This window comes from Tabrizicola sp., assembly GCF_016792905.1.
GTDB lineage: Bacteria > Pseudomonadota > Alphaproteobacteria > Rhodobacterales > Rhodobacteraceae > Tabrizicola.
This window is the reverse complement of sequence record NZ_JAEULP010000035.1, coordinates 1-53,668: the sequence shown is the minus strand read 5'-3', so window position 1 is coordinate 53,668 and position 53,668 is coordinate 1. Positions and strand designations below refer to the sequence as shown.

At 66.2% G+C, this 53,668-nt stretch carries 61 protein-coding genes and 1 pseudogene (1 of these 62 cut by a window edge); 39 read left to right on the top strand and 23 right to left on the bottom strand.

Translation table 11 applies throughout. The features are described 5' to 3' along the window. On the bottom strand, positions 1–596 hold the 5' portion of the coding sequence (locus tag JNL31_RS07555) for a glutamine amidotransferase family protein (RefSeq protein WP_294971817.1). 301 nt of this gene lie to the left of the window's left edge; the window shows 596 of its 897 coding nt (coding positions 1–596); the start codon lies at positions 594–596; its stop codon lies beyond the left edge, outside the window. A 224-nt stretch (positions 597–820) separates the two neighbouring features. Here JNL31_RS07555 and JNL31_RS07550 point away from each other — a divergent pair, with 224 nt between their 5' ends. Genes JNL31_RS07550 through JNL31_RS07525 form a run of 6 tightly spaced genes read left to right on the top strand, consistent with a single transcriptional unit; the run spans position 821 to position 4,101 of the window. Then, positions 821–1,108, top strand: a complete 288-nt coding sequence (locus JNL31_RS07550; protein WP_294971816.1) for a hypothetical protein — start codon at positions 821–823, stop codon at positions 1,106–1,108. A gap of 2 nt (positions 1,109–1,110) precedes the next feature. Continuing rightward, entirely contained in the window at positions 1,111–1,491 is a 381-nt protein-coding gene (locus JNL31_RS07545) for a hypothetical protein (RefSeq protein ID WP_294971813.1), read from the top strand. Positions 1,492–1,500: 9 nt separating this feature from the next. Continuing rightward, positions 1,501–1,671, top strand: a complete 171-nt coding sequence (locus JNL31_RS07540) for a hypothetical protein (RefSeq protein ID WP_294971810.1) — start codon at positions 1,501–1,503, stop codon at positions 1,669–1,671. Positions 1,672–1,675: 4 nt separating this feature from the next. Continuing rightward, entirely contained in the window at positions 1,676–3,112 is a 1,437-nt protein-coding gene (locus JNL31_RS07535) for an APC family permease (RefSeq protein WP_294971807.1), read from the top strand. A gap of 39 nt (positions 3,113–3,151) precedes the next feature. Next, entirely contained in the window at positions 3,152–3,829 is a 678-nt protein-coding gene (locus JNL31_RS07530) for a hypothetical protein (RefSeq protein ID WP_294971805.1), read from the top strand. Further along, complete coding sequence (locus tag JNL31_RS07525; RefSeq protein WP_294971802.1) at positions 3,826–4,101, top strand: hypothetical protein; 276 nt, start codon at positions 3,826–3,828, stop codon at positions 4,099–4,101. Before JNL31_RS07530 ends, JNL31_RS07525 begins: the two co-directional genes overlap by 4 nt. A 56-nt stretch (positions 4,102–4,157) precedes the next feature. Here the strand turns inward: JNL31_RS07525 and JNL31_RS07520 are convergent, their stop codons facing one another. Both JNL31_RS07520 and hemF read right to left on the bottom strand, forming a co-directional pair. Continuing rightward, complete coding sequence (locus JNL31_RS07520; protein WP_294971800.1) at positions 4,158–4,511, bottom strand: hypothetical protein; 354 nt, start codon at positions 4,509–4,511, stop codon at positions 4,158–4,160. A gap of 10 nt (positions 4,512–4,521) precedes the next feature. Beyond that, positions 4,522–5,382, bottom strand: coding sequence for an oxygen-dependent coproporphyrinogen oxidase (hemF, locus tag JNL31_RS07515; RefSeq protein WP_294971797.1), 861 nt, complete (start codon positions 5,380–5,382; stop codon positions 4,522–4,524). 76 nt (positions 5,383–5,458) lie between these two features. Here hemF and JNL31_RS07510 point away from each other — a divergent pair, with 76 nt between their 5' ends. Beyond that, on the top strand, positions 5,459–5,851 hold the full coding sequence (locus JNL31_RS07510; protein ID WP_294971794.1) for a hypothetical protein: 393 nt from the start codon (positions 5,459–5,461) through the stop codon (positions 5,849–5,851). 15 nt (positions 5,852–5,866) lie between these two features. Here JNL31_RS07510 and JNL31_RS07505 read toward each other — a convergent pair whose 3' ends face one another. Genes JNL31_RS07505 through clpS form a run of 3 tightly spaced genes read right to left on the bottom strand, consistent with a single transcriptional unit; the run spans position 5,867 to position 8,047 of the window. Beyond that, positions 5,867–6,679, bottom strand: coding sequence for an SDR family oxidoreductase (locus JNL31_RS07505; RefSeq protein WP_294971791.1), 813 nt, complete (start codon positions 6,677–6,679; stop codon positions 5,867–5,869). Between the two features lie 9 nt (positions 6,680–6,688). Further along, complete coding sequence (locus tag JNL31_RS07500; RefSeq protein ID WP_294971788.1) at positions 6,689–7,681, bottom strand: class I SAM-dependent methyltransferase; 993 nt, start codon at positions 7,679–7,681, stop codon at positions 6,689–6,691. Positions 7,682–7,726: 45 nt separating this feature from the next. Next, positions 7,727–8,047 (bottom strand): ATP-dependent Clp protease adapter ClpS, encoded by a 321-nt coding sequence (clpS, locus tag JNL31_RS07495; protein WP_197642537.1) that lies wholly within the window; start codon positions 8,045–8,047, stop codon positions 7,727–7,729. A gap of 109 nt (positions 8,048–8,156) precedes the next feature. Here clpS and JNL31_RS07490 point away from each other — a divergent pair, with 109 nt between their 5' ends. The 3 genes and pseudogenes from JNL31_RS07490 (at position 8,157) to JNL31_RS07480 (ending at position 11,722) form a co-directional block, all read left to right on the top strand. Continuing rightward, on the top strand, positions 8,157–8,864 hold the full coding sequence (locus JNL31_RS07490; RefSeq protein WP_294971784.1) for an HAD family hydrolase: 708 nt from the start codon (positions 8,157–8,159) through the stop codon (positions 8,862–8,864). 253 nt (positions 8,865–9,117) lie between these two features. Continuing rightward, a pseudogene (locus JNL31_RS07485) lies at positions 9,118–10,122 on the top strand (D-alanyl-D-alanine carboxypeptidase family protein); the annotation flags it as partial. Between the two features lie 922 nt (positions 10,123–11,044). Further along, complete coding sequence (locus tag JNL31_RS07480) at positions 11,045–11,722, top strand: fumarylacetoacetate hydrolase family protein (protein ID WP_294971782.1); 678 nt, start codon at positions 11,045–11,047, stop codon at positions 11,720–11,722. A 124-nt stretch (positions 11,723–11,846) separates the two neighbouring features. Here the strand turns inward: JNL31_RS07480 and ccoS are convergent, their stop codons facing one another. The 4 genes from ccoS to ccoG are packed head-to-tail and all read right to left on the bottom strand — an operon-like array spanning position 11,847 to position 16,076. Beyond that, entirely contained in the window at positions 11,847–12,005 is a 159-nt protein-coding gene (ccoS, locus tag JNL31_RS07475) for a cbb3-type cytochrome oxidase assembly protein CcoS (protein WP_294971779.1), read from the bottom strand. Continuing rightward, positions 12,005–14,209 (bottom strand): heavy metal translocating P-type ATPase, encoded by a 2,205-nt coding sequence (locus JNL31_RS07470; RefSeq protein WP_294971776.1) that lies wholly within the window; start codon positions 14,207–14,209, stop codon positions 12,005–12,007. Before JNL31_RS07470 ends, ccoS begins: the two co-directional genes overlap by 1 nt. A 2-nt stretch (positions 14,210–14,211) precedes the next feature. After that, positions 14,212–14,664, bottom strand: a complete 453-nt coding sequence (locus JNL31_RS07465) for a FixH family protein (protein ID WP_294971773.1) — start codon at positions 14,662–14,664, stop codon at positions 14,212–14,214. Continuing rightward, positions 14,664–16,076 carry a cytochrome c oxidase accessory protein CcoG gene (gene ccoG, locus JNL31_RS07460; RefSeq protein ID WP_294971770.1) on the bottom strand — a complete coding sequence of 471 codons (1,413 nt, stop codon included), beginning with the start codon at positions 16,074–16,076 and terminating at the stop codon, positions 14,664–14,666. Before ccoG ends, JNL31_RS07465 begins: the two co-directional genes overlap by 1 nt. Positions 16,077–16,303: 227 nt before the next feature. Between ccoG and JNL31_RS07455 the strand changes: the two genes are divergently transcribed. Beyond that, the gene (locus JNL31_RS07455) at positions 16,304–16,987 is read left to right on the top strand and encodes a DUF2270 domain-containing protein (RefSeq protein ID WP_294971768.1); all 684 of its coding nucleotides are present in this window, start codon (positions 16,304–16,306) and stop codon (positions 16,985–16,987) included. Between the two features lie 74 nt (positions 16,988–17,061). Here the strand turns inward: JNL31_RS07455 and ccoP are convergent, their stop codons facing one another. From ccoP to ccoN, 4 genes are read right to left on the bottom strand one after another with little or no spacing between them, the layout of a single operon-like run. Then, positions 17,062–17,940: a cytochrome-c oxidase, cbb3-type subunit III gene (gene ccoP / locus JNL31_RS07450; RefSeq protein WP_294971765.1), complete on the bottom strand. Its 879-nt coding sequence runs from the start codon at positions 17,938–17,940 to the stop codon at positions 17,062–17,064. Positions 17,941–17,944: 4 nt separating this feature from the next. Then, a complete protein-coding gene (locus JNL31_RS07445; protein WP_294971763.1) occupies positions 17,945–18,142 on the bottom strand; it encodes a cbb3-type cytochrome c oxidase subunit 3 in 198 nt (65 codons plus the stop codon). Between the two features lie 10 nt (positions 18,143–18,152). Then, positions 18,153–18,920, bottom strand: a complete 768-nt coding sequence (gene ccoO / locus JNL31_RS07440) for a cytochrome-c oxidase, cbb3-type subunit II (RefSeq protein WP_294971760.1) — start codon at positions 18,918–18,920, stop codon at positions 18,153–18,155. A gap of 12 nt (positions 18,921–18,932) precedes the next feature. Next, positions 18,933–20,531, bottom strand: a complete 1,599-nt coding sequence (gene ccoN, locus JNL31_RS07435) for a cytochrome-c oxidase, cbb3-type subunit I (protein ID WP_294971758.1) — start codon at positions 20,529–20,531, stop codon at positions 18,933–18,935. 214 nt (positions 20,532–20,745) lie between these two features. On the opposite strand from ccoN, the gene JNL31_RS07430 reads away from it, so the two are divergent. Then, complete coding sequence (locus JNL31_RS07430) at positions 20,746–21,591, top strand: universal stress protein (protein WP_294971755.1); 846 nt, start codon at positions 20,746–20,748, stop codon at positions 21,589–21,591. A gap of 60 nt (positions 21,592–21,651) precedes the next feature. On the opposite strand, the gene JNL31_RS07425 is transcribed toward JNL31_RS07430, so the two are convergent. The 3 genes from JNL31_RS07425 to JNL31_RS07415 form a co-directional block, all read right to left on the bottom strand. Next, a complete protein-coding gene (locus tag JNL31_RS07425; protein WP_294971752.1) occupies positions 21,652–24,213 on the bottom strand; it encodes a M10 family metallopeptidase C-terminal domain-containing protein in 2,562 nt (853 codons plus the stop codon). Between the two features lie 24 nt (positions 24,214–24,237). After that, the gene (locus JNL31_RS07420) at positions 24,238–24,651 is read right to left on the bottom strand and encodes a hypothetical protein (RefSeq protein ID WP_294971749.1); all 414 of its coding nucleotides are present in this window, start codon (positions 24,649–24,651) and stop codon (positions 24,238–24,240) included. A 133-nt stretch (positions 24,652–24,784) separates the two neighbouring features. After that, the gene (locus tag JNL31_RS07415; RefSeq protein ID WP_294971746.1) at positions 24,785–25,165 is read right to left on the bottom strand and encodes a MerR family DNA-binding transcriptional regulator; all 381 of its coding nucleotides are present in this window, start codon (positions 25,163–25,165) and stop codon (positions 24,785–24,787) included. Positions 25,166–25,273: 108 nt separating this feature from the next. On the opposite strand from JNL31_RS07415, the gene JNL31_RS07410 reads away from it, so the two are divergent. From JNL31_RS07410 to JNL31_RS07330, 17 genes are all read left to right on the top strand, one after another. After that, positions 25,274–25,696 carry a PaaI family thioesterase gene (locus tag JNL31_RS07410; RefSeq protein WP_294971744.1) on the top strand — a complete coding sequence of 141 codons (423 nt, stop codon included), beginning with the start codon at positions 25,274–25,276 and terminating at the stop codon, positions 25,694–25,696. Next, entirely contained in the window at positions 25,693–26,184 is a 492-nt protein-coding gene (locus JNL31_RS07405; RefSeq protein WP_294971742.1) for a PaaI family thioesterase, read from the top strand. Before JNL31_RS07410 ends, JNL31_RS07405 begins: the two co-directional genes overlap by 4 nt. Next, positions 26,181–27,491 (top strand): MATE family efflux transporter, encoded by a 1,311-nt coding sequence (locus JNL31_RS07400; protein ID WP_294971739.1) that lies wholly within the window; start codon positions 26,181–26,183, stop codon positions 27,489–27,491. Before JNL31_RS07405 ends, JNL31_RS07400 begins: the two co-directional genes overlap by 4 nt. A 53-nt stretch (positions 27,492–27,544) precedes the next feature. Then, positions 27,545–28,000, top strand: coding sequence for a universal stress protein (locus JNL31_RS07395; protein WP_294971736.1), 456 nt, complete (start codon positions 27,545–27,547; stop codon positions 27,998–28,000). 142 nt (positions 28,001–28,142) lie between these two features. Then, positions 28,143–29,780 carry a phosphoethanolamine transferase gene (locus tag JNL31_RS07390; RefSeq protein WP_294971734.1) on the top strand — a complete coding sequence of 546 codons (1,638 nt, stop codon included), beginning with the start codon at positions 28,143–28,145 and terminating at the stop codon, positions 29,778–29,780. Positions 29,781–29,783: 3 nt separating this feature from the next. Then, complete coding sequence (locus JNL31_RS07385; RefSeq protein ID WP_294971732.1) at positions 29,784–30,155, top strand: diacylglycerol kinase; 372 nt, start codon at positions 29,784–29,786, stop codon at positions 30,153–30,155. Positions 30,156–30,271: 116 nt separating this feature from the next. Beyond that, on the top strand, positions 30,272–30,424 hold the full coding sequence (locus JNL31_RS07380; RefSeq protein WP_294971730.1) for a hypothetical protein: 153 nt from the start codon (positions 30,272–30,274) through the stop codon (positions 30,422–30,424). 76 nt (positions 30,425–30,500) lie between these two features. Beyond that, a complete protein-coding gene (locus JNL31_RS07375) occupies positions 30,501–31,064 on the top strand; it encodes a NifU family protein (RefSeq protein WP_294971728.1) in 564 nt (187 codons plus the stop codon). A 3-nt stretch (positions 31,065–31,067) separates the two neighbouring features. Continuing rightward, on the top strand, positions 31,068–31,676 hold the full coding sequence (gene tsaB / locus JNL31_RS07370) for a tRNA (adenosine(37)-N6)-threonylcarbamoyltransferase complex dimerization subunit type 1 TsaB (protein ID WP_294971726.1): 609 nt from the start codon (positions 31,068–31,070) through the stop codon (positions 31,674–31,676). After that, complete coding sequence (locus tag JNL31_RS07365) at positions 31,673–32,104, top strand: GNAT family N-acetyltransferase (RefSeq protein WP_294971724.1); 432 nt, start codon at positions 31,673–31,675, stop codon at positions 32,102–32,104. The genes tsaB and JNL31_RS07365 overlap by 4 nt, the downstream gene beginning before the upstream one ends. A gap of 155 nt (positions 32,105–32,259) precedes the next feature. Further along, positions 32,260–33,255 (top strand): BMP family ABC transporter substrate-binding protein, encoded by a 996-nt coding sequence (locus tag JNL31_RS07360; protein WP_294971721.1) that lies wholly within the window; start codon positions 32,260–32,262, stop codon positions 33,253–33,255. A 118-nt stretch (positions 33,256–33,373) separates the two neighbouring features. Then, a complete protein-coding gene (locus JNL31_RS07355; protein WP_294971719.1) occupies positions 33,374–34,933 on the top strand; it encodes an ABC transporter ATP-binding protein in 1,560 nt (519 codons plus the stop codon). Between the two features lie 211 nt (positions 34,934–35,144). Beyond that, a complete protein-coding gene (locus JNL31_RS07350; protein WP_294971717.1) occupies positions 35,145–36,245 on the top strand; it encodes an ABC transporter permease in 1,101 nt (366 codons plus the stop codon). Then, complete coding sequence (locus JNL31_RS07345; RefSeq protein WP_294971714.1) at positions 36,245–37,213, top strand: ABC transporter permease; 969 nt, start codon at positions 36,245–36,247, stop codon at positions 37,211–37,213. Before JNL31_RS07350 ends, JNL31_RS07345 begins: the two co-directional genes overlap by 1 nt. 3 nt (positions 37,214–37,216) lie before the next feature. After that, positions 37,217–38,020 (top strand): purine-nucleoside phosphorylase, encoded by an 804-nt coding sequence (locus JNL31_RS07340; protein ID WP_294971712.1) that lies wholly within the window; start codon positions 37,217–37,219, stop codon positions 38,018–38,020. Between the two features lie 98 nt (positions 38,021–38,118). After that, positions 38,119–39,042 carry a sulfite exporter TauE/SafE family protein gene (locus tag JNL31_RS07335; RefSeq protein WP_294971709.1) on the top strand — a complete coding sequence of 308 codons (924 nt, stop codon included), beginning with the start codon at positions 38,119–38,121 and terminating at the stop codon, positions 39,040–39,042. Further along, positions 39,039–39,797, top strand: a complete 759-nt coding sequence (locus JNL31_RS07330) for a TIGR02186 family protein (RefSeq protein ID WP_294971706.1) — start codon at positions 39,039–39,041, stop codon at positions 39,795–39,797. Before JNL31_RS07335 ends, JNL31_RS07330 begins: the two co-directional genes overlap by 4 nt. Here JNL31_RS07330 and JNL31_RS07325 read toward each other — a convergent pair whose 3' ends face one another. Both JNL31_RS07325 and JNL31_RS07320 read right to left on the bottom strand, forming a co-directional pair. Further along, entirely contained in the window at positions 39,798–40,277 is a 480-nt protein-coding gene (locus JNL31_RS07325) for a VOC family protein (protein WP_294971703.1), read from the bottom strand. It abuts the gene before it with no gap. Positions 40,278–40,376: 99 nt separating this feature from the next. Next, positions 40,377–40,634, bottom strand: a complete 258-nt coding sequence (locus tag JNL31_RS07320; RefSeq protein ID WP_294971701.1) for an accessory factor UbiK family protein — start codon at positions 40,632–40,634, stop codon at positions 40,377–40,379. A gap of 116 nt (positions 40,635–40,750) precedes the next feature. Here JNL31_RS07320 and lgt point away from each other — a divergent pair, with 116 nt between their 5' ends. The 4 genes from lgt (at position 40,751) to JNL31_RS07300 (ending at position 43,740) form a co-directional block, all read left to right on the top strand. Further along, complete coding sequence (gene lgt / locus JNL31_RS07315) at positions 40,751–41,620, top strand: prolipoprotein diacylglyceryl transferase (protein ID WP_294971698.1); 870 nt, start codon at positions 40,751–40,753, stop codon at positions 41,618–41,620. Then, on the top strand, positions 41,617–42,672 hold the full coding sequence (locus JNL31_RS07310; RefSeq protein WP_294971696.1) for an SAM-dependent methyltransferase: 1,056 nt from the start codon (positions 41,617–41,619) through the stop codon (positions 42,670–42,672). The genes lgt and JNL31_RS07310 overlap by 4 nt, the downstream gene beginning before the upstream one ends. Continuing rightward, on the top strand, positions 42,672–43,430 hold the full coding sequence (gene pgeF, locus JNL31_RS07305; protein WP_294971693.1) for a peptidoglycan editing factor PgeF: 759 nt from the start codon (positions 42,672–42,674) through the stop codon (positions 43,428–43,430). The genes JNL31_RS07310 and pgeF overlap by 1 nt, the downstream gene beginning before the upstream one ends. 112 nt (positions 43,431–43,542) lie before the next feature. Then, on the top strand, positions 43,543–43,740 hold the full coding sequence (locus tag JNL31_RS07300; protein WP_294971690.1) for a hypothetical protein: 198 nt from the start codon (positions 43,543–43,545) through the stop codon (positions 43,738–43,740). Positions 43,741–43,743: 3 nt separating this feature from the next. Here JNL31_RS07300 and JNL31_RS07295 read toward each other — a convergent pair whose 3' ends face one another. After that, entirely contained in the window at positions 43,744–44,244 is a 501-nt protein-coding gene (locus JNL31_RS07295) for an Lrp/AsnC family transcriptional regulator (protein ID WP_294971689.1), read from the bottom strand. 170 nt (positions 44,245–44,414) lie between these two features. Between JNL31_RS07295 and trxB the strand changes: the two genes are divergently transcribed. Then, positions 44,415–45,353: a thioredoxin-disulfide reductase gene (gene trxB, locus JNL31_RS07290; protein ID WP_294971686.1), complete on the top strand. Its 939-nt coding sequence runs from the start codon at positions 44,415–44,417 to the stop codon at positions 45,351–45,353. Between the two features lie 142 nt (positions 45,354–45,495). On the opposite strand, the gene JNL31_RS07285 is transcribed toward trxB, so the two are convergent. Next, complete coding sequence (locus JNL31_RS07285; RefSeq protein ID WP_294971683.1) at positions 45,496–46,308, bottom strand: IclR family transcriptional regulator; 813 nt, start codon at positions 46,306–46,308, stop codon at positions 45,496–45,498. A 182-nt stretch (positions 46,309–46,490) separates the two neighbouring features. On the opposite strand from JNL31_RS07285, the gene JNL31_RS07280 reads away from it, so the two are divergent. Genes JNL31_RS07280 through JNL31_RS07265 form a run of 4 tightly spaced genes read left to right on the top strand, consistent with a single transcriptional unit; the run spans position 46,491 to position 49,601 of the window. Beyond that, a complete protein-coding gene (locus tag JNL31_RS07280) occupies positions 46,491–47,258 on the top strand; it encodes an SDR family oxidoreductase (protein ID WP_294971680.1) in 768 nt (255 codons plus the stop codon). Continuing rightward, positions 47,255–48,166, top strand: coding sequence for a 2-dehydro-3-deoxygalactonokinase (locus JNL31_RS07275; protein ID WP_294971678.1), 912 nt, complete (start codon positions 47,255–47,257; stop codon positions 48,164–48,166). The genes JNL31_RS07280 and JNL31_RS07275 overlap by 4 nt, the downstream gene beginning before the upstream one ends. Next, positions 48,163–48,768 (top strand): 2-dehydro-3-deoxy-6-phosphogalactonate aldolase, encoded by a 606-nt coding sequence (locus JNL31_RS07270; RefSeq protein WP_294971675.1) that lies wholly within the window; start codon positions 48,163–48,165, stop codon positions 48,766–48,768. Before JNL31_RS07275 ends, JNL31_RS07270 begins: the two co-directional genes overlap by 4 nt. Then, positions 48,765–49,601: an SMP-30/gluconolactonase/LRE family protein gene (locus tag JNL31_RS07265; RefSeq protein ID WP_294971673.1), complete on the top strand. Its 837-nt coding sequence runs from the start codon at positions 48,765–48,767 to the stop codon at positions 49,599–49,601. The genes JNL31_RS07270 and JNL31_RS07265 overlap by 4 nt, the downstream gene beginning before the upstream one ends. 108 nt (positions 49,602–49,709) lie before the next feature. On the opposite strand, the gene JNL31_RS07260 is transcribed toward JNL31_RS07265, so the two are convergent. Next, entirely contained in the window at positions 49,710–50,387 is a 678-nt protein-coding gene (locus JNL31_RS07260) for a GNAT family protein (RefSeq protein ID WP_294971669.1), read from the bottom strand. Positions 50,388–50,585: 198 nt separating this feature from the next. Next, on the bottom strand, positions 50,586–52,196 hold the full coding sequence (locus JNL31_RS07255; protein ID WP_294971667.1) for an alpha-glucosidase: 1,611 nt from the start codon (positions 52,194–52,196) through the stop codon (positions 50,586–50,588). A gap of 236 nt (positions 52,197–52,432) precedes the next feature. Here JNL31_RS07255 and JNL31_RS07250 point away from each other — a divergent pair, with 236 nt between their 5' ends. After that, positions 52,433–53,668 carry an MFS transporter gene (locus tag JNL31_RS07250; RefSeq protein WP_294971664.1) on the top strand — a complete coding sequence of 412 codons (1,236 nt, stop codon included), beginning with the start codon at positions 52,433–52,435 and terminating at the stop codon, positions 53,666–53,668.

Below are 53,668 nucleotides of genomic sequence, written 5' to 3'. Positions count from 1 at the left end.
TGCGTCTCGAAGGTCTTGCCCAGGCGGATCAGCTCGCGCCGCAGGCCGTTATGGTTCGACAGCGAGCCGTTGTGGACCAGGCACTGGTCCGATCCGGTCGAGAACGGGTGCGCGCCCATCGTGGTGACGGCGGATTCGGTGGCCATCCGGGTGTGGCCGATGCCGTGGGTGCCCTTCATCTTCGACACGTCGAAGCGCGAGGCCACATCCTTGGGCAGGCCGACTTCCTTGAAGATCTCGATGGCGTCGCCGACGCTCATGACCTTCACGGTCGGGCGCAGATGCGCCAGCGCAGATCGTGCGGCCGCCATCTGGTCAAGCGGAACTTCCAGCACCGCATGGGTCGACTTCACCAGGATCGTGACCGGCTGGCCGATGGCGTCATGCAGGTCGCCGTCCAGGTTCTTGAAATCCTTGTCGGGATTGGCCGACTGGATGGTGATCTTGCCCAACCCATCCTTCGCCCCGCCGTAGATCGCGATGCCCGCGCTGTCGGGGCCGCGGTCGGTCATGGTGATCAGCATGTCCGTCAGCATGGCGCCAAGCTTCGGCTCCAGCTTCGGGTCCTTCAGGAACAGCCCTACGATTCCGCACATGGATTCGCCTCCTTCGTGTCGTTCGGTTGACGCTAGCACCGTCCTTTCCGCCTATCAACTGGTAAGAAACATTTTTCACCTGTCGGGAAATTCTGCTCCGGGATGGCGGTTTTCCTTGACAGACTGTCGCAGGTAGCTTTCCCTTCGGAAAAACTTTTTCCGCGTGGGGAAAGACGTCGGGGCCACGTCACGCGGGTAAAACCAAGCGCCCAAGGGAGGGAACTGTGGGAGATCTCAATCAGCGGATTGAGGCGATGCACAGGCGCGATGTCATGGTGGCATGGGCGTTTGTCATTGGCCTCTGGTTCGCCATCATCTTCGTCGCCATCGCGACCTGGAACCTGGCGCCGACCGGCGGGGCGCGAACGCTGCTGCTCATCGCGGGGGCCATCGTGCTTGTGTTCAACACCGCCGCGATCCTGGCGATGCTGCGCCACTACCGCGAGGACCGCGACTTCATGTACGGCCTCGACATCAAGTTCCTCGACGAATCCAAAGGCAGGAGGGACTGACGATGGCCCATTATGAACCCCCGAAGCAGGGCAAGGCCAGCCAGCTGATCGACGTGATCGTGCTGGTGATCCTTACGGTCGGAGCGCTCTTCGTGCCGCTCTGGATGGGCATGGCCGGTGCGGCCAAGACCGTCGCCGCGCCCATTGAAAACGCCACCTGGGAAGCGCTTGGCCAGACCCCGGCGCAGGCCGCGCAGTACGAAGCGCTCGGCTACACGCCGGAAAGCGCGCATGACCTGATCCTCGCCCGGTTCGACTACAGCTTCTCGGTCGGCGCCCTTGTCGCGATGGTCGTGGTCATCCTGCTGTATTACTTCCTGATCCTGCGGTTCTCGGACATCGAGTACCGCGAGGTCATTTCCGAAAAATTCGGACAGAAATAGGGGGCCGCGATGGATCTGTGGAACTGGCTTGAATACGCGGCCTGGGCGCTGTCGGCGCTGTTCGGGCTTTACATGGTCGTGGACTGGCTGAAGACCGACTCCAGCTATTCCGAAGACGTCCTGACCTCCTCGCGCGAAGGCGAGCTTGAGGCCATGACCGAAGAAGAACACAGGGGATGAGATGATGACAGACACCGATATCACCTCGCCCGTCATGGACGGCATGGGGCCACACGGCACCAAGGTCGGCCTCCTGCGCGTGCTTGGCCCCGCTCACGTCTGGGCGCTTGGCGTCGGCATCGTTCTGGTCGGCGAATACATGGGCTGGAACTTCGCCGTCGGCAAGGGCGGCGCCTATGCCGCACTGATCGCCTGCTGGTTCGCGGGTATCCTGTACACCTGCGTCGCGATGATCGACTCCGAGGTCACCTCGACCGTCGCCGCCGCGGGCGGGCAGTACACGCAGGCCAAGCATATCGTCGGCCCGCTGATGGCCTTCAACGTCGGCCTCTACCTCGTCTTCGCCTACACCATGCTGGAGGCGGCGAACGCGATCACGGCGGGCTATCTCTTCTTTGTCGTGGCACAGATGTCCGGGCATGCCGGAGATCTGGACCAGCGACCCTTCATCATCCTGGTCATCATGTTCCTGGCCTGGCTGAACTACCGGGGCGTGCTGGCGACATTGACCTTCAACCTGGTCATCACCGCCATCGCCTTCGTCGCGATCCTGGTGCTGTTCGTGTCCACCTCGGGTATCCTCGGCGGCGGAATCATGCAGCACGCGGCGCTCTTCGAGGGCCACGAATTGCCCTACGGCTGGATCGGCGTTCTCGCCGCGATGCACTTCGGGCTCTGGTACTACCTTGGCATCGAGGGCACGACCCAGGCGGCCGAGGAAGTCCGCTCCCCCGCCCGCGCGCTGCCGTTCGGCACGCTGGCCGGGATCATGACCCTCCTCATCGCCGCGACGCTGACCTGGTACATCTGCTCGGGCGTGCTGCCGTGGGAGTTCCTGGGCGACGGCGTCAATGGCGCGGTGGCACCCCTGTTCTCGACCGCGCAACTGGCCGGGTCGACCGGCCTTGTCTGGCTCCTGGGCTTCGGCACCCTCTTCGCCACGCTTGCCAGCGCCAACGGCTGCATCAACGACGCCTCGCGGGCCTGGTTCGCCATGGGCCGCGACAAGTACCTGCCAGGCTGGTTCGGGGCGGTCCATCCAAAGTACCGCACCCCCTACCGGTCCATCGTCTTCCTGGTCCCGATCGCCCTGATCTTCGCCCTTGGCGCGCCGCTCGACCAGGTGATCACCTTCTCGATCCTCTCGGGCCTCTTGGAATACACGTTCATGCCGCTGAACATCATCATGTTCCGCAAGAAATGGCCGCTGAACTCGATCAAGCGCGGCTATGAACACCCGTTCCACCCGCTGCCCGCGCTGACGTTGCTGGCGCTATGCGGCATCACCTTCTTCGCGGTGTTCCTGGGCTATGGCACCCAGCTTGTCGCGATGATCGGCTTCTACATCGTGGTGTCGCTCTGGTTCCACTTCTGGCGCTATCGCTTCGTGAACCGGGGAACGCAGTTCACCATGCCCTGGCCGAAGCCGCAGGGCTACTAAGGCAAGCGGCCCGCCCTGCACAGGGGCGGGCCTTTTCCCATGTCTCCCCTCATTCCCCTTGGCCTTGCCTTCGCCGCCCTCGGCCTCTGGCTCGCCCTCAGCCTCCTCCGCGAAAGCCGCACCCGGACTGCCACCCGCGCCGCCTATTTCGACGCGGTGAAACCCCTGTTCGACGGGGGCGAGACCCGGACCGAGCCCACCGGCTTTCCCCGCATGGCCGGACGCCGGGCGGGCCTCGCCTTCGACCTGCAGGCCGTCCCCGACACGCTGACCTTCCGCAAGCTGCCCGCGCTCTGGCTCCTCGTCACCCTTCCGGAAGCCTTGCCACTTGCCGCCACGCTTGACCTGATGGCGCGACCTTCGGGCAACGAACCCTTCACCCGCTTCAATACCCTGCCGCAGTCGCTGCACACGCCGACCCACCTGCCGAAGGACATCGCCATCCGCACCGACGATGCCAGCCGCGCGCCCCCGTCCGAGCTGATCGACCGCCATGCCGAGCTGTTCGCCGACCCGCGGGTGAAGGAGCTGGTCCTGTCGCCCAAGGGCCTGCGTATCGTCATCCTCGCCGAAGAGGCTGACCGAAGCCGCTATCTGATCTTCCGCGAGGCCGAGATGGGCCGCACGCCCCTGACTCCGGCCCGGCTGGAGCCGCTGCTCGACAGGCTCGCCGCAATCCGCAAGGATGTGCTGGCACTTGCAAAGGACCCCGCATGAAACCGCCCCTGAACCCTTACATCGTGCTGGCCGTGGCGCTGATCCTGCCCGGCATGGGCCAGGTGCTGAACCGCCAGCCGGTGCGCGGGCTGATCTTCGTCTGCTTCGCGATACTTCTCGGCGCCTTCACCCTGAAGACCGCCGCGCCGGAGGTGTCCTTCGTCGGCAAGATGGCGGGTGCGCTCTTCGTCTGGGCAATGGCGGTATTCGACGCCTACAAGGTCGCCCGTGTTCGCCAAGCGGTGTGGAGCCACGCGCAACGCCAGACCTGAGAGAGCCCAAATTCCTTTGAAGGAATTTGCAAAAGTGTTCAAAGACTTTTGGCCCCTTACTCCCGCCAAAGCCCCCCAAGCATCCCCTTCAGCGCCGCAAGCGCTTCGGCCCTGTCCTCGCAACCCGGCCCGATCCTGACCGCAACTGTCGCCGCGAAACCAAAGGCCGAACGCTTTACCGGCCGGATCGTCACCTCGAACCCCTTCGGTCCGACGACAACGCTTTCAATGGCATCCTCCGCCCCAAAGGTCTCGTCCGACGCCTCGAACCAGACCGGCCCGCCGCCGACTGGCTGGCGGAACAGCACATAGCCTTCCTCTTCATCTTCGCCCTCGGCGAAGCCCACGAAAAGCTGCCCCTCGTCCTCGACGACCGAACCATAGGCCGCCGTTATGCTGATGTCCGCCATGCTCCGCCCCTCAATACCACTTCGCGACGGGCGGCAGGCTCATCAGCACCGCGTTCGCGTCATGTCCGGTTTCAAGCCCGAACTTCGTGCCCCGGTCATAGACCAGGTTGTATTCGGCATAGAGCCCCCGGTGCAGCAGTTGCACCTCGCGGTCGGCTTCCGACCAGGCCGTCGCCGCCCGCCGTTCCGTCACCGGCACGAACGCTGGAAGGAAAGCCTCGCCGACCGAGCGGGTGAAGGCGAAGTCGCGATGCCAATCCCCCGTATTCAGGTCGTCGAAGAAGATGCCCCCCACCCCGCGCGCCCGTCCACGATGCGGCACGAAGAAATACTCGTCTGCCCAGGTCTTGAACTTCGCATAGTAGTCGGGGGAATGCGCATCGCAGGCCTTGCGCAGCTCGGCATGGAAATGCGCTGTGTCCTCGGCATATTCGATGCAGGGGTTCAGGTCCGCCCCTCCCCCGAACCACCAGGCACCGGGGGTCCAGAACATGCGTGTGTTCATGTGGACGGCCGGGGTATGCGGGTTGACCATATGCGCGACCAGGCTGATGCCCGAGGCCCAGAACCGGGGGTCCTTGTCCATCCCCGGTACGCCCCGCGCCGCCATGGCCGTCTGCGCCTTTTCGCCAAGAACCCCATGCACTTCCGACCAGTTGACCCCGACCTTCTCGAACACCCCGCCGCCGCGCATCACGCTCATGATACCGCCCCCGCCATCGGCGCGTGTCGTCGGCGAAACCTCGAACCGTCCGGGCTGGCCCTTGGAAAAACGGTCCTCCAGGCCTTCGAAAGCGGCAACGATCCGGTCGCGCAGGGTCCGGAACCAGATGGCGGCCTCTGACTTGCGGCGGTCAACGGGATCGGTCATGGTCAAGCCTCCGGGTATCGACATCGCCTGCCTAGCATCCCGGCGCGCCGCTTTCCACCGATTGAGGAGGGCCCCGATGAAACGCCTGACTTTTCTGACACTTGCCGCTCTTGCGGCCTGTGGTACGCCGCAGGAACAATGCATCAGCCGCAACACCCGCGACTTGCGGACGGTTGACCGGCTGATCGCCGAAAGCGAAGGCAACCTGCAGCGCGGCTACGCCTATGAAAGCGTTACCGTCTACGAGGACTACTGGACCCACTGCCCGATGCCGCGCCCGCCCGCAGGCGAGCCGCCGCCGAAGCCGCGCATGTGTCTCGACGAACGCCCGGTTACAGAGCAGCGGCCAAAGGCCATCGATCTGAACGAAGAGGCGCGCAAGCTGGCCAGCCTGAAGGAGAAGCGGAAGTCGCTGGTGCGGCAGGCCGAGGCCGTCATTGCCCAGTGCAAGGCCCAGTATCCCGAATAGGCCCGGCCCGGCAGATCAATGGGCCGGGGCGCTGACCGCGTCCAGAAGACTGCGCCCGCCGTCCACCGCCAGCACCTGGCCGGTGACAAACCCGGCAGCATCCGAGGCGAGGAATTGCACCGCCTCGGCCAGTTCTGCCGGGGCGGCGATACGACCCAGGGGAGTGGCCCCGGTAATTTCGTCGCGATAGCCGGGGTTGTCCTTCAGCGCTGCCTGCAGGCTCGCGCTCATCACCGAACCGAAGGCCACCGCGTTCACCCGGATGCCCTTCGGCGCCAGTGCCACCGCCAGCGACCGCGTCATCTGGTCCATGGCCGCTGCCGCCATCGAATAGCCCAGCAAGTCCGGCCGCGTGCCTTTCGCGGCGATCGAGGACAGGTTGATGATCGAGCCGAGCATTGTCCCCTCCTCCACCTCGGCCCGCTGGGCGTGCTGGATCATCCGCTTTGCGGTCATCTGGGACATACGCAACGCCGACAGGACGTTGTGCCGCCACAACTCCTCAACCGCATCCGCCTCGGGGTTCAGGATTTCTGATACGGCTGTCCGGCGGCTTGCATTCACCAGGATATCGACGCGGTCGAAGGCGTCGATCGTGGCCGACAGGAGGTTGGCGATGGTCAGCTTCTCGGTCAGGTCGCCCGCGAACATCCGCACCGGCCCCTCTGCCCGCGCCTCTTCACCGATCTCGGCCTCCAACCGGTCCTCATCCACGTCGGCGAACATCACGTTCGCGCCCTTGTCCACCAGATGCCGGGCAATGGCGAGCCCGATGCCCGAGGCAGAGCCGGTCACGATGGCAGTCTTGCCGGAAATGGAAAAGGACATGGACGGCCTCTAGGATTTGGCCCGAAGCGCATCGCGTCGGGGCTTGATGGCTTGGATCACGCGAAAGCCACTGCCGCCGGCCACATCCCTGACCTCAAGGAAGCAGTCCGACAGCACGGCATCATAGGGCAGATGCCGGTTGGCAACCAGCCAGAGGCTCCCGTCCGGGGCCAGCATCCGCCGCGCCGCGCGGATGAAGGCGGCCCCGAGCGCGGGGTCGGCGGCGCGCCCGGTGTGGAAGGGCGGGTTCATCACCACGGCGTCAAGCAGCGTCTCGGGCCGCCAGCTCGTGGCATCTGCCCAATGGAACCGGGCGCGGGGATCGGCGACGTTCACCCGCGCGCAGTCCAGCGCATCGGCCTCGGCCTCCACGAGGTCCAGTTTCTTCACCCCCGGCCGCTTCAGGATTTCCGCCGCAAGGAAGCCCCAGCCCGCCCCCAGGTCGGCGATCTTGCCGCCCAGCTTGGCAGGCAATGTCGCGGCCAGGAGGATCGAGCCGGGGTCCGGCCCGTCGGCCGAGAAGATCCCCGGCAGGGTCTGGAACCCTTCAACCTGATGCGGTGTCGCCCGCCAGTCCGACAGGTCCGCCCCCGCCTGGAACGAGGCCAGCTTGCCATGCGCCTTCGACAGGCTCTCCGATAGGTCCACCCGTCCGCGCAGGTCCTTCAGCGCGGTGTCGATCCCGTCGGTCTTCTGGCCGTCCACCGCGATCCAGCCGCCCGGTGCGACCTCTGCCGCCGCCTGCGCGATCAGCGCCCGCGCCGCCTCGCGCGAACGGGGCAGGCAGACGATGGCGGCGGCATAGGGCGCCGAGGGAGTCACGGAGTGGCTGGCGGCGAAATGGTCATGATCGGGCTTGAAGCCGGTCAGCACCACCACACGGTCGCGCGGCAGGGCCGACAGGTCATCGCCTACACGCGGCCGATAGACCGCAATGCTTCCCCTTGCGGGAAGCTCCAGCGCGCCGGTTTCTAGCGCCAGGGACAATCGGGCGGATCGCATGGGCGGGGCCTCAGGCCCCCGGCCCCCCTTTGGCAGGAAGCGGAGTCATTCCTTTTCCATCGTGCATTGCAGCGGGTGCTGGTGGCGGCGCGAGAAATCCATCACCTGCGCCACCTTGGTTTCCGCGACCTCGAAGCTGAACACGCCGACGACGGCCAGCCCCTTCTTGTGCACCGTCAGCATGATCTCGAACGCCTGGGCGTGGTTCAGGCCGAAGAACCGTTCCAGCACATGCACCACGAATTCCATCGGCGTGTAGTCGTCGTTCAGGAGCAGCACCTTGTACAGCGGTGGGCGCTGGGTCTTGGTCTTCGTCTTGGTCAGGATCGAGGTGTCATTCCCCGGCCCATCCGTCTTGTCAGACATGGTCATTGGGCGGATCGACAAGGGATGGATGCTCCGGGGCTGCGGGATTCGGGGTTGCAACTGACCCCTGAAATATAGCCTCTTTTGCCGGAACGAAAAGAGGGCGGCCATGCTGACCACGATCGGCTTCGATGCGGACGACACGCTCTGGCAGAACGAGACCTACTTCCGCCTGACCCAGGGCCGCTTCCTGCAGGCCCTGGCCGACCATGCCGCCCCGGACCGCCTGGCCGAGCGGCTGGAGGCGGCCGAGCGGCGGAACCTGGCCTACTACGGCTTCGGGGTGAAGGGGTTCACGCTGTCGATGATCGAAACCGCGGTGGAAGTAACCGAAGGTCGGGTGCCCGGCGCCGTGATTACCGATCTGGTAGCGCTGGGACGCGAGCTTCTGGAACATCCGATGGAACTGCTGCCGCATGTAAGGACGACTGTAATGGCGCTGGCGGCAGACTACCGGCTGGTCCTGATCACAAAGGGCGACCTGCTGCACCAGGAGAAGAAGCTGGCGCAGTCCGGTCTGGGCGATCTCTTCGACGGGGTGGAAATCGTGTCGGACAAGACCGAGGCGACCTATCGCCAAGCCTTCGCCCGCCATGGCACCGGGGCGGACCAGGCGATGATGGTCGGCAATTCCCTGAAGTCCGACGTGATCCCGGCGCTTGCCGCCGGGTCATGGGGCGTGCATGTTCCGCACGAACACGAATGGTCCTACGAGGCGGCGCTGGCCCCCACCGAGCATCGCCGGTTCCACATGATCGCTGACCTGGGCGACCTGCCGGACATTGTCGAAATGGTGCAACGCGCACCCCACAGCTAGCTCGACATCCCCGTGCCGACCCAAGATGTTGGCACATCGGCGGATTTGTGCTGCTTCCGCGCAACTACATCAACTGCGCCTTGAAACCCTTTGGATTTTTTGGGTTTTCGGATGTGATCGCCTGTGTTAGCCTTCCCGTCGAGGCAGAATAAGGCACCGGAAAATCCGGGCCAGCAGGCAAAGGGTGGGCGACGTGGCATCGCTTCTCGGGCGGATTTTCAACGCTATTTTTCTGGCATTTGTCGTCAGCACCATCGTGGTGACGTCGCCCCTTCAGGCCGCGCCCTTCGCGGCCATCGTGATGGACGGGCGCACGGGCGAGGTGCTCTACGAAAAGAACGCCGACGCGCGGCTGCATCCGGCGTCGCTCACCAAGATGATGACGCTCTACATCGTCTTCCAGGAGATCGAGGCCGGGCGGCTCTCGCTCGACACCAAGGTCACGGTAACGAAATACGCCGCCTCGCAACCGCCCTCGCGCCTTGGCCTCAAGCCGGGCCAGAAGATCGCGGTGCGCTACCTGATCCGCGCCGCGGCGATCAAGTCGGCCAACGACGCCGCCGCCGCCCTTGGCGACCACATCGGCGGCGACCATGTGACCTTCGCCAAGCGGATGACCCGCACGGCGCGGCAGTTGGGGATGGACAACACCACCTTCAAGAACGCCAACGGCCTGACCGCTGACGGCCATCTGTCGACCGCCCGCGACATGAACACGCTGGGCCGCCATCTGTTCTACGATTTCCCGCAGTACTACCACATCTTCTCGCGCCGCACGGCGGATGCGGGAATCGCGACCGTGACGAACACGAACTCGCGCTTCCTGGACGCCTATGACGGCGCGGACGGGATCAAGACCGGCTACACCGCGCCTGCCGGGTTTAACCTCACCGCTTCGGCGCACCGCGGCAACAAGCACATCATTGCGACGGTATTCGGCGGCACCTCCAGCGCGAACCGCAATGCGAAGATGGCCGAGTTGATGGACCTCGGCTTCGGCAAGGCCAAGAACAACGTGGCCGAACAGCCGCCGCAGGCTGCGCCGCTGGACGACGCGTTGATCGCTTCCGTCGAGACCGGGATCGACGAGATCGATGCCGAGGGCGGCGCTGGCAAGATCGTCCGGGTGTCGGGAGAGGTGAAGACCTCGCCCCGCCCGAAAGCGCGCCCGGCGATGCCGACCGTCACCGACGAGGTCGCGATTGCCATGGCCGAGGGGATCGACGGCGCGCTGGCCGAGGCGACTGCCGAACCCGCCCCGGAGGGCACGCTGGAATTCCAGGCCGAGGCAATGGCCGACCCAGGAACCGCAGTTGCCGAAGTTGAGCAGGCTGCACCGGAGATTGCCGTCGCCGCAGCCGACGTGCCTAAGGCCGCATCTGAAGAAGCCGTGCCCCTTGCCGATGCCGAAGTGCTGGTCGCCGCTACCGAACCTGCGGTCGATCCGTCGGCGCAAGGCAGCTTCGAGTCCCAGGCCGCTGCGCTCGCCACTGGCGCCGCGCCCGCCGAGACGCAGGTGGCGGCCCTGACACCCGCTGAAGAAGGCGCCCCGGTGGCCGAGCCCGATCCGGCCCTGGCCGGCATGAAGCCGAAGGCGCGGCCCGCGGGGATGACGGTCCAGCTCGCGACCATCGAGCCGGTGCTCGAGCCCGAGGCCCCTGCGGTGGAGGAAGTTGTCGTCGCCGAAGCCGCGCCCGAACCGGAGCTTGTCGTCACCGACCCCGGCACCGAAGTCGCGGCGGTCGAGCCCGAGACCCTTCTCGCCGACGTGACCGAAGTCGAAACCGTTGCCGCACCGGCAACCGTCGCGCCTGCGCCGGTGGACCTGGCTGCGGTGGTTCCGGCCACCAGACGCAGCGCTCCGATCTTCGATGCGGTCGAAACCACCGAGCCCGCCGTCGAGGAGGACGAGGAAGTCGTCGTCGTGCTGTCGACCTCGGGCGGGCGCCATTTTGGCGTGAACGTCGGCGAATACCCGTCGCGCTACGATGCCGAAAAGGCGCTCCTGAAAACCGCCTTGGCCGAAAGCGCCACGCTGAACGACGGGCTGCGGAAGACGACCCAGTCGGGCGGGGCCTGGCGGGCGAGCTTCATGGGTCTGACCGAGGAGCAGGCCGAACTTGCCTGCCGCCGTCTGACGGCCCGTGCCGTGCCTTGTGAAACCGTGGGAGGTTGAGACGATGGTCGCTCTGGTCTTCCCTGCCCTGCCGACCGTGACCCTTCCCGTCACCGGCCGCGCTGAACGCTTCCCGGTCCGCCGCATCTTCTGCGTGGGCCGGAACTATGCCGAGCATACCAAGGAGATGGGGGGCGACCCCGAGAAGGAGGCGCCGTTCTTCTTCACGAAGCCCGCCGATGCGGTGGTCGAATCCGGTTCGCGCATCCCCTACCCGCCTGCGACCCAGAACCTGCACCACGAGGGGGAGCTGGTGGTGGCCATCGGCAAGGGCGGCGCGATGGTATCCGAGGAGCGGGCCGAGGCGATGATCTGGGGGCACGCGGCGGGCAATGACCTGACCCGGCGCGACCTGCAGGCCGAGGCGAAGGAACGGCGGCGGCCCTGGGACATGGCGAAGGGGTTCGACAAGTCGGCGGTGGTGGGGGCGATCCGGCAGGGACCGCTGCCGGAGGCGCGGCTGCGCTGTTCGGTGAACGGGGCGGTGCGGCAGGAAGCCTCGACGAAAGAGATGATCTGGACCCCGGCCTCGATCATTGCGGCGCTGTCGCAGATGGTCAGCCTGTCGCCGGGGGACCTGATCTTCACCGGTACCCCGGCGGGGGTGGGCCCCTTGAATCGGGGCGACACCTGCAAGGTGGAAATCGAGGGGTTGCAGTCGGCGAGCGTGACCATCGCCTGATCTGTCCACGGTGGACAGAAAATCGGACGCAATGGAATCAATGGGTTGGTCTCGCGCATTTACGCGGACTTAACCTTTGGGTTGAGGCGGGACGGTGCGTGAAATCACGCACCCTGCCTCTGGCTCAGGGCTTCGGCTTGTCGTCCCAATCCTTGGTCAGGATGCGGTTCGCATCGCCCTCGGGGTCGTCGAACTGTTTCGTCCGCATCGCCCAGAAGAAGGCGGCGAGGCCGATGCCGCCGAGGAGCAGCGAGACGGGAATGAGGATCGCCAGGATCTCCATTACTTCAGCCGCATCGCGTTAAGAGAGACCGTGATCGAGGACAGCGACATGGCCAGAGCTGCCGCCAGCGGCGTGGCGTGGCCGATCAGGGCCAGCGGCACGGCCACCACGTTGTAGCCGCCGGAGATCAGGAAGTTCTCCACCATCCGCCGGGCGGACTGGCGGCCGATCCGCACCGCGTCGGCGATGGGGGCGATGTCCTGGCCGAGGAGCACGATGTCGGAAGCGACCCGCGCGGCGTCCAGCGCCGAGGCGGGGGAGATCGAGACATGGGCGGCGGCAAGGGCGGCGGTGTCGTTCAGCCCGTCGCCGACCATCAGCACCTTGCGGCCCTCGGCAGAGAGCGCCGCGACGCGGGCGGCTTTCTCGGCGGGGAGGACGCCGGACTTCCAGTTGGCGATGCCCAGACGGTCGGCAAGATCGCGGACCGGGGCTTCGGCATCGCCGGAGAGGAGTTCGACCTGCATTCCGGCGGCTTTCAGCGTCTTGACGGCGGCTTCCGCGCCGGGGCGGAGGCGGTCGGTGAAGGGGAAGGCATGGGTTTCGCCCGCAAGGGTGAGATAGGTCGCGGTCGCGGCCACCGGCGTGGCCCCGCACCAGTCGGCGCGGCCAAGGCGGACGCGGGCGTCCTGATACCGGCCCTCGATCCCCTGGCCGGGGACTTCGCGGATGTCGGTCACGTCGGCGGGTGCGATGCCCAAGCTGCGCGCGCCCTCGGCCAGGGCGCGGGCGAGCGGGTGCGAGGAGCCTGCGGCGAGGGCCGCGGCGACCGCGACCGCTTGGCGGGGCTGGTCGGCCAGCGCCACGGGTTCGGGCGCGCCGAGGGTCAGGGTGCCGGTCTTGTCGAAGACGACGGTATCGACCTCGGCCAGACGCTCCAGCGCGGTGCCGTGCTTGATCAGAAGCCCCTTGCGGAACAGCCGTCCGGAGGCCGAGGTGATCACCGCTGGAACCGCAAGGCCAAGGGCGCAGGGGCAGGTGATGATCAGGACGGCGGCGGAGATGTTGATCGCATAGCGCACGTCGCCGCCGGTGGCCCACATCCAGTAGCCGAAGGCCGAGAACGACAGGATATGCACCAGCGGCGAGTAGAGCCGCGAGGCGCGGTCGGCAAGGCTGGTATAGCGGGTCTTCGCGCCCTCGGCCACAGCCACGAGGTCGGCCATCCGGTGCAGGCTGGACTCCTTCCCCGCTGCTGTCACTTGAACCGTCAGCGGGCCGGTCAGGTTGACCTCGCCCGCGCTGACCACGGTCCCCTCGCCCGCCGGAACGGGCAGGCTTTCGCCGGTAAGGAGGCTGCGGTCCAGTTCCGAGGCGCCGTGGATCACCACGCCGTCTACGGGCATCCGTGCGCCGGGTCGGACGAGGACCATGTCGCCGGGCTGGATCTCGGCGATGGGCATTTCGACTTCTGACCCGTCGACCAGCAGGATCGCACGGGGCACTTCCAGCGCGGCCAGTTCCTCGGCGGCAGAGCGGGCGACGGCGCGGGTGCGGTGGTCGAGGTAGCGGCCCAGAAGCAGGAAGAAGGCCAGCATCACGGCGGCGTCGAAATAGGCGTGATGGCCGGACATCGCGGTCTCGTAGACCGAAATCGACGAGGCGAGGATCAGGGCGAGGCTAATCGGTACGTCCATGCCAAGGCGACATTGCCGGAGTGAGCCCCATGCGGATTTGAAGAAGGGCTGGCCCGCGAAGATCACCGTCGGCAGCGCGATGGCGCCGGAAATCCAGTGGAAGAGGTCGCGCGTCGCGTCTTCCGCCCCCGACCAGACGGCGACGGAGAGGAGCATCACGTTCATCATCGAGAAGAAGGCGACGCCGAGGCGCATCAGAAGCTCGCGGCCCTGACGGTCGGTCTCGGTGACGGAGAGGAGGCCGGGGTCTAGCTCGTGGGCTTCCTGGCCCTGGGCTTCGAGGACTTCGATCAGCTGGGCGGCGGTGACGGTCGGTTCGGCCTCGACGCTGACCCGCTTGAGGGTGAGGTTGACGCGGGCCGAGATCACGCCGGGGACGGCTTGCATGGCGGCCTCGACGGTGGAGATCGACTGCGCGCCACCGGCGTTCGGCAGCGACAGGACGATCCGCCCCGCACGCGCGGCCCTGAGCGCGGCGATGCGTTCGGCGGCGGGGACGACCACGCAGGCCGGGCAGGCCGAAACCGGGGCGGGCCCGGTGCTGGCGAAGTCTTCGGCCAGAGCCATGGTCAGCCCTTCACATAAAGCTCGGAGCGCTGTTCGAAGAGCGTCCCGTCGGCGGAGCTGGCTGTCACCTTGAGCATCCACTTGCCTTTGCCAAGGGCGACATCGGCGGCGTAAAGGTCGCCCTCTGCGGCGAAGACCGGGTTCACGTCATCCTTCGCCTCTGTCGTGCGGCCGACCAGCACCTGCAGGTCGCTGACCGTCACCGGCAGCCCGTCGGGCCCGGTGAAGGCCAAGGTCATCCGCCCCCGGTCATAGGCGGGCGTCATGACCCAGCCGAGCGCTTCCTGCGCGGCCTTGCGTTCGTTGAAATCCTGGCCCGCGACATAGGAGTTCTCGACCTCGAGCCCCGGGAAGGTGCTGACTGCCTTGACGGCGAGAAGGACGTTCACCCCGATGATCACCGCGAAGGCGCTGACGGTGATCGCAAGGACATGCCTGCCCGTAAGTTCGGCCATCATTCTTCCTTCCCGTTGAAGATCGTATCATGGTGCACGCGGTTCGTGGTGCCAAGCTCCTCGACCCAGATCCGCACGTCCGACCGATCCTCGACCGCCGCCCGGGTGCCGGGGGCCGCCGTCAGGTAGATGCGCTGCGACATGGTTTCGTTCGCGGGCACCGTCACGGTGAGGCCGTCCTGCCCTTCGAGCGCAAGGGTGACGAAGGCGTCGGAGGTTGCGGCGATGGTGAACTGCGCATCGGTGCCGTGCATGTTGCGCAGGCGGATGTCATAGGCGTTGCGGATCGAGCCGTCGGAGAGGGTGACGAAGGTCGGGTTCCTGACCGGGGTCACGTTCAGGTCGATGGGCGAGCGCATGAACAGGGCGACGATGAGCCCGATGCCGATCCCGGCCCAGAGCACGGTGTAAAGCACGGTGCGCGGGCGGAAGACGTGGCTCCACACGCTTTTCGCGGGCTCGCCGGCGCGTTCGCGGGTCTCGTCGGTGAGGGCGAGGTAGCCGATCAGGTCGCGCGGCTTGCCGATCCGGTCCATCACGTCGTTGCAGGCGTCGATGCAGAGGCCGCAGGTGATGCAGGCCATCTGCTGGCCGTTCCTGATGTCGATCCCCATCGGGCAGACGTTGACGCAGGCCATGCAGTCGATGCAGTCGCCGGTGGTGGTGCCGAGCTTGCCGCGCGGCTCGCCCCGCCAGTCGCGGTAGGCGATGGTCAGCGTGTCCTCGTCGACCATCGCGGCCTGGATGCGGGGCCAGGGGCAGGCGTAGATGCAGATCTGTTCCCGAGCGAAGCCACCGAAGAAGAAGGTGGTGAAGGTCAGGATCAGCATGGTGATGTAGGCGATCGGGTGGGCCTGGCCGGTGACGAGGTCCTTCAGGAGCGTTGGTGCGTCGGTGAAGTAGAAGATCCAGGCGCCGCCGGTGGCCAGCCCGATCAGGAACCAGACGGTCCATTTGATCGCGCGCTTGCGGATCTTCTCGGCGTCCCATTTCTGCTTGTAGAGCCGAACGCGGGCGTTCCTGTCGCCCTCGATCCAGCGTTCGACCAGGATGAAGAGATCGGTCCAGACGGTCTGCGGGCAGGCATAGCCGCACCAGACCCGGCCGGCAGCAGAGGTGAAGAGGAAGAGGCCGAGGCCGGCCATGATCAGAAGGCCCGCGACGAAGTAGAATTCATGCGGCCAGATCTCGATCATGAAGAAGAAGAAGCGGCGGTTCGCGAGATCGACGAGGACCGCCTGGTCGGGCAAGGACGGCCCCCGGTCCCAGCGCAGCCAGGGGGTGATGTAGTAGATGCCGAGCGTGATGCCCATGATCCACCACTTCAGCGTGCGGAAGGTGCCCTTTACCCGGCGTGGAAAAACCGGCTCGCGCGCGGCGTAGAGGCTGGGTTCGGTTTCGGGCGTGGACAAGGGGCGCTCTTTCATTGATGCGGACACTGGCCGGGGCCAGTCTATCATCCTGCTTGCAATCGGTCATTCCGGGAAGGCGGACATTGACCTGCATCAACTAGGGAGAAGGTCCGGCGAGGGGAATGCGGCAATGCGGCGCAAATCGGCGTGATCGGCGGCCCTGCCGTCGGCTTTGACCGAAGGCGGCGGCCCTGCCATGCTGAGATCCGGGCGGATCGGGGGGCATCATGGTGGAAAAGCGCAAGGCAGTTGCGACCGAGGAGTTCTCGGCCGCCGAAATCGGCGCGCTGGCGCATCTGTACCGGGGCGAGGTCTACCGCAGCACGGTCTGGCGCACCCGGCTGGACACCACGACCAACTGGTCGGTGGTGACGCTGGGCGTGGCGCTGTCGATCACCTATTCCTCGCCGGGTGCTTCGCCGCTGCCGCTGGTGCTGGTGGGCGTTCTGGTCCTGTTCTTCCTGTCGCTGGAGGCGCGCCGCTACAGGTTCTTCAACGTCTGGCGCGCCCGCGCCCGCTGGATCGAGCGGCATTTCTATGTGCCGATGCTGGTGGACGGCGACCTGCACACCGAACAGGACTGGCAAACCGTTCTGGCCAACGACTACCGGAACCCGCAGTACCACGTCAGCTACATGGTGGCGGTCGCGCGCCGGGTTCGGTCGAACTACCTGTGGATCCTCTTGATCCAGGCGGTCGCCTATATCGGCAAGCTGATCGTCCATCCCTTTCCGGCAACGTCCTGGCCCGGTTTCCTGAACCGGGCGGACATCGGCCCGATTCCCGGCGAGATCGTACTGTTGGGCGGGGCGGTCTATATCGCCACCGGCGTCGGGCTGGTGTTCTGGATCAACCGGGTCGACAGGAAACGGGCCAAGGACCGGGCCGTGCGTGGCAGCGCGATGGGCTGAAGCTCGGCGGCAAGAAAGGCAAAAAAGAAAGGGGGCCGGAAGACCCCCTTCCTTCACTCGTTACCGTAGGTCACTCACTCACCACCGCCACGGCTGTGGACATAATAGGCCACGGCGCGAATCTCATCTTCGCTCAGCCGCTGGTTCCAGTTGGGCATCACGCCGAAACGGGCCTTGGTGACTGTCTCGATGATCTTTTCGCGCGACCCGCCATACAGCCAGATCGCATCGGTCAGGTTCGGAGCGCCCTGCGCCCGGTCGCCCTTGCCGTCTTCCATATGGCAGGCGGCGCAGTAGTCGGCGAAGACGGTGGCGCCGGCGGCGTCCAGCGTCGCGTCATGGTCCTGCCCCGAAAGGGCCAGCACATGTTCCGCAACCTGGGCAATCTGGGTTTCGTCCAGGATGCCGTCCGTGCCGAACTTCGGCATTTCCGAATAGCGGGCGTCGGCGTCGGTCGTGTTGCGGATGCCGTGGAGGACGGTCGTGTGGATGTCGTCCATCGTGCCGCCCCAGAGCCAGTCGTCGTCCAGAAGGTTCGGATAGCCCTTGCCGACCACCCCGGCCGCGCCCGAGCCGTGGCACTGGGCGCAGTTGGTGCGGAAGACCGCGGCGCCCGCCCGTTCGGCATAGCCCGCAAGTTCCGGGTCAGCGCCGATGGCGTTCAGGTCGGCGGCAACCAGCTTGTCCTTGATCGCCGCGTTGGCCTTGTCGACGGCGGCAATCTCGACCTCGACATCGGCGCGGGTCGAGGCCCCGAGCAGCCCTGGGGTCGCCCCCGTGATCAGCGGCCAGGCCGGATAGGCCACGGTGTAGCCGATGCCCCAGATGATCGTGGCGTAGAACACCCAGACCCACCAGCGCGGCAGCGGGTTGTTGTATTCCTCGATGCCGTCCCAGCTGTGGCCGGTCGTTTCCACCTGCCGAGGCTCTTTCTTGATTGGCTTGGCACACATGGCCTTACGCCTCCTTAACGGTTTGGGCAGGGTGATCGTCCGCAGGATGGTCATCGTTGCGGAAGATCGAGGTGGCGACCTCCTGGTGCGCGGCGCGCGATCCGGGCCGGAAGGCCCAGACGCAAAGCCCCAGGAACCCCAGCGTCATCGCCAGCAGGAACCAGCTGTCGGCCAGGTGGCGCAGGAAGGAATAGGTTTCCATCGCTGCCCCCTTACCGGTTCGCCACGGGCGTGAAGGTCGAGAAGTCGACCATCGTGCCCAGCACCTGGATATAGGCGATCAGCGCGTCCATCTCGGTCAGCTCGGGCTGGCCGTCGAAGTTGCGGATGTTGATCGTCTTCGGGAAGGCCTGTGTGACCACGCCGTTCTCTTCCTTCCAGGTGTAGCGGTCGGTCAGCCCCGCGCCGTCGGCGTTCGGATCAGCCTGGGCGGTGAAGTCGGCCAGCGCGTTTTCCACCATCGCGTCGGTGTAGGGCACGCCGGTCAGCCGGTTCGTGATCAGCACGTCCTGGATGTATTTCCCGTCGATCACGTTGTTCGCGAGGAAGCCGTAGGGCGGCATCACCGATTCCGGCACGACCGACTTGGCATTGGTGAAGTGGTCCTGATGCCATTCGTCGGAGTAGCGGCCGCCGACGCGCGCCAGGTCGGGCCCGGTGCGCTTCGACCCCCACTGGAACGGGCGGTCATACATCGATTCCGCTGCCAGCGAGTAGTGGCCATAGCGTTCGACCTCGTCGCGCATCGGGCGGATCATCTGGCTGTGGCAGTTGTAGCAGCCCTCGCGGATGTAGATCGACCGTCCGGCCAGTTCGAGCGGGGTGTAGGGACGCACCCCCTCCACCTTCTCGATGGTGTTTTCCAGGTAGAAGAGCGGCACGATCTGCACGATCCCCCCGATGGTCACGACCAGAAGGCTGAGCACCATCAGAAGCGTGGCGTGCGTTTCGATTGCCTTGTGTTTGTCAAGAAAAGCCATTGTCCCGTTTCCTTATTCTGCCGGAACAGCCGCGTGCTGCGAGGCCTTCACAGGCTGCGCGCGCACGGTCATCCAGAGGTTCCAGCACATGATCACCGCCCCGGTCAGGAACAGCAGACCACCCAGCGCCCGCACCACATACATCGGGAACTTCGCGGCCACGGTGTCGGCGAAGGCGTTCACGAGAAAGCCGTTCGCATCGACTTCGCGCCACATCAGGCCTTCCATGATGCCCGTGACCCACATCGACGAGGCGTAGAGCACGATGCCGATGGTGGCGAGCCAGAAGTGCCAGCTGACGAGTTTCAGCGAGTAGAGGCCTTCACGGTTCCAGAGCCGCGGCACCAGGTAGTAGAGGACGCCGAAGGTGATCATCCCGTTCCAGCCGAGGGCGCCGGAATGGACGTGGCCGATGGTCCAGTCGGTGTAGTGCGACAGCGAGTTCACCGCCTTGATCGACATCATCGGGCCTTCGAAGGTGGACATCCCGTAGAAGCCGATGGAAACCACCATCATGCGGATGATCGGGTCGGTGCGCAGCTTGTCCCAGGCACCCGACAGCGTCATCAGGCCGTTGATCATGCCGCCCCAGGAAGGCATCCACAGGATCACCGAGAACACCATGCCAAGGGTCGACGCCCAGTCAGGCAGCGCGGTGTAGTGCAGGTGGTGGGGACCCGCCCAGATGTAAAGGAAGATCAGCGCCCAGAAGTGGATGATCGACAGCTTGTAGCTGTAGACCGGGCGTTCGGCCTGCTTCGGGACGAAGTAGTACATCATCCCGAGGAAGCCCGCGGTCAGGAAGAAGCCCACGGCGTTGTGGCCGTACCACCATTGCACCATCGCATCCTGCACGCCGGAGTAGAGCTGGACCTGGGCCGAGCCGAAGATCGAGACCGGGATCGCCGCGTTGTTGACGAGGTGCAACATCGCGACAGTCAGGATCATCGACAGGAGGAACCAGTTCGCGACGTAGATATGGGGCTCCTTGCGTTTGAAGAGCGTGCCCATGAAGGCGATCAGGAAGGCGACCCAGACCACGGTGATCAGGATGTCGACGTACCAGACGGGTTCGGCATATTCCTTGCCCTGCGTCGCGCCGAGGACATAGCCCGTGGCAGCCAGCACGATGACCAGCTGCCAGCCCCAGAACACGAACCAGCCGAGCGAGCCGCCGAACAGGCGCGCGGCGCTGGTGCGCTGGACGATGTAGAAGGACGACATGATGAGCGCGTTGCCGCCAAAGGCGAAGATCACCGCGCTGGTGTGCAGCGGGCGCAGGCGGCCGAAGTTGCCATAGCCCTGCAGGAACTCGAAGTTCAGCTGCGGGAAGGCCAGCTGGGTGGCGATGACCACGCCGACAAGAAAGCCGACGACGCCCCAGAAGGCGGTGGCGATCGCGCCGGCGCGGATCACGCTGTCGAAATATTCGTGCTGCACATTGGGTTTCGGGTCGCCCGCCGAGCGGACCACCCACAGAAAGGCGATGCCAGCAGCAAGCATCACGGTGATCGCGTTGACCTGATAGGCCAGGTCATGCGCGTAGTTGGCCGCGATCGCGGCCAGGACCGCGACAAGGCCAAGCCCGGCAAGTTTTAGGTAATCCCACATGGTAGCGTCCCTTCGTCCTGTCTCATGCGGTCCGCCGCACCGGATCTTGATTCGGAACCGGCAGCCGCACTCTTCGGCATTCTGACTTCTGCGGTGCAGCAGAGATATCCGCCTTGATCTGGGTCAACCGGAATCCAAAGTGGAATTGACCTCGGTCAAGGCGCGCAATTCTGCAACGCTCATGCTAGCTTGAAGATTATCAAGGGAGATGACCATGGCCTACAAATCCCTCCTCACCGTGGCGGTCGCGCCCGAGGGCGTACTTGCAACTGTGACAGCCGCCGGTCAGATCGCCACGGCGACGGATGCGCATCTGGACGGGCTTGCCCTGGGTGTCGACCGCACTCAGGTCGGGTATTCCTATGTCGGGTCGGGCGCGGTGGTAATCGCCGCCGCGATGGACCGGGCCGAAGGCGAGGCGCGCGAAGCCGAGGCGGCGCTGAATGCGGCGATCGGGGCACAGTCCCCCTCGCTGCGGTCATCCGTCGAATCGGTCGTGACCCAGCTTGGGGCACTGACAGATGTCGTCGCGGCCCGCGCGCGTTACAGCGACCTCACCGTGCTGCCGCTGCCCTATGGCAAGACCCGCAGCGTCGCCGACGAGGCGGTGACGGAGGCCGCGCTCTTCGAAGGCATGGCGCCGGTCCTGATCGTTCCACCCTCGGGCATGAAGACGGCCCAGCCGAAGCGCATTGTCGTCGGCTGGAACCAGAGCCGCGAGGCGCTGGTTGCCGCGCGCCGGGCCCTGCCCTTCCTCAAGCGCGCCGACATGGTCCAGATCGTCGTGGTCGATCCGCCGACCCACGGGCCGGAGCGGTCTGATCCCGGGGGGCACCTGTGCCAGCTGCTGGTCAGGCACGGCGTCAAGGCCGAGGTTTCGGTCCTGGCACGCACCCTGCCGCATGTGTCCGACGTTCTGGCCCGCCAGGTGCGCGACCTCGATGCCGATCTTCTGGTGATGGGCGCCTATGGCCATTCGCGGTTCCGCGAGGCGATCCTGGGCGGCACGACCCGCGACATGCTGGAAAACGCAGAAGTTCCGGTCTTCCTGGCCCATTGACGGATCGGGGGCCGGGCGATGGCAGATGCCTCGCCCGGCCCCCGAAAAGGCTCAGCCGGTTCAGACGAACAGGAAGTCGGTCTGCGTCAGGGTGCCGCCTTCCTGAACGGTGAAGAGCGCGGAGGCATTTCCGCTCTCCCCTCCGTCGAGGTCCAGATACAGCGTGCGCGTCGAGGCGTCGTAGAACAGCACAGGCTGGGTGCCCCCGAAGGTCTCGGGAAGTGCCGTGCCGGTTTGCCACATCGCGGCAATCGTCGCCGTGGTGGCAATGCCAAGCCCCGCCCGCGACAGGCCCACCCTGTCCAGACCGCTGGTGAAATCAAGAAACTCGTCGGCCATGTCCGCCGTGCTGATGACGAAGCGGTCAGCACCTGCCCCGCCAACGTAGACGTCATAGCCCAGGCCGCCGTTCAGCGTGTCGGCACCATCACCCCCGTCCAGCCAGTCGTCATTCGCCCGGCCCAGAAGCACGTCATTGCCGATTCCGCCGAACAGCCTGTCTTCGCCGTCCTCGCCGTCCAGCTGGTCGTTGCCGGCATCGCCGTAAAGCATGTCCCCCTCGGTGCCGCCGAACAGCCTGTCGTTGCCGACGCCGCCAATGATCGTGTCGAAATCCGCCCCGCCCAGCACCGAATCGTTGCCGATGCCGCCATCGATCCAGTCGCTGCCGTTGCCGCCGGACAGGGTGTCGCTGCCCCCGCCGCCGAACAGGAAATCGAAACCGTCCATCCCGAACAGCCTGTCCGACCCGACACCGCCGGTGATCGTGTTGTCCAGCCCGTTGCCGGTGCCGGTCGAGGCACTGGTCGAGGTCAGCACCAGGTTTTCCACGTTCTCGCCCAGAGTGAAATTCGTCAGCGCGGTGCGGACCGTGTCGATGCCGCCGTCCAGGCCTTCGACCACCCGGTCGCCGGCAGCGTTCACGACATAGGTGTCGTCACCCGCACCGCCGTCCATGCTGTCGTTGCCGACGCCCCCGTCCAGAAAATCGCCGCCCTCGCCGCCGTAGAGCGAATCGTTGCCGTTGCCGCCATAGATCGAGTCGCCACCTGCATCGCCGAACAGCCGGTCATTGCCATCCTCGCCCAGAAGGCGGTCAGCTTCGGCGCCCCCCGCCAGCGTGTCGTTGCCGGTGCTGCCGAAAAGCGTGTCCGCCCCGTCGCCGCCCAAGGCATTGTCATTGCCCGTGCCTGCGTAGATCACGTCATTCCCGGTGCCACCATCGAGGCTGTCGTTGCCCGCGCCGCCGTAGAGGAAATCGAACCCGTCGGCCCCGAACAGCGTGTCGCCGCCGGTGCCGCCAGTGATCGAGTTGCCCTGCACGTTGCCCATCGCATAGACGCCCAGCGTCGAGGTCAGCACCAGGTTCTCCACCTGGTCGGCCAGGAAGATGCTGGTCTGCGTGGTGCGGATCGTGTCGATGCCGCCATCCGCCTCCTCCAGCACCACGTTGGTCACGCCGGTCAGATAATAGGTGTCATTGCCCGCGCCCCCGTCGAGGACGTTGGATCCGCCTTCGCCATAAAGGACGTCATTGCCGCCGCCGCCCGACAGGGTGTCGTCGCCAAGCCCGCCATAGAGCGTGTCGTTGCCCAGGTTGCCGGTCAGGATGTCGTTCCCGGCATTGGCGCGGAGCACGTTGTTGACGTTGTTGCCGGTCAACGTGTCGTTGCCCGCGCCCGACGTGGCATTCTCGATCACCGTGCCGCGGGCAATGGTCACGTTGTCGACCAGACCGCCGATGTCGGAATAGGTCAGCTCGAAAAGCGAAATTTCCTGGTTGGCGCTGAAATTCGAGAAGTTGATCGTGTCGATGCCGTTGGTGTCGTAGATCGTGAAGGCGATCGGATCGCCCCAGTAGACAGCCGCAGTGCGGGGGCTGTAGCCCGTCCACTGGTTCAGCAAGCTCTGCAGATAGCCGCCGATGTTCGAACCGTAGCCGTAGACCGAGTTTCCGCCGTTGGTGACACCCGAAAACCCGTAGAGGTTCTGGATGGCGATGATGTCGGCCGGCATGAGCGTGGCCGTGAAGGCGAAACTGTCGGTCGCGGATAGCGTGTTGTCGTCCTGGCTGAAGTACGACATGACCGTCGCCAGCCAGCTGTCGTTGTCATAGAGATTATCGACGCCGTAGGTCGCGTCTCCATTGTAGTTTCCGGCATGCCCCAGGCCCAGCGCATGGCCGATCTCGTGCATGTAGGTTTGAAGCATGTAGCTGTTCAGATCGAGCGGAGCCCAGTCGCGCGGTATGTTGATGAACGACTGGGTGAGCGTGGTTCCCGTGAAATCCGAATAGGCATAGGCGCCGTCGGGATCGTTGTTGTCGAACATGAGCTTCGCGTTGGACGCGGTTGATGCGACGAACCTGATACCCGTCACCTCGGTCCAGGCTTCAAGGGCGGCCACTGCAATCGCGCGTTCCGCCGTCGACAGGCCCGAAACGTTGTAGGTCAGCGTTCTGGTGGCCGTCAGCGCGAACTTGTACTGCACGCCCCCCCAATAGCCACTGGTCAGCTGGGTGGCGATCTGGTCCCAGGTGAAGATCGGGGCTGCAGACGGATCGCCGGGATTTGGCGCGGCATTCGGGGTGGAGGGGTCGCGGGCGGCTTGAACGTCGGGCATGAAATGAGTCCTTGGCAAGAAAGGTTAGCGAGGAAGGTCGGCGATCAGCCTCTGGAAGAATGCCAGGCGTCTGGACCTGGTCACGGTGGTATCCATCGTCAGCATTCCGACCGAGGGCCGGACAGCCCGCTGGCCGGAAGCGTCGATCCAGGTCGGAATGACCTCGATCTTCGTGGCGGTGGCCTCGGTGATCTCGATCTCGAGCCCCGGGCCGCCGGACAGGGGCGCGTCCTGCAGATCGGCGCCGGAAAGATCGGGCTGGTTGCGCACCGCCTTCAGGAAGTCGGCGCAAATCTCGGCAACGCGGGCGGGATCGGTCTGGGTGCCGCCGGTGCAGGCAAAGGACAGGCCGGAAGGCTGGTCGGCCAGAACACCCGTTGCAGACACCACCATCACCCCCAAAACCGATAGACCCGCAAACCCACGGTGGCGCTTCAATCGCATTGAATCAACCCCGATCCACCCGCCTGCAAGGCGATAGGGCAGAACGATTGCCATCGTTCGGCGAATCTATGGAAAAAGCATGGCAATTCGCCGTCGGCGAACCCCGCACCTGGATGACCCGACGTCATCATTCGACCAGTCTGCCCATTTCCTGCACCGCCGTCTCGCGCAGGGCGCGCAGGTCGGCAATCGAGCCTTCGAGTTCGGCCTTCTGCTTCTCCAGCTCGACCAGCTGCCGGTCGGCGAGTTGCAGCCAGGCCTCAAGCTGCGGACGTTCGCCCTTCTTGCCGTAGATCAGGAGCCACTGGCGGATCTCCTCCAGCGAGAAGCCGAAGCGGCGGCCGCGCAGGATCAGCTTCATCCGCGCCACCTCGCGCGAGGCGTAGAAGCGGGCGCGGCCTTCCTTTTCCGGGGCAAGAAGCTCGATGTATTCGTAGTAGCGCAGCGTGCGCGGGGTCACGTCGAACCTGGCACACATCTCCTTGAAGGTCAGGCGGGTCTCGGTCATGCGCGGTCCTCCACCGGTCAGCCTAGGGGGACACCTTCGCTGGTGCAACCGTGTCGGGGGTTGCCTTCCCCCTGACGCAGCGGTTTGATGCGTCGGCCCGGAGGCCCCATGCCCGACATCGAGACCATCGCCCGCCAGTTCATCGAAGCCCTGCCGCACAGCCGAGAGCTGGGGATGCGGCTTGAAACCATCGGCGAAGGCAACGCCACCATATCAATGCCCTACGACGCCCGGCTTGTCGGCGACCCGGCAACCGGGGTGATCCACGGCGGCGCCGTTTCCGCGCTGATGGACACCGCCTGCGGCACATCGGTGATGAGCCATCCGCAGGCCGGGTTCTCGACCGCGACGCTGGATTTGCGGATCGACTACATGCGCCCCGCCACGCCGGGCCAGACCATCCGCACCCGCGCGGAATGCCATCATGTCACCCGCAGCGTGGCCTTCGTCCGGGCAGTGGCCACGGATGACGACGAAGCCCGCCCGGTGGCGATGGCGACCGGCGCCTTTACCGTGGAGCGCAAGGAATGAAGGCACCGGAGCCGGTTCATGTCGTGAAGCAGCGCCGCGAAGGGCTGCTCAGGACACTGGTCAACGGCGTACCCTACATCCGCTTCCTCGGGGTGGAGTTCGACCGGCGCGGCGACGAATTGACTGCCGTCCTGCCCTTCCGGGACGGCCTGATCGGCAACCCGCGCCTTCCCGCCCTGCATGGCGGGGCGACGGCGGCCTTCCTGGAGATCGCCGCGATGATCGAGCTTGCCTGGAGCACGCTCTGGGAAGGGATGGAGGCCGACGGCGCGCTGCCCGAAGGCCCGCTGCGGCTGCCGAAGACCATCGACTTCACCATCGACTACCTGCGCGCGGGCCTGCCGCGCGACGCCTATGCCCGGGCGCGGGTCAACCGGTCGGGTCGGCGCTATGCGTCCGTGCATGTCGAGGCCTGGCAGGACAACCGCAGCCGCCTTTTCGCGCAGGCGACGGGACATTTCCTGATGCCCCCTGCCGAGCCGAAATGACAGGGATTACCCACGGCCGCGTCCTGCGCATCGCGGGGCCGATCGTCCTGTCGAATGCCACGGTGCCGCTTCTGGGCGCGGTCGATACCGCTGTGATCGGACAGCTTGGCGATGCGGCAAGCCTGGGCGCGGTGGGCATCGGGGCAGTGATCCTGGCGACGCTATACTGGGCCTTCGGCTTCCTGCGCATGTCGACCTCGGGCCTTGCCGCGCAGGCGCAGGGGGCGGGCGACATGGGCGAGCGGACGGCCGTGCTGGTCCGTGCCCTGATCGTCGGCACTGCGGCCGGGCTGACCCTGGTGCTGGCGCAGGTCGTCCTTTTCGCGGCGGCCTTCTGGGTCGCCCCCGCCACGCCGAAGGTCGAGGCCCTGGCGCATGACTACCTGTCGATCCGCATCTGGGGCGCACCCGCGACCATCGCGCTTTACGCGCTGACCGGCTGGCTGGTGGGGCTGGAGCGGACGCGGGGCGTCCTGATCCTGCAGCTCTGGCAGAACGGTTTGAACATCCTGCTGGACCTCTGGTTCGTCCTCGGCCTTGGCTGGGGCGTGCCGGGAGTCGCGGTGGCGACGCTGATCGCGGAATGGACCGGGCTTGCCCTGGCGCTGTGGCTGGCGCGCGATGCCTTCGGGCCTGCCTTCCGCGACGCCGCTGCCCGGCTGGGCGACCGGCTGTCGATCCGCCGCATGTTCTCGGCCAGCCGCGACATCATGGTGCGGACCGTGCTGTTGCAACTCTCCTTCACCACCTTTGTCTTTCTCGGCGCCCGGTTCGGCGACGTGACGCTGGCGGCGAACCAGGTCCTGATGCAGTTCCTGGAAATCACCGCCTATGCGCTGGACGGCTTCGCCATCGCGGCCGAGACGCTGGTCGGCCAGGCCATCGGTGCGCGGTCGGTGCGGCAGGTGCAGGCCGCCGGGCGGATCTGCCTGCAATGGGGCTTTGGCGGCGGCATCGGGCTCGCGCTGCTGTTCGCCCTGGCCGGCCCGCCGATCATCGACCTGATGACCACCGCCCCCGAGGTGCGCGAGGCGGCGCGGGCCTACCTGCCCTGGCTGGTCGCCGCGCCCCTGATCGGGGTTGCGGCCTGGGTCTTCGACGGCATCTTCATCGGCGCGCTGCTGACCGGCGACATGGTGCGGACCATGCTTGTCTCGGTCGCGATCTATGCCGTGGCGCTGGCCGTTCTGGTTCCCGTCACCGGAAACCATGGTCTCTGGGCCGCGCTCATGGTGCTGAACGCGAGCCGCACCGTAACGCTCTGGCGCCGCTATCCCAAGGTCGCCGCGCGGGCGGGCCAAGCCTAGGCTTGCCTTCCCCCCGTGCTCCGGGCCATGATCCGCCGCCAAAGGGGAGAAACATGCGGAAATTCCTGGTCGTGCTGGACGACAGCCGCGAATGCCTGAATGCCATGCGCTTTGCCGCCCTGCGCGCGGCCCATACCGGCGGCGGGGTGACGATCCTGTCCATCGTCCCGCCGGAAGAATTCCAGACCTGGATGGGGGTCGCGGACCTGATGCGCGCCGAGGCACGCGAACGGATCGAGGCCCATTTCGAGGTCTTCGCCAAGTGGATGCGCGACAAGCAGGGGGTCAACCCCGAACTGGTGATCCGCGAGGGCGATCCGGTGAACGAGATCCTCAGCCAGGTGCGGGACGATGCCGAAATCGCGGTGCTCGTCCTTGGCGCGGGCACCGACAAGAACGGGCCCGGCCCGCTTGTCACCGCGATGAGCCGCAACTCCGGCAGCCTGCCGATCCCGATCACCATCGTCCCGGGCGACCTGTCCAAGGAGCGGCTGGAGAGCATCACCTGATCCGGGGCGACAGGAATCGCTTCCTGTGGCGCAAGCGCAAGGGCTGGATAGCCCGGTTTAAGCGCCCGCTTACTGCAGCTTCGATCACACCGCCCTAGATTAGCGACGGGCTACGCAAGGCCCGTATCTCCAGGACCTCTGCATGACTCCGCCAAACCAGCCTGCCAGCGCGGGCCGCCGTCCCACCCTATCGCCCTTCCTGCTGAACGTGCTCGTCACCACCTATCTGCTGGCGCTGTGCAACACGACGTTCTGGGGCCATCTGTTCCGCATCTTCGAGAGCCGGACGCTGACAGCGCTGGTCTTCGCCGGGGCGGTCTGGGCGCTGATGCTGCTGGTCGTGTCGATCCTGGCGGTGCGGCGGGCGCAGAAGCCGGTCCTGGTAGCCCTGCTTCTGACCGCCGCGGTGACATCCTATTATGTCGACGTGCTGGGCGTCGTGGTCGACCGCGACATGATCCAGAACGCGGTGACGACAACCTTCGCCGAATCGAAGCATCTCATCACGCTCAACTTCCTGAGCCATGTCTTCCTCTATGGCGTCCTCCCGTCGGCACTGGTGCTCTGGGTGCGCATCCGGCGCGCGACGGTCCTGCGCGGGCTGATCGGCACCGGGCTGGTCACGGTGCTTTCGGCAGCGCTGCTGGTCGGGCTCCTGTTCACCAACCTGAAGGCCTATTCGACGGTTCTGCGCGGCAACAAGGAACTGATGGGCTCGGTCCAGCCGCTTGCCCCGATGAGCGGGGCGCTGCGCTATGCCAAGATGATGTTCAAGTCGACCCAGATCACCCTGCAGCCGACCGGGCGCGACGCGAAGCCCGGCCCGTTCCTGGCCAAGGCGGACAAGCCGATCCTGATGGTCGTCGTCGCGGGCGAGACGAGCCGGGCGCAGAACTGGTCGCTGGGCGGCTACGGGCGCGACACCAACCCGGACCTCGCGAAACGCGACATCGTCTATTACCCGAACGCCACCAGCTGCGGCACCGCCACCGCGACCTCGCTGCCCTGCATGTTCTCGCCCCTGACCCGGTCCGAGTATTCCTATGAGGGAGGCCTTGGCCACGAGAACCTGGTCGACGTGCTGACCCATGCCGGCTTCAAGGTTGAATGGTGGGACAACAATACGGGCGACAAGGACATTGCCGACCGCATCCCCTCGCGCAAGATGAAGCCCGAGGACGGGCCGGAATTCTGCTTCCCCGAATGCATCGACGGTGTCTTCCTGAAAGGACTGCAGGACAAGGCCGATACGATTACCCAGAACACGGTCATCGTCATGCACCAGATCGGCAGCCATGGCCCCAGCTACTGGCTGCGCTATCCGCCCGAGCGCGAACTGTTCAAGCCCGCCTGCCACACGCCGGAACTGACCTCATGCTCCACCGAGGAGATCGTCAACGCCTATGACAACACCATCGCCTACACGGACTACTTCCTGTCGCAGGTGATTGACCTTCTCGATGCCTCCGGCCGGGTGATCCCGGCGATGTACTACGTCTCGGACCATGGCGAGTCCCTGGGCGAAGGCGGGCTCTACCTGCATGGCACGCCCTATTTCATGGCGCCGGAATATCAGACCCGGGTTCCCATGGTGCTCTGGATGTCGCAGCGCTTCCGTGACAGTCTGGCGCTGGACGCCGCCTGCCTGGCGAAGGGTGCGGCGGACCCGGTCAGCCACGACAACATGTTCTCGACGGTGCTTGGAATGCTGGATGTGACGACGACGGCCCGGGATGCCACGCTTGATCTTGCGGCACCTTGTCGCGCCGCGGCGGGCTGAGGCATGAGCGTCCAGGAAAAGCCGCCGCGCAAATCCGGGATCGCGCATTTCTTCGCCGCGGCGGGCTATTCGCTGGGCGGGCTGAAGCGGCTGGCCCGGGAAAGCGCCTTCCGGCAGGAGGTCGCGCTGATCGCGGGGCTTCTGGTGCTGTTCCTGATCTGCGGAGCTTCTCTGCCAGAGATTCTGGGGCTGCTGGCCATCGGCCTTGTCCTGATCGCGGTCGAGGCGCTGAACACCGCGCTTGAGGTGCTGGTTGACCACCTGTCCCCCGACTGGTCGCAATTTGCCAAGGATGCCAAGGACCTGGGCTCGCTGGCCGTGGCCTGCACCATCGGGGCAATTGCGCTATATTCGGGCGTCGCGCTCATCTGGTAGGCGGTCACGCGCCATGCTGCACCCGCATTGCTGCCATGCAGCGAATTGCCTTGGGGTCGCCCCGGGATCGGCCTAGATTCGGCCTCGGGAGGAGCCTTGAGTGAAAGGTGCATACCATGTCGATCCATCCATTCCCCCGCCGCCCGGTCGCCGCGCAGCCGGTGGAGCCCTATTTCCAGGCCGAGCGCCCGGTTGAAACGCCAGTCCGCCTGCGCCCGCTGAGCGCACTGGAGCAGATGTATGCCTACTGGGGCTCGGATCGCGCCTGAACTTTAGAACGGTTCCAAACTTGACACTGCGGGGTGCAAGGCGCATATCCGACAGGAACAGTCGGAGACCGGAAGCATGTTCATCCAGACCGAATCCACGCCGAACCCCGCGACGCTGAAATTCCTGCCCGGGCAGACCGTGCTGGAGCTTGGCACCGCCGATTTCCCAAGCGCCGAGGCGGCGGGGAAATCGCCGCTGGCCAAGCGCATCTTCGCGGCGGGCGGCGTGACCGGGGTGTTCTTCGGCAACGATTTCGTCACCGTGACCAAGGCCGATGACGTCGACTGGCCCCATATCAAGCCGCAGATCCTGGGCGCGATCATGGAGCATTACCAGTCCGGCCAGCCGGTGATCGAAGGCGAGGGCACCAACGGCGGCGGCCATGCCGAGCATACCGGCGAGGATGGCGACATCGTCAAGCAGATCAAGGAGCTGCTGGATACCCGCGTCCGCCCGGCGGTGGCGCAGGACGGCGGCGACATCACCTTCCACGGCTTTGACCGGGGCGTGGTCTACCTGCACATGCAGGGCGCCTGCGCGGGCTGCCCGTCCTCGACCCTGACGCTGAAGATGGGAATCGAGAACCTTCTGCGGCATTACATCCCGGAAGTGCTGGAAGTGCGGCCAGTGGCTGCCTGATCCTTGTTGCCGCTTCTGGCCTTCGACACTTCGGCCGCGCATTGCGCGGCCGCTTTGCTTCTGCCCGACAGGGCGATCCAGCGTATCGAGCCGATGGAGAAGGGTCAGGCCGAACGGCTGATCCCGCTGCTGGAGGAGCTGCTGGCCGAGGGCGGGATCGGCTGGCGCGACCTCAAGGCAGTCGCCGTCGGCACCGGGCCGGGCAATTTCACCGGCGTCCGCATTGCTGTCGCCGCCGCGCGCGGGCTGGCTCTGGGACTGGGTATCCCGGCAGTCGGCGTGACCCGGCTGGAGGCGCTGGCCCATGGCCTGCCGCGCCCTCTGACCGTGATCGAAGACGCCCGGCGCGGCGAAGTCTATGTTCAGGACTTCACCGACACCGGCCCCGGCCCCGCCCGGCTGGCCCCCGCCGACAGCGTCACCCCGCTGCCCAACGCGACCGGCAGCGCCGCCGGCCCCATGGCCCTGCCCCCCGCCTTGCCGCTGCCCGAAGCCATCGCCCGGATCGCCGCCACCCGAACCGGGACGCCCCAACCGCGCCCCGCCCCCTTCTACCTGCGCGGCGCCGACGCCGACCCGCCCTCGGACCCGCCCCCGGTGATCCTGCCGTGACCCCCGACGCCCTTGCTGCCCTCCACGCCCGCTGCTTCCGCAGCCCTCCGCCGTGGAGCGCCGCCGACTTCGCAGGCTTCCTCGCCGACCCGCTCGCCTTCCTGCTGGTCGAGGGCGACGCCGGGTTCCTGCTGGGCCGCGCCGTTGCCGGAGAGGCCGAGCTTCTGACCCTTGCCGTCGCGCCGGAGTCCCGCCGCCGGGGCCTTGCGCGCCAGCTTGTCATGCGCTTCCTCTACCAGGCCCGGCTGCGGGGGGCGGACGCCGCCTTCCTGGAAGTGTCAGTGGAAAATGCCGCAGCCATCGCGCTTTACGAATCGCTGGGCTTCACTCGTTCGGGCCTGCGGCGGGGCTATTACCGGACTCCGGAGGGCGACCGGATCGACGCGGTGGTCATGGCTCGCGCGCTGGCTGCAATGCCGGGTTCGTGATCTTTCCTGACCATCGGGTCAACTTTCCCGGCCGCCCGCGCGAATCCGGCTTGACCCCTTGCCGGGCTTTGTCGCTAATCAGGTCAGGAACCGCCCGCGACCGGACGAAACCGGCGGACTGGGCGGCACAGTGTTTATCAACCGGGAGAATACCCATGAGCCTGATGAAATCCCTTGCCGGGGCCGCTTCGGCATTCGCACTCCTCGCGGGTGCCGTTGCCGCCGAACCGGCGATCATCTTCGACCTTGGCGGCAAATTCGACAAGTCGTTCAACGAAGCGGCCTTCAACGGCGCGACCCGCTGGGCGACCGAAACCGGCGGCACGTTCAAGGAACTGGAAATGCAGGACGAAGCCCAGCGCGAACAGGCGCTGCGCCGCCTGGCCGAAGCGGGCGCCAACCCCGTCGTGATGACTGGCTTCGCCTTCGGCGACGTGCTGAACAAGGTCGCCCCGGACTTCCCGAACACCAAGTTTGCCATTGTCGACATGGTCGTGGACCAGCCGAACGTGAAGTCGGTCGTGTTCAACGAGCATGAAGGCTCCTACCTCGTCGGCATGATGGCGGGTCTGGCCACCAAGACCGGCACCGTCGGCTTCATCGGCGGCATGGACATCCCGCTGATCCGCAAGTTCGGCTGCGGCTATGCCCAGGGCGTGCTGGCGGCCAAGCCCGACGCCAAGATCGTGCTGAACATGACCGGCACCACCCCGGCGGCCTGGAACGACCCGGTGAAGGGTGCCGAGCTTGCCAAGGGCCAGAAGGCGCAAGGCGCGGACGTGATCTACGCGGCGGCGGGCGGCACTGGCGTCGGCGTGTTGCAGGCGGCGGCGGACGAGGGGATCCTGTCCATCGGCGTCGACTCGAACCAGAACTACCTGCACCCCGGCCAGGTCCTGACCTCGATGCTGAAGCGCGTCGACAACGCCGTCTACGAAGCCTTCAAGGAAGGCGAGAACCTCACCCCCGGCATCAATGTCATGGGTCTGGCGAACGATGGCGTCGGCTATGCGATGGACGACAACAACAAGGCGCTGGTGACCCCGGAAATGCAGGCGGCGGTCGATGCGGCGGCCGAGAAGATCAAGTCGGGCGAGATCGTGGTGCACGACTACATGTCGGACAACACCTGCCCGGCCGCCACGTTCTGATCGGCTGACAGTGTGAAGGGATAGGTGCCGCGCCAGACACCTGGCGCGGCATTTTGCAACCGGCACCCCAGAGAAGTCGCAGGTGAAGCGAGAGGGGCCGGGCAACACGGGGGAAGATATGGTCGCGACGAATGGGGCCGACGCTGCTTTTGCCATCGAGTTGAAGGGCATCTCCAAGGCCTTCGGTCCGGTGCAGGCGAACAAGGACATCAACATCGCGGTGCCGAAGGGCACGATCCACGGCATCATCGGCGAGAACGGCGCGGGGAAATCGACGCTGATGTCGATCCTCTACGGCTTCTACAAGGCCGATAGCGGCCAGATCTTCGTCAACGGCGCGCTCACGCCCATCCCCGACAGCCAGAGCGCGATCCGCGCCGGAATCGGCATGGTCTTCCAGCATTTCAAGCTGGTGCAGAACTTCAGCGTGCTGGAGAACATCATCCTCGGGGCCGAAGAGGGCCAGATGCTGAACAGCTCGCTCGCCAAGGCGCGCAAGGAGCTGGACCGGCTGGCCCGCGACTATGACCTCGACGTCGACCCGGACGCCCTGATCGAGGACCTTTCGGTCGGCCACCAGCAGCGGGTGGAAATCCTCAAGGCGCTCTACCGTCAGGCCGACATCCTGATCCTGGACGAGCCCACCGGGGTGCTGACCCCGGACGAGGCCGACCACCTGTTCCGCATCCTGAAAGGGCTGAAGGACCAGGGCAAGACGGTGATCCTGATCACCCACAAGCTGCGCGAGATCATGGAGGCGACCGACAACGTCTCTGTCATGCGGCGGGGGACGATGGTAGCGACGGTGAAGACCGCCGAGACCAGCCCGGAACAGCTGGCCGAGCTGATGGTCGGCCGCAAGGTGCTGCTGGAGGTCGAGAAGGGTGTCGCAAAGCCCGGCGAGGTGGTGCTGAAGGTCGAGGACCTGCGTGTCCGCGACGAGCACAAGGTCGAACGGCTGAAGGGCGTCAGCTTCGAGATCCGGGCGGGCGAGATTCTCGGCATCGCCGGCGTTGCCGGGAACGGCCAGACCGAGCTGATGGAGGCCCTGGGCGGGATGATCCGCGCCACGGGCAGGGCGAGCCTGAAGGGCGCCGACCTGCCCTTGTCGGGTCCTGGCGCCGACGGCCAAAGCCGCCGCGCGGCGGGCATCGCCCATGTGCCCGAGGACCGGCATCACCACGGCCTGATCCTGGATTTCACCGCCTGGGAGAACATGGCCTTCGGCTATTTCAACGACCCGGACTACCAGAAGAACGCGCTTCTTATGGACAACGACGCGCTCCGCGACGACACCCGGAAGAAGATGGAGAAGTTCGACGTCCGCCCGCCGGACTGCTGGCTTCCGGCCAAGTCCTTCTCGGGCGGGAACCAGCAGAAGATCGTCGTCGCGCGCGAGATAGAACAGAGCCCGGCGCTTCTCCTGATCGGCCAGCCGACCCGGGGCGTCGACATCGGCGCCATCGAGTTCATCCACAAGCAGATCATCGCCCTGCGGGATGCCGGTGCGGCGATCCTGCTGGTCAGCGTCGAACTGGACGAGATCATGAGCCTTTCGGACCGCATCGCAGTGATGTTCGACGGCCGCATCATGGGCTTCCGTGACCCGGAAACGACGGATGAACGCGAGCTGGGCCTGTTGATGGCGGGCGTGACTGGCAAGGGGGAGGCGGCGTGATGTTGGTTGACTTGCGGCAGCCCCCCACCCCCCTCCCCTCCCCACAGAGGCGGAGGGGAAGCGCGGGACGTCACGCGGCGCGCTTTTTGTCCTGCGCTGTCGGCGTTCATACGACTGAGGGCGCGACCCGGTGCCTCCCTCCCCCCTCCGCGGGGGAGGGCCGGGGTGGGGGGGTCACGCCCAGCATCAAGATCGACCGGAGGGCCGCCTGATGGACCGTCTCCCCCGCTGGGCCGATGTCGCCCTTGTGCCCCTCGTCTCGCTCACGCTGGCCGCGATCATCAGCGCCCTTGTCATCATCGCCATCGGCCAGGACCCGTGGGAGGCGATCACGGTGATGGTCGAAGGCTCGGTGATGAACGCCTACGGCTGGGGCTATACGCTCTACTACGCCACCAGCTTCATCTTCACCGGGCTGGCCGTGACGGTCGCCTTCCATGCCGGCCTCTTCAACATCGGCGGCGAGGGGCAGGCGCAGTTGGGCGGGCTTGGCGTGGCGCTCGCGGTCCTCTTCATCCCCTGGCCGCACTGGACGTTGGCGCTCCTCGGCGCGTCGGTCGGCGCGGCCCTCTTCGGGGCGGCCTGGGCGGCGATCCCGGCCTATCTGCAGGCCAAGCGCGGCAGCCATATCGTGATCACCACGATCATGTTCAACTACATCGCCGCCAGCCTGATGATCTACATGCTGGTCGACGTGCTGCGCCCGCCGGGCAAGATGGACCCGGCCACGGCGAACTTCCCTCCGCAAGCGCACCTGCCGAGGTTCAACGAGATTCCGGGCGTCAACCTGATCTTCGAAACCAAGGTCCCGGCCAACGTCACCTTCTTCATCGCGCTGGCGATGGCGGTGGTGGTCTGGCTCCTCCTCTGGCGCACCCGGCTCGGCTACCAGATCCGCGCTTTCGGCAAATCGGAATCCGCCGCCCGCTATGCCGGGATCAACCCGACCCGGATCATCATGATCGCCATGCTGATCTCCGGCGGCCTTGCCGGGCTGATGGCGATCAACAACGTGATGGGCGAGGCGGAGCGGCTTCTGGGCAACTCGGCCTCGGGTGCCGGGTTCATCGGCATCGCGGTGGCACTGATGGGCCGGAACCATCCGGTCGGCGTGGTGCTGGCCGCACTTCTGTTCGGCTTCCTGTTCCAGGGCGGGGCCGAACTGGGCCTCTGGACCAAGATCCCGATTGAACTGCGGACCGTCGTGCAGGGCCTCGTCATCCTTTTCACCGGCGCCCTGGACGTGATGGTGCGGATGCTTCTGACCCGCATTTTCGCCCTCTTCCGGCAGCCCAAGCTGGAGGCCGCATGATGGATTACGGCACCCTTCTGCAAATCCTCGATTCCACCCTGCGGCTGGCCACGCCCCTCCTCCTCGCCTGCCTCGCCGGGCTTTACTCGGAACGCTCCGGCGTTTTCGACATCGGGCTTGAGGGCAAGATGCTGACCGCCGCCATGTGCGCGGGGGCGGTTGCCTATTACACCGGATCGGCCTGGGCGGGGGCACTGGCGGGGATCGGCGGGTCGTTGGTCTTTGCGCTGATCCATGGCGTGACCTCGATCACCTTCCGCGGCAACCAGCTGATCGCCGGGGTGGCGCTGAACTTCCTCGCCTCGGGCATCACCGTGCTGACGGCGCAAAGCCTGTTTGGCCAGGGCGGCCGCACCCCGCCGCTGACCGGCGCCGCCCGTTTCGGCGAACTGACTCTCCCCTTCGCCGAGGCGCTGCGCCCGGTGCCCGTGATCGGTCCGCTTTATGCCGACGTGATCTCCGGCCATTCGATCCTCGTCTACGCCGCCTTCGTCATCGTCGCGCTGACGTGGTGGGTCCTGTACCGCACCCGCTATGGCCTGCGCCTGCGCGCCGTGGGCGAGAACCCCGCCGCCGTCGATACCGCCGGGGTCAGCGTGAATCGCCTTCGGTTTTCTGCCGTGATGATCACCGGCGTCCTCTGCGGCCTTGCGGGCGCCTACATGGCAACCGCCCTGCAAGCGGGGTTCGGGAAAGAGATGACGGCAGGGCGCGGATATATCGCGCTGGCCGCGCTGATCTTCGCCAAGTGGCGCCCGGTGCAGGCGATGGGGGCCTGCCTGCTGTTCGGCTTCTTCCAGGCGCTTGCGCTGCGGCCCGACGTGGTGGAGCGGGTGGTGCACATGAAGGTTCCCGTCCCCTTCCTCGACGCGCTGCCCTATATCCTGACCGTCCTGGTTCTTGCAGGCTTCGTCGGCAAGGCGATCCCGCCCCGCGCGGGGGGCGAGCCCTATGTGAAGGAACGCTAGGTCATGGCAGACGCTGCCGCACTGGCCGACCTGATCCGCAACCGCGCCGGGGATGCGCCGGTCGAACTGGGGCTGATCCTCGGTTCGGGCCTTGGGCATCTCGCCCATGCGGTTGACGGCGTCGCGATCCCCTATGCCGACCTGCCCGGCTTTCCGCATGTCGGCGTCTCGGGGCACAACCCGCACCTGCACATCGGAACGCTGGAGGGAGTCCGGGTCGCGGCTTTCGGGGCGCGGGAGCATTATTACGAAAGCGGCAATCCCCGGGCGATGCTGCTGCCCTTGCAGGTCTTGAAGGCTCTTGGGGCCAGCCAGCTGATCCTGACCAATGCCGCCGGTTCCATGCGCGAAGACGTGCCGCCGGGGAGCGTGATGCTCCTCTCGGATCACATCAACTATTCCGGCCTGAACCCGCTGATCGGCGAGAAGACCGACGCCCGCTTCGTGCCGATGACCGATGCGCATGACCCCGACATGCGCCTGCAACTGGAAGCCGCCGCCGTGCGGCTGGGCATCGACCTGCCGGAAGGCGTCTACTGCTGGTATTCCGGCCCCTCGTTCGAAACCCCGGCCGAAATCCGCATGCTGAAGCTGATGGGCGGCGATGCGGTCGGCATGTCGACGGTGCCCGAGGTGATCCTCGCCCGCTTCCTGGGCCTGAAGGTCGCGGCGATTTCCACCATCACCAACATGGCGGCAGGCATGTCGGACGAGAAGATCAGCCACGAACATACCAAGGCCATGGCCCCCCTGGGTGCGGCAAAACTGGAACGGATTCTGCGGGAATTCCTGCGCTCGCGAAAGTGAGACGAATCGGGGTTTGACTTCGCCGGGAAAGGCGCGCAACCCTTTGAACACTCCACCGCTTTCGCCTCCGCCCCACCTTCTGACCGATTGCCGCCTCGATGCAGCTTTACCTCCCCATCGCCGAGGTCTCGGTCAATGCCTTCCTCATCCTCGGGCTGGGGGGCATCGTCGGGTTTCTCTCGGGCATGTTCGGGGTCGGTGGCGGCTTCCTGATCACGCCGCTTCTGTTCTTCATCGGCGTGCCCCCCGCCGTCGCCGTGGCCACCGGCGCGAACCAGGTCGTTGCCTCGTCGGTGTCCGGTGTGCTGGCCCAACTGCGCCGCAAGGGCGTCGATTTCCAGATGGGGACGGTGCTCCTGTTCGCCGGGATCGCCGGGTCGGCCATCGGGGTCTGGGTGTTCAGCATCATGACCCGGCTTGGCCAGGTCGACCTGTTCGTCCAGCTGTCCTACGTCATCTTCCTGGGCCTGATCGGCGCGATGATGCTGCAGGAAAGCCTGCGCAGCCTGATGCGCTCGCGCAAGCCGGGCGGCGCCCCGATCCGCCGGGCGCATGTGCATTCCTGGGTGCACGGGCTGCCCTTCAAGATGAAGTTCCGCGCCTCCGGGCTTTACATCAGCGTGATTCCCCCCGCCCTGATCGGCGCAGCGGTGGGCTTCCTGGCCGCGATCATGGGGGTGGGCGGCGGCTTCATCCTGGTGCCGGCGATGATCTATCTGCTGGGGATGCCGACCAAGGTGGTGATCGGCACCTCGCTGTTCCAGATCATCTTCGTCTCGGCCTTCACCACCATCATGCATGCCGTCACCAGCCAGACGGTCGACATGATGCTGGCGCTCCTCCTCATCCTCGGCGGCGTCATCGGCGCCCAGATCGGCACCCGCGTCGGCGTCCGGCTGAAGGCGGAACAGCTGCGCATCCTCTTGTCGCTTCTCGTCCTCACCGTCTCGCTCCGCATCGCGGCCGATCTCCTCGTCACCCCGGACGAGCTTTATTCGGTCGCGCCGGGGGTCCTGCCATGATCCGCGCGCTCGCCCTTGTCGTCGCGCTGGCCCTGCCCGCCGCAGCGAACGAGGTGATCGTCTCGGGCATGAGCCAGAACCGCGTCTCGATCACCGCCGATTTCGACGGCTCGGAAATCCTGATCTACGGGGCCGTCAAGCGCGAGGCCCCGCCGCCCGATGGTGGCCCGCTGGAGGTGATCGTCACCGTCGAGGGGCCATCCACCCCGGTCGCCGTGCGGCGCAAGGACCGCGTGGCGGGGATCTGGGTCAACAACGCCTCGGTCCATGTCGACAGCGCCCCGAGCTTCTATGCCGTCGCCACGACAGGTCCCCTGAACCATATCCTGTCGGACATCGACAACCTGCGCTATGGCATCACCATCGAGCGGGTGATCCGCGCCATCGGCATCGCGGCCGAGGCCGACAAGGCCGGGGAATTCGTGCTGGCGCTCTTGCGCGTGCGCACCAACGAAGGCCGCTACCGCATCCTGGAAGGCAAGGTCGAACTGACCGAGGACACGCTGTTCCGCACCGACGTCGTGCTGCCCTCGAACCTGACCGAGGGCGAATACAAGGTCCGCCTGTTCCTTCTGCGCGACAAGCGCGTCGTGGCCAGCCAGGAACGGGTGATCGGGGTGCGGAAGGAAGGGCTGGAGCGGTTCATCTTCAACCTCGCCCAACAGCAGCCTCTGATATACGGCCTCGTCTCGCTGGTGCTGGCCGCCGTGGCAGGATGGGGCGCATCGGCCGCCTTCCGGCTGATCCGAACCTGATCAGTCCGCCTCGGCCAAGAGCGCCTGCACATCCAGCCGCTTGGTGATCATCTTCAGCGAACCGTCTGCGTCGCGCGGCCAGTCGGCCTCGGGCCGGTCGCGGTAAAGTTCCACGCCATTGCCGTCCGGATCGTCCAGATACAGCGCCTCGGACACGCCGTGATCCGTGGCTCCGGTCAGCGGGTAGCCCGCCTCGACCAGTCGTTTCAGCACCTGGGCCAGCGATTTCCGGTCCGGGAAGAGAAAGGCCGAATGGTAAAGCCCGGTATGTCCGGGCGGCGGCGGCGAGCCCCCCAGGCTGTCCCAGGTGTTCAGCCCGATATGGTGGTGATACCCGCCCGCCGACAGGAAGGCCGCCTGCGCGCCATAGCGCTGGGTCACGTCAAAACCAAGGATGCCGGAATAGAAGGCGATTGCCCGGTCAAGGTCCGCGACCTTGAGATGGACATGGCCCACGCGGGTTTCGGGATGGATGGTCATCTGGGGCACCTCGAACAGGGGTTCGGCAATCACCCTATGCGACCACACGCCGACCTTGCACGAGGATTCCCGCGCCTGTCCGCTACCGGAAGCCCGGTGTCAGCCCTTCTTCTTGGCCAGCGCCGCCTCCAGCGCGGCGATCCGGGCTTCCAGCGCGGCATTCTCTTCCCGCGCCTTCTGCGCCATGGCGCGGGCCGCGTCGAACTCCTCGCGCGTGACGAAATCGCGGTCGGCCATCCAGCGGTCGACAAAGCTGCGCATCGCCGTCTCGGCCTCGGTCTTGGCGCCCTGGGCCACGCCCATCGCATTGGTCATGAGCTGGCTCATGTCGTCGAAGAACTTGTTGCGGGTCTGCATGGCGGTCTCCCTCAGCGGCTGGTTCCTATATGGCCCCGGCCCGCGCACAGGGCAAGCCGCGGTTGACATCCCCTGCCCTGCCCGCGACAAGCGGTCCCAAAGCTGAAAGGGCCCGCATGATCCCCTTCCCCGACATCTCGCCCAACCTCTTCTCGGTCACGCTTTTCGGCCACGAGATCGCGCTGCGCTGGTATGCGCTGGCCTATATCGCGGGACTCCTCTTCGGCTGGTGGATCGTCCTGCGCGCGGTCCGCACGCCGCAGCTCTGGGCGGGCGATCCGCCCCTGACGGCGGAACAGGTCGAACGCCTGCTGACCTGGATCATCCTGGGCGTGATCCTTGGCGGGCGGCTGGGCTATGTCCTGTTCTACGACCTGCCGACCTACCTTGCCGATCCGCTGCAGGTCTTCCAGGTCTGGAACGGCGGCATGTCCTTCCACGGCGGATTCGCCGGGGTGGTGATCGCCGCGCTCTGGTTCTGCTGGCGCGAGCGTATCGCGATGCTGTCGATGGGCGACCTGCTGGCCGTGGCCACCCCGGTCGGCCTGATGCTTGGCCGCCTTGCCAACTTCATCAACGCCGAGCTTTGGGGTCGGCCGACCGACCTGCCCTGGGGCGTGATCTTCCCCGGCGCCGCCGCGCAGACCTGCGCCCAGTTGACCGGTGCCTGCGCCCGGCACCCGAGCCAGCTGTATCAGGCCGCGCTGGAGGGGCTGCTCCTCGCCCTGGTCCTTTTCTGGCTCGCCTTCCGCAAGGGCTGGTTCAAGCGCCCCGGCGCGCTGATGGGGGTCTTCCTTGCGGGCTACGGCATCGCCCGCTTCCTGGTGGAATTCGTCCGCCAGCCCGACGCGCAGTTCGTGAGTGAGGGCAACCCGATCGGCTGGGCCGTCCAGTTCGGCAGCTACGGCCTGACCATGGGCCAGCTCCTGTCGCTGCCGATGATCGCTGCCGGGCTGTGGTTCGTCCTACGCGCCCGCGCGCAATGACCCCCCTCGCCCGCCTGCTGGCCGAACGCATCCGCGAGACCGGGCCGATCACTGTGGCTGACTACATGGCCGAATGCCTGCTGCACCCGGTCCACGGCTACTACACCACGCGCGACCCATTCGGGACCGCAGGGGATTTCACCACCGCCCCGGAAATCAGCCAGATGTTCGGCGAGCTTCTGGGCCTCGCCCTCGCGCAAAGCTGGCTCGACCGCGGCTCCCCCACCCCCTTCACGCTGGCCGAGCTTGGTCCCGGTCGCGGCACGCTGATGGCCGACATCCTGCGCGCGACGCGCGGCGTCCCCGGCTTCCATGCGGCTGCGCAGGTGGTGCTGGTCGAAGCCTCGCCCGTCCTGCGCCAGAAGCAACAGAAGACGATCTGCCGAGGCGATGACCTTGGCCTGCGCTGGATCGAAGCGGCGGGCGATCTGCCCGAGCAGCCGCTGTTTCTGGTTGCAAACGAGTTCTTCGATGCCCTGCCAATTCATCAGTACCAGTACGTGAAAGGCGGCTGGCATGAACGCCTGATCGGATTGCAGGATGGGGCGCTGGCCTTCGGGTTGGCGGAGGGCCCGACGCTTCCCGGAACGATGGCCATGCACCAGCGCGAGGAAGGCATGGTCATCGAAGAGAACCGGATTGGTCGCTTCATGATGCGGCAGGTGCATCACCGGCTGTACCACCATGGGGGCGTTGCCCTTGTCATCGACTACGGCGACTGGCGTTCGCGCGGTGACACGTTGCAGGCGCTGCGACGGCATGCCTTCGACGACCCCCTCGCTCATCCCGGCGAGGCTGACCTGACCGCACATGTCGACTTCGAGCCATTGGCTGAGAACCAACACCATTTCTATACAACCCAAGGCACCTTCCTCACCCGCCTTGGCATCGACGCCCGGGCCGAGCGGCTGGCCCAAAGCATGACCGGCGAGCGGCTGGAAAGCCACCGCGCCGCGCATCGGCGCTTGACCGATCCGTCGGAAATGGGTTCGCTGTTCAAAGTGCTGGCCGTCACCTCGGCCGGTGCCCCGCCGCCCCCCGGATTCGCCTGATGCCCTCCACGCTGGAAATCATCACCTCGGACGTTCTGGAGGCCCGCCACGGCTTCTTCACCCGCAAGGGCGGAGCCTCGTCCGGCATCTTCGCCGGGCTGAACTGCGGCACCGGATCGACCGACCAGACCGAGATCGTCGCGATCAACCGCGCCCGCGTCGCCGAGGCGATGGGTGTCGGCCCCGAGGCGCTGGTGACAGTGCATCAGGTTCATTCATCCAAGGCCCTTCCCGTCACCGGCCCGCTGTCGATCCGCCCCGAGGCCGATGCGCTGGTGACGGCGACGCCCGGCCTCCTCCTTGCCGTCCTGACCGCCGACTGTCAGCCCGTCCTGTTCTCCGACCCCGACGCAGAGGTGATCGGCGCCGCCCATGCCGGCTGGCGTGGCGCGGTCGATGGCGTGCTGGAAGCCACAATCGAGGCGATGGAATCGCTCGGCGCCCGTCGGTCGCGGATCGTTGCCGTCATCGGCCCGACGATCAGCCAGGCCGCCTATGAGGTCGGCCCCGAATTCTTCGACCTCTTCCGGGCGGAGGACGAGGCCAGCACCCGCTTTTTCGCCAGTGGCGTGGGCGACCGGCTGCTCTTCGACCTGCCCTCCTATGGCCTGCATCGCCTGCGCGAGGCCGGGGTGAGGCAGGCGGAATGGACCGGCCACTGCACCTATCGCGACCCCTCGCGCTTCTATTCCTTCCGCCGAACCACCCATGCGGGCGAGGCGGACTACGGGCGGCTCATCTCGACAATAAGGCTATAAGGCGGCGAAAGGTGGCATGAAATGCTCCGATTGCAGCACGGTTCTTCCCCAACCCTGCCGCAATCGCCAGTCAAGGATTTCCCTGTCAGGTTGTGCTGCGACGGGGAAAGCGATGATCATCCAGATGAAGACCAAGCGCCGCTGGATCCTCTCCATCCTGGAAACCGTCGGCGATGGCGAAGATACCCGCGTCGTTGCCCGCGCCTCGGCCCGCCAGACCTCGGGCCGCACCGCCATGGTTGCCGGCCAGAAGGGGTTTGCCATGCGCCTGAAGACCGCAACCCGCCAGGTTTCCGACGCCGCGCGCTGAGGATCAGGCGTTCTTCGCCAGCCGCGCTTCCAGAATATCGAACGGCAGGCCGGGTTCGTCCTTCGCACAGCGGATGACGAGGCTGGTCTTGACGTTTGCAACGTGGTCGGCCTTCAAGAGTTCCTCGGTCAGGAAGCTCTGGAAGGTCGACAGGTCGGGTGAGACACATTTCAGGATGAAGTCGATCTCGCCGTTCAGCATGTGGCATTCGCGGACCAGGGGCCAGGCCCGGCAACGCGCCTCGAAAGCGGCAAGGTCTGCCTCGGCCTGCGAACTCAGCCGCACCATCGCGAAGACCTGAACCTCGAACCCCAGTTCCCGCGCATTGATGTCGGCGTGATAGCCGCGGATGAAGCCCTGCTCCTCCAGCCCCCTGACCCGGCGCAGGCACGGCGGCGCCGAAATGCCGACCCGGCTTGCCAGCTCGACATTGGTCATCCGACCATCGGCCTGCAATTCGGCCAGAATCTGGCGGTCGATGGGATCAAGCTTGTGCGCGGCCATGGTGCCTCCGTTCTGGGGCCTTACTTACGCGCGGGGGCCCGCTTGCGCAATAATATTTCAACAGCACGCAAGAAAACGATCCACGGCGTTCCGTGCAACCCCGTCATGCAGGGGCTTTCCGCCCCCGTCACGGGTGGCTATATCGGGGTCCGGCATCCAGGGGGGCGATGATGGGCGAGACGCGGCATACCAAGGTTCTGATCATCGGTTCCGGCCCTGCGGGCTATACCGCCGCCGTCTATTCCGCCCGCGCCATGCTGGAGCCGATCCTGATCCAGGGCCTGCAACCCGGCGGCCAGCTGACCATCACCACCGATGTCGAGAACTGGCCCGGCGATCATACCGTGCAGGGCCCCGACCTGATGGTCCGGATGGAAGAACACGCCAAGGCGATGGGGGCCGAGGTGATCTCGGACTATATCACCGCGCTCGACCTGTCGAAGCGCCCCTTCACCGCGACCGCCGACAGTGGCACCACCTACACTTCCGATGCCGTGATCCTTGCGACCGGGGCGCAGGCGAAATGGCTGGGGCTGCCCAGCGAAGAAAAGTTCAAGGGCTTCGGGGTTTCCGCCTGCGCGACCTGTGACGGGTTCTTCTACCGGGGCAAGGAAGTGGTGGTGATCGGGGGCGGGAATACCGCCGTCGAGGAAGCGCTGTTCCTGACCAACTTCGCGTCGAAAGTCACCGTGGTGCACCGCCGCGACAGCTTCCGGGCCGAAAAGATCATGCAGGACCGCCTGTTCAAGAACCCGAAGATCAGCGTGATCTGGGACAGCGAAGTGACCGAGGTTCTGGGCACCGAAACCCCGTTGGGCGTCACTGCCGTCAAGGTCCGCAACGTGAAGACCGGGGCCGAGACCGATGTGCCCTGCGCGGGGTTCTTCGTCGCGATCGGCCATGCCCCGGCGTCGGAACTGGTCAAGGACCAGCTTCCGCTGCATTCCGGCGGTTATGTCGTCGTCGAACCCGGATCGACCCGGACGGCGATCCCCGGAGTCTTTGCGGCGGGCGACCTGACCGACCACATCTACCGGCAGGCCGTGACCAGCGCCGGGATGGGCTGCATGGCGGCCTTGGATGCCGAGAAGTTCCTCGCCGGGCACTGACCTGTCCACGGTGGACAGATTTTCCGACCCTTTGGAATCAATGGGTTGGGCGCGGGCATTCAGGAAATCTTAACACATGGCTCCTCGTGGGGCTTCGCCTTCTCATCGTGGCGGAGCAAGCGATGACGTCGATAGCCAGCGTTCACCGCGGACCCGCACCGTCCCTGACCGCAGCCTCGTCCGGAAAGCGCCAGCTTTCCGCCTCGGCCGCGATCTTCGCCGCGATTTCCCCGATCATCGGCGTCAGGGCGCCCAGCGCCTCCAGCGTCGTGCGGGTCGTGGTCGATGTCACCGACAGCCCGCCCAGCACCCGGCCGGAGCCCGAAAGAATCGGCACGGCGCAGCAGATGATACCCGGCTCGTGCTCCTCGCGGTCCCAGGCATGGCCACGGGCCCGGATGGCCGCCAGTTCGGCCAAAAGCGTCTCGCGGTTGTCCAGGGTCTGCGCGGTGTGGCGGTGGAACGACTGCCGCGCCAGCGCGGTTTCCAGCGCCTCGGGCGCAAGCCAGGCCAGCATCGCCTTGCCAACCCCGGTGCAGTAGGCGGGGCCGACCTTTCCGGCCTGGGCGAACATCTCGACCGGCTGCGCTGCATTGCGCTTGTCGACATAGAGGACCTGCCCTTGATCCAGCTGCGCCAGATGGATCGTCTCGCCCGTCCGGGCCGCAAGATCATCCAGAAAGGGTCGCGCGATCGGCGCCAGCGAGGAGTGCGCCCAGGCCGCATGCGCCAGCCGGACCAGCCGCAGCCCCGCAGCATAGTTGCCGGTTTCGGGATCATGGTCCAGCATTCCCTGATGCGTCAGGGTTTGCAGCAGGCGGTAAAGCGTCGCCTTCGGGAAATCCGACCGGACCAGCAGATCGGAGAAGCGCAGCGGGCGGCCATGGCTTGCCACCAGGTCCAGCACCTCAAGCGCCTTGCCGACCGTGCCATCCGCATGTCCCCCTGCCACCATCCCGCGCACCCCTTGCCAATGCCGTCGTTGACAGGGTCAAGAATAGCCGACATAGTTTCCATTATTCAAGACTTGGTTTCAAATAATGAAACCGTGGTACGACGGCGAGCCCTGCGGGAATCGTGGCCAGTGGCCGTCGGTCCCGTTAGGATTGTACTGGCGACAGGAAGGACGGCGGGCAGATGGACAGTGTGGCAAGCTTCCCGGACCTCAAGGGCCAGTCGGTTTTCATCACCGGCGGCGGATCGGGCATTGGTGCTGCGCTGACCGAGGCCTTCCTGCGCCAGGGCGCGAAGGTCGCGTTCTGCCAGCGCTCGGACGCCACGGCCTTCTGCGATGCCATGGAACAGGCGACCGGCAACCGCCCGCTGTTCCTGCCCTGCGACATCTCGGTGACGGACCAGCTGCAACTGACCCTGTCGACCGCCGCGCGGGTGCATGGTCCGATCACCGTTCTGGTGAACAACGCGGCGAACGACCAGCGGCACGAGACGCTGAAGACCGACGAGACCTTCTGGGACTGGTCGATCAACGTGAACCTGCGGTCCTATTTCTTCGCCTGCCAGTCGGTGATCCCCGGCATGCAGGCGGCGGGCGGGGGCTCGATCATCAACTTCTCCTCGATCAGCTTCATGATGGCCGATACCGGCTATGCCGCCTACATCACCGCCAATGCCGGCATCGTCGGCCTGACCCGGACGCTGGCCCGCGAATTCGGGCCGGACCGGATCCGGGTGAATGCCGTGGCCCCCGGCTGGGTGCTGACCGAGCGGCAGAAGGAGATGTGGGTCACGCCCGAGGCGCTGGCGAACCATCTGGCGCGGCAATGCCTGCCCGATCCGATCCAGCCCGGGGATGTGGCCGGAACCGTGCTGTTCCTTGCCTCCAACGCATCCCGGATGATGACCTCGCAAACCCTGGTGCTGGACGGGGGGTACATTTCCGGATGACCCAGCTTTCTCCCGCCTGGATCGCCGTCGACTGGGGCACCTCGAACCTGCGCGCCTGGGCCATGGCGGCGGATGGCACCGTGCTGGCCGAGGCGGACTCTCCCGAAGGTATGGGCAAGCTTGCCCGCGACGGGTTCGAGCCTGCGCTTCTGCGGCTGATCGGGCCTTGGCTGGAGCGCAAACCCCCGGTCGTGGCCTGCGGCATGGTCGGCAGCCGCCAGGGCTGGGTCGAGGCACCCTATCGCAGCGTCCCCTGTCCGCCGCTTGACCGGGGTGGCCTGATCGCCGCGCCCACCACCGACCCGCGCCTTGCCGTTTCCATCGCGCCCGGCCTGATGCAGGCCAGACCCGCCGACGTCATGCGCGGCGAGGAAACCCAGATCGCCGGTGTGCTGCGCCTGCTGCCCGGCTACGACGGCGTCCTGTGCCTGCCCGGCACCCATTCGAAATGGGCGCAGGTCAGCGCGGGCGAGGTCGTCAGCTTCCAGACCTTCATGACGGGCGAGCTGTTCGCGCTTCTTTCCGAAGCCTCGGTCCTGCGCCACGGGATGCAGGGCGCGACGGGCCGGGACGATGCGGCCTTTGACACCGGCGTGTCGGATGCCCTGTCCCGCCCCGAACGCCTTGGCGCGCGGCTTTTTTCGCTGCGGGCCGAGGGGCTGATCGCGGGCCTTTCCCCCGATGCCGCCCGCGCCCGGCTGTCCGGCCTTCTGATCGGGACCGAGTTGGCGGGGGCGAAACCCTACTGGCTTGGCCAGCGGGTGACGCTGGTGGGCGCCGAGAAGCTTTCCGCGGCCTATGCCCGCGCCCTTGCCGCCCAAGGGATCGCGGCAGAGCGGATGAATGCCACCGACTGCACGCTCGCGGGCCTTGCCGCGCTTGCGCCCGAAAGCGAGGCCGCCAGATGACCCATCGCAACATCATCGCCATCCTGCGCGGCATCACGCCCGCCGAAGCCGCCGACGCCGCCCGGGCGCTGGTCGCCGCCGGGATCACAAGGATCGAGGTGCCGCTGAACTCGCCCGACCCTTTCGCCTCGATCACCGCGATGGTCGCTGCCGTTCCCGGGGCCGAGATCGGCGCGGGAACGGTGCTGACTGTCTCGGAAGTCGCGCAGGTGAAGGCGGCGGGGGGCAGCCTTGTCGTCTCGCCCAATGCCGACGCCGAGGTCATCGCCGCCACCCGCGCTGCCGGGATGGACTCCTGGCCCGGGGTGATGACCCCCACCGAATGCTTTGCCGCGATCAAGGCGGGCGCGACCGGGCTGAAGCTTTTCCCGGGCAACCTGCTTGGACCCGACGGCCTGAAGGCGATCCGCGCCGTGTTGCCGAAAGACCTGCCGGTCTATGCCGTCGGCGGCGCAGGACCGGCGAACTTCGCCGATTGGGCCCGCGCCGGGGCGAACGGTTTCGGCATCGGCACCGCGCTTTACACCCCCGGCCTCTCCACTGCCGGGATTGCCACCAAGGCCGCCGCCATTGTCGCGGCTTATGACGAGGTCTTTCCATGATCTTCGACACCCGCCCCTGCGAACTGGGCGAAGGCGCGCTCTGGCACCCCCTGCGGGAGGAGCTGTTCTGGTTCGACATCCTGAACCGCACCCTGCATTCTGCCGCGCAGTCCTGGACCTTCGCCCACTATGTCTCGGCCGCGGGCTGGATGGCCCGTGACGAGTTGCTGATCGCTTCGGAAACCGGGCTTCTCCGCTTTGACTTGACGACCGGGTCGCACAGCCCGGTTGCCAGCGTCGGAACCGCAGTCACGCGGTCGAACGATGGCCGGGCCGACCGGCAGGGGGGCTTCTGGTTCGGCACGATGGGGAAGAAGACCGAGAAGGGCGTGGGCGCGATCTGGCGCTGGTACAGGGGCGAGTTGCGCCAGCTGTATCCCGGGATCACCATCCCGAACGCAATCTGCTTCACCGAGGACGGTGCTGCCGCGCATTTCGCCGACACCGCCACGGGGCAGGTGATGAAGGTCGCGCTTGACGCACAGGGCTGGCCCAGGGGCGAGCCGCATGTCTGGCTTGACCTCGACCGGGCGGGATTGAACCCCGACGGGGCGGTCATCGACGCCGAGGGGCGGTTCTGGAACGCGCAATGGGGCGCGGGGCGCGTCGCCTGCTATGGCCCTGACGGCGTCTTCCTGGAGGCCGTGGAAACCCCCGACGCGCCACATGCCTCGTGCCCGGCTTTCGGGGGCGCCGACCTCTCCACCCTGTTCGTCACCACCGCGCTGGAGCACATGGACGCCGAGGCCCGCGCCCGGCATCCCGCCTCCGGCCAGCTCTTCGCCTTCCCCGGCGTGGCCAGGGGTCTTGCCGAGCCCCGGGTCATTGCCTGAGGCCCGGCCCCGGCCGCTGGCCCGAGACAGGGTGGTGCGACGGCAGAGGGCGTGCAGTTCGGGCATTTCGTCCGGCGTCTTGCGTCGCGTGTGCGAGGCATGCCCACCCTACCGGCAGTCTTCAAGCCGCCGCTTCTGCTGCCCGTTGGCATCGAAGTTTTCCGGTGCAAGCCAGGCCTCGTAGCCTGCGCGGAGTGCTGGCCAGTCCTTGTCGATCATCGCGAACCAGGCGGTATCGCGGTTCAGGCCCTTGACCACCATATGCTGCCGGAACACGCCTTCGTGCTGGAAGCCGAACCGAAGCGCGGCTTTCTTCGACGGCTCGTTCAGGTTGTTGCACTTCCATTCGAAACGGCGGTAGCCGAGGTCGTCGAAGACATGCCGGGCCGCGAGATACAGCGCCTCGGTCGCCGCCGGTTTGCGGGCGATGGTCGGTCCCCAGTAGATGTTGCCGATCTCGATCACGCCGAAGTTCGGGTCGATCCTCATCAGCGACTGCCGTCCCGCGACGCGCCCGCTGGCCTTGTCGATCAGGGCGAAGAACAGCGGGTCGGGACTGACCGCGACCTTTTCCATCCACTGCCCCAGGACGTCGCGGCTGGCGGGCGGGGTCTCGAACAGCCAGGTGAAGCGGCGGTCGGCCTCGGTATCGGCGATGGCGGTTTCCTGGAACAAGCCTTCCAGATGCCGGGCGGGGTCCAAGGGCTCGATCCGCACGAAGCGGCCCTCCTGCACGGTGCGCTCGGGGCGCGGGCGCGGGGTCCAGTGCGACAGGTCTTCGGTCATTCGCGTCCTCATGGTCCAGGCTACCGGTCAGGCGTATGTCCTGGCACGGCTGCGGCGCAGGTCCAGATTGGCCGAAGCCATAGGTCCAGGCAAGCGTCGGCAACGGTGGCACAGGTCCAGTGTGGTTGACCCCTGGTAAATGACCACGAGCAAACCATTGATTTGACGCCATTCAAAATCCTGTCCTGCGTGGACAGGTTACAGGCTGACGGCCACTGTCCCCGTCACCGGCAGGAAGGCCGCCGCGTTCGGACCAAGCCGCAGCCGATCCCCGTCCGACACGGCATGCAGCGACGGCCCGACCGGCGCGCCGACCCCGGCCACCGTGACCGAAACCGCGACCGGCGAGAGGTTGAAGAGGCAAAGGAGCGCCCCCTCCCCCTCGCCCCGGACGAAGCCCAGCACCGGCTCGGCCAGGTCCAGGAACCGCGTCTTCCCCGCGCAGAGCGCCGCCGACCCCTTCCGGAACGCGATCGCCGCCCGGTAGTGTTCCAGCACCGACCCCTGTGCCCCCTCCTGCCCCGCAACATTCCGGGCGGCCTGTTCCGGTTTCACCGGCAGCCAGGGCTTGCCCGTGGTGAACCCGGCACTGGGCGAGCCGTCCCAGACCATCGGCGTCCGGGTGTTGTCGCGGCCGATGGGCTCCGGCCAGAAGTTGATGCCCTGCGGGTCGGTCAGCTCCTCCAGGTCGAGGGGCGTGTCGGTCTGGCCCAGCTCCTCGCCCTCCCAGAGGCAGATCGACCCTTCGAAGGACAGGAGCAGCGAGCCAGCCTGCTTGGCCACGGCATCGGTGCTTTCGCCATGCTTGGCCCAGCGGGTGACGTGGCGGACGACGTCGTGGTTGGAAAACGCCCACATCGGCCAGCCGTCGGGCGCGCCCTTGAAGAAGCCCTCCACCCGGTCGCGGAAGAAGGCGGCGTCGAAGTCATAGCCCATCAGCTCGAACGAATAGCACTGATGCAGCCGCCCCGGCGCGGTGTATTCGCCCATCATCCGGATCGCGTGGTGCTGCTCGCCCATCTCGCCCACGCTTGCCGCGCCGTATTCGTCCAGAAGCTTGCGGATGCGCTCCATCCACGGAAGGTTCTCGGGCTGGTTCTTCGAGAAGATGTGGTACTGCATGCCGTAGGGGTTGCCCTCGGGTTCCGCCTTCACCCGGTAATCCGCCGGGTCGTCGCGGAACAGCGCGTCCTGGAAGAAGTAGTTCACCGTATCGAAGCGGAAGCCGTCGACGCCGCGTTCCAGCCAGAAACGCATGTTGTCCAGCGCCCAGTCCTGCACCGCCGGGTTGTGGTAGTTCAGGTCGGGCTGCGAGGTCAGGAAGTTGTGCAGGTAATACTGCTTGCGCCGCGCGTCCCACTGGAAGGCAGGACCGCCAAAGACCGAGAGCCAGTTGCAGGGGGGCAGGCCGTCATGCTTCGGATCGGCCCAGACATACCAGTCGGCCTTGGGGTTCACCCGGTCCTTGCGGCTTTCGGCGAAATAGGGGTGCTGGTCCGAGCTGTGGCTGAGGACCTGGTCGATGATGACCTTCAGGCCCAGCTCATGGGCCTTCGCGACCAGAGCGTCGAAATCGGCGAGGGTGCCGAAGACCGGGTCGACGTCGCAGTAGTCGCTGACGTCATAGCCCATGTCCTTCATCGGGCTACGGAAGAAGGGCGAAAGCCAGACCGCGTCGACCCCCAGCGCGGCCAGATAGGGCAGGCGTCGGGTGATGCCGGGCAGGTCGCCCACCCCGTCGCCGTCCGAATCCTGGAACGACCGGGGATAGACCTGATAGACCACTGCGCCACGCCACCATTCGGTCATTCAAGCCTCCCGCACAATCGCTTCCGGCCCTTAGCGGCCACCCGCCATCGGCAAAAGCCCAAAGCGGTTTCACCGGGCGGTTTCCGCCGATACTCCACCGATCTGCGGCACATCCGCAACGAAAATCAGGGGCCGGGCCGGGCAATCAGCATTCGTTGCTGTACCCATCACAAATCTCCATTTGACGCTGGTTTCCCGGCGGCGCACCTTCCGCGCCCGAGCTTCCGGAGACCGCCATGACCAAGACCCCGCTGATCACCCCAGTCCTGATCGCAGGCTGCGTGATCCTGATGATCTCGTTTGCGGTGCGGGCCAGCTTCGGGGTGTTCCAGATCCCCATCGCCTCCGAGTTCGGCTGGCTGCGGTCGGATTTCTCGCTGGCCATCGCGATCCAGAACCTGGCCTGGGGGATCGGGCAGCCGATTTTCGGCGCGCTGGCGGAGCGCTTCGGCGACCGCAGGGCGATCATTGCCGGGGCGCTTCTCTATGCGGCGGGGCTGGTGCTGTCGGCCTATGCCGTCACGCCCGGCGAGCACCAGCTGCTGGCGATCCTGATCGGCTTCGGCATCGCGGGCACCGGATTCGGCGTGATCCTGGCCATTGTGGGGCGCGCCTCCAGCCCGGAAAACCGCTCGATGGCGCTTGGCGTCGCGACCGCCGCCGGGTCGGCCGGTCAGGTCTTCGGCGCGCCGACCGCCGAGTGGCTGCTGCAAAGCTACCACTGGCAGACTGTATTCGTCATCTTCGCCTTCGTGATTCTTGCGACGCTCGCAGCACTTCCCTTCCTGCGGAGCCCGCAACTCGCCTCGCGGCAGGAGCTTGAGGAAAGTCTTGGCACCGTGCTGGTCCGCGCCTTCAGGGACCCGTCCTATACGCTGATCTTCCTGGGCTTCTTTTCCTGCGGCTATCAGCTTGCCTTCATCACCGCGCATTTCCCCGCCTTCGTGACCGAACTGTGCTCGCCGATAGATGCGGGCGGGATCCTTGCCGACCTCGGCATCACCACGACCTCGGCACTCGGCGCGGTCTCCATCGCGGTGATCGGGCTGTTCAACATCGTCGGCACGCTGACGGCGGGCTGGCTCGGCAAGCGCTACACCAAGAAATACCTCCTGTTCGGGATTTATGTCGGCCGCACCCTCGCCGCCGCGATCTTCATCCTGATGCCGATCACGCCGACCTCGGTGCTGGTGTTCTCGGCGGTCATGGGGTCGCTGTGGCTGGCGACGGTGCCGCTGACCAGCGGATTGGTCGCGCATATCTACGGCATCCGCTACATGGGCACGCTTTACGGCGTGGTGTTCCTGAGCCACCAGATCGGCGGGTTCCTCGGCGTCTGGCTGGGCGGGCGGATGTATGACCTGAACGGCGACTACACGCTCGTCTGGTGGATCGGCGTCGGCGTGGGCGCGTTCTCGGCCATCGTCCACCTGCCGATCCGCGAGCGGACGTTGCAGGCGGTGCCGGCCTAG

Excerpts from the sequence above, each read along its gene's own strand:
- JNL31_RS07250 (WP_294971664.1), top strand. The coding sequence starts at position 52,433 with ATGACCAAGACCCCGCTGATCACCCCAGTCCTGATCGCAGGCTGCGTG.
- JNL31_RS07530 (WP_294971805.1), top strand. The coding sequence starts at position 3,152 with ATGTCTCCCCTCATTCCCCTTGGCCTTGCCTTCGCCGCCCTCGGCCTC.
- ccoN (WP_294971758.1), bottom strand. The coding sequence starts at position 20,531 with ATGTGGGATTACCTAAAACTTGCCGGGCTTGGCCTTGTCGCGGTCCTG.
- JNL31_RS07405 (WP_294971742.1), top strand. The coding sequence starts at position 25,693 with ATGAAGGCACCGGAGCCGGTTCATGTCGTGAAGCAGCGCCGCGAAGGG.
- JNL31_RS07350 (WP_294971717.1), top strand. The coding sequence starts at position 35,145 with ATGGACCGTCTCCCCCGCTGGGCCGATGTCGCCCTTGTGCCCCTCGTC.
- JNL31_RS07380 (WP_294971730.1), top strand. The coding sequence starts at position 30,272 with ATGTCGATCCATCCATTCCCCCGCCGCCCGGTCGCCGCGCAGCCGGTG.
- JNL31_RS07425 (WP_294971752.1), bottom strand. The coding sequence starts at position 24,213 with ATGCCCGACGTTCAAGCCGCCCGCGACCCCTCCACCCCGAATGCCGCG.
- trxB (WP_294971686.1), top strand. The coding sequence starts at position 44,415 with ATGGGCGAGACGCGGCATACCAAGGTTCTGATCATCGGTTCCGGCCCT.
- JNL31_RS07430 (WP_294971755.1), top strand. The coding sequence starts at position 20,746 with ATGGCCTACAAATCCCTCCTCACCGTGGCGGTCGCGCCCGAGGGCGTA.
- JNL31_RS07520 (WP_294971800.1), bottom strand. The coding sequence starts at position 4,511 with ATGGCGGACATCAGCATAACGGCGGCCTATGGTTCGGTCGTCGAGGAC.
- JNL31_RS07270 (WP_294971675.1), top strand. The coding sequence starts at position 48,163 with ATGACCCATCGCAACATCATCGCCATCCTGCGCGGCATCACGCCCGCC.
- JNL31_RS07330 (WP_294971706.1), top strand. The coding sequence starts at position 39,039 with ATGATCCGCGCGCTCGCCCTTGTCGTCGCGCTGGCCCTGCCCGCCGCA.
- lgt (WP_294971698.1), top strand. The coding sequence starts at position 40,751 with ATGATCCCCTTCCCCGACATCTCGCCCAACCTCTTCTCGGTCACGCTT.
- ccoS (WP_294971779.1), bottom strand. The coding sequence starts at position 12,005 with ATGGAGATCCTGGCGATCCTCATTCCCGTCTCGCTGCTCCTCGGCGGC.
- JNL31_RS07470 (WP_294971776.1), bottom strand. The coding sequence starts at position 14,209 with ATGGCTCTGGCCGAAGACTTCGCCAGCACCGGGCCCGCCCCGGTTTCG.
- JNL31_RS07260 (WP_294971669.1), bottom strand. The coding sequence starts at position 50,387 with ATGACCGAAGACCTGTCGCACTGGACCCCGCGCCCGCGCCCCGAGCGC.
- JNL31_RS07320 (WP_294971701.1), bottom strand. The coding sequence starts at position 40,634 with ATGCAGACCCGCAACAAGTTCTTCGACGACATGAGCCAGCTCATGACC.
- JNL31_RS07525 (WP_294971802.1), top strand. The coding sequence starts at position 3,826 with ATGAAACCGCCCCTGAACCCTTACATCGTGCTGGCCGTGGCGCTGATC.
- JNL31_RS07310 (WP_294971696.1), top strand. The coding sequence starts at position 41,617 with ATGACCCCCCTCGCCCGCCTGCTGGCCGAACGCATCCGCGAGACCGGG.
- JNL31_RS07340 (WP_294971712.1), top strand. The coding sequence starts at position 37,217 with ATGGCAGACGCTGCCGCACTGGCCGACCTGATCCGCAACCGCGCCGGG.
- JNL31_RS07400 (WP_294971739.1), top strand. The coding sequence starts at position 26,181 with ATGACAGGGATTACCCACGGCCGCGTCCTGCGCATCGCGGGGCCGATC.
- JNL31_RS07285 (WP_294971683.1), bottom strand. The coding sequence starts at position 46,308 with ATGGTGGCAGGGGGACATGCGGATGGCACGGTCGGCAAGGCGCTTGAG.
- clpS (WP_197642537.1), bottom strand. The coding sequence starts at position 8,047 with ATGTCTGACAAGACGGATGGGCCGGGGAATGACACCTCGATCCTGACC.
- ccoP (WP_294971765.1), bottom strand. The coding sequence starts at position 17,940 with ATGTGTGCCAAGCCAATCAAGAAAGAGCCTCGGCAGGTGGAAACGACC.
- hemF (WP_294971797.1), bottom strand. The coding sequence starts at position 5,382 with ATGACCGATCCCGTTGACCGCCGCAAGTCAGAGGCCGCCATCTGGTTC.
- JNL31_RS07395 (WP_294971736.1), top strand. The coding sequence starts at position 27,545 with ATGCGGAAATTCCTGGTCGTGCTGGACGACAGCCGCGAATGCCTGAAT.
- JNL31_RS07275 (WP_294971678.1), top strand. The coding sequence starts at position 47,255 with ATGACCCAGCTTTCTCCCGCCTGGATCGCCGTCGACTGGGGCACCTCG.
- JNL31_RS07360 (WP_294971721.1), top strand. The coding sequence starts at position 32,260 with ATGAGCCTGATGAAATCCCTTGCCGGGGCCGCTTCGGCATTCGCACTC.
- JNL31_RS07490 (WP_294971784.1), top strand. The coding sequence starts at position 8,157 with ATGCTGACCACGATCGGCTTCGATGCGGACGACACGCTCTGGCAGAAC.
- JNL31_RS07445 (WP_294971763.1), bottom strand. The coding sequence starts at position 18,142 with ATGGAAACCTATTCCTTCCTGCGCCACCTGGCCGACAGCTGGTTCCTG.
- JNL31_RS07280 (WP_294971680.1), top strand. The coding sequence starts at position 46,491 with ATGGACAGTGTGGCAAGCTTCCCGGACCTCAAGGGCCAGTCGGTTTTC.
- JNL31_RS07255 (WP_294971667.1), bottom strand. The coding sequence starts at position 52,196 with ATGACCGAATGGTGGCGTGGCGCAGTGGTCTATCAGGTCTATCCCCGG.
- JNL31_RS07415 (WP_294971746.1), bottom strand. The coding sequence starts at position 25,165 with ATGACCGAGACCCGCCTGACCTTCAAGGAGATGTGTGCCAGGTTCGAC.
- JNL31_RS07355 (WP_294971719.1), top strand. The coding sequence starts at position 33,374 with ATGGTCGCGACGAATGGGGCCGACGCTGCTTTTGCCATCGAGTTGAAG.
- JNL31_RS07375 (WP_294971728.1), top strand. The coding sequence starts at position 30,501 with ATGTTCATCCAGACCGAATCCACGCCGAACCCCGCGACGCTGAAATTC.
- pgeF (WP_294971693.1), top strand. The coding sequence starts at position 42,672 with ATGCCCTCCACGCTGGAAATCATCACCTCGGACGTTCTGGAGGCCCGC.
- JNL31_RS07535 (WP_294971807.1), top strand. The coding sequence starts at position 1,676 with ATGACAGACACCGATATCACCTCGCCCGTCATGGACGGCATGGGGCCA.
- JNL31_RS07265 (WP_294971673.1), top strand. The coding sequence starts at position 48,765 with ATGATCTTCGACACCCGCCCCTGCGAACTGGGCGAAGGCGCGCTCTGG.
- ccoO (WP_294971760.1), bottom strand. The coding sequence starts at position 18,920 with ATGGCTTTTCTTGACAAACACAAGGCAATCGAAACGCACGCCACGCTT.
- JNL31_RS07345 (WP_294971714.1), top strand. The coding sequence starts at position 36,245 with ATGGATTACGGCACCCTTCTGCAAATCCTCGATTCCACCCTGCGGCTG.
- JNL31_RS07385 (WP_294971732.1), top strand. The coding sequence starts at position 29,784 with ATGAGCGTCCAGGAAAAGCCGCCGCGCAAATCCGGGATCGCGCATTTC.
- JNL31_RS07480 (WP_294971782.1), top strand. The coding sequence starts at position 11,045 with ATGGTCGCTCTGGTCTTCCCTGCCCTGCCGACCGTGACCCTTCCCGTC.
- JNL31_RS07390 (WP_294971734.1), top strand. The coding sequence starts at position 28,143 with ATGACTCCGCCAAACCAGCCTGCCAGCGCGGGCCGCCGTCCCACCCTA.
- JNL31_RS07410 (WP_294971744.1), top strand. The coding sequence starts at position 25,274 with ATGCCCGACATCGAGACCATCGCCCGCCAGTTCATCGAAGCCCTGCCG.
- JNL31_RS07545 (WP_294971813.1), top strand. The coding sequence starts at position 1,111 with ATGGCCCATTATGAACCCCCGAAGCAGGGCAAGGCCAGCCAGCTGATC.
- JNL31_RS07295 (WP_294971689.1), bottom strand. The coding sequence starts at position 44,244 with ATGGCCGCGCACAAGCTTGATCCCATCGACCGCCAGATTCTGGCCGAA.
- JNL31_RS07505 (WP_294971791.1), bottom strand. The coding sequence starts at position 6,679 with ATGTCCTTTTCCATTTCCGGCAAGACTGCCATCGTGACCGGCTCTGCC.
- JNL31_RS07510 (WP_294971794.1), top strand. The coding sequence starts at position 5,459 with ATGAAACGCCTGACTTTTCTGACACTTGCCGCTCTTGCGGCCTGTGGT.
- JNL31_RS07335 (WP_294971709.1), top strand. The coding sequence starts at position 38,119 with ATGCAGCTTTACCTCCCCATCGCCGAGGTCTCGGTCAATGCCTTCCTC.
- JNL31_RS07455 (WP_294971768.1), top strand. The coding sequence starts at position 16,304 with ATGGTGGAAAAGCGCAAGGCAGTTGCGACCGAGGAGTTCTCGGCCGCC.
- JNL31_RS07540 (WP_294971810.1), top strand. The coding sequence starts at position 1,501 with ATGGATCTGTGGAACTGGCTTGAATACGCGGCCTGGGCGCTGTCGGCG.
- JNL31_RS07500 (WP_294971788.1), bottom strand. The coding sequence starts at position 7,681 with ATGCGATCCGCCCGATTGTCCCTGGCGCTAGAAACCGGCGCGCTGGAG.
- JNL31_RS07465 (WP_294971773.1), bottom strand. The coding sequence starts at position 14,664 with ATGGCCGAACTTACGGGCAGGCATGTCCTTGCGATCACCGTCAGCGCC.
- JNL31_RS07300 (WP_294971690.1), top strand. The coding sequence starts at position 43,543 with ATGATCATCCAGATGAAGACCAAGCGCCGCTGGATCCTCTCCATCCTG.
- JNL31_RS07325 (WP_294971703.1), bottom strand. The coding sequence starts at position 40,277 with ATGACCATCCATCCCGAAACCCGCGTGGGCCATGTCCATCTCAAGGTC.